General features: G+C 56.7%; 42 protein-coding genes and 1 pseudogene (1 of these 43 running past the window's edge). 8 read left to right on the top strand and 35 right to left on the bottom strand.

Annotation, left to right across the window (positions count from 1 at the left end):
- Window positions 1-286 precede the first annotated feature (286 nt).
- The 10 genes from FE783_RS32970 to FE783_RS33015 all read right to left on the bottom strand — a co-directional run bounded on the left by FE783_RS32970 (window position 287) and on the right by FE783_RS33015 (window position 11,486).
- Complete coding sequence (locus FE783_RS32970) at window positions 287-1,378, bottom strand: hypothetical protein (protein WP_138883657.1); 1,092 nt, start codon at window positions 1,376-1,378, stop codon at window positions 287-289.
- A 5-nt stretch (window positions 1,379-1,383) separates the two neighbouring features.
- Window positions 1,384-2,418: an alpha/beta hydrolase family protein gene (locus tag FE783_RS32975; RefSeq protein ID WP_138883658.1), complete on the bottom strand. Its 1,035-nt coding sequence runs from the start codon at window positions 2,416-2,418 to the stop codon at window positions 1,384-1,386.
- Window positions 2,419-2,770: 352 nt separating this feature from the next.
- Window positions 2,771-3,676, bottom strand: coding sequence for a Gfo/Idh/MocA family protein (locus FE783_RS32980; protein WP_138883659.1), 906 nt, complete (start codon window positions 3,674-3,676; stop codon window positions 2,771-2,773).
- Window positions 3,677-3,829: 153 nt separating this feature from the next.
- The gene (locus tag FE783_RS32985; RefSeq protein WP_138883660.1) at window positions 3,830-5,176 is read right to left on the bottom strand and encodes a helix-turn-helix domain-containing protein; all 1,347 of its coding nucleotides are present in this window, start codon (window positions 5,174-5,176) and stop codon (window positions 3,830-3,832) included.
- Between the two features lie 65 nt (window positions 5,177-5,241).
- Window positions 5,242-6,429, bottom strand: coding sequence for a M20 metallopeptidase family protein (locus FE783_RS32990; RefSeq protein WP_138883661.1), 1,188 nt, complete (start codon window positions 6,427-6,429; stop codon window positions 5,242-5,244).
- Between the two features lie 360 nt (window positions 6,430-6,789).
- Window positions 6,790-7,746, bottom strand: a complete 957-nt coding sequence (gene sdaAA, locus FE783_RS32995) for an L-serine ammonia-lyase, iron-sulfur-dependent, subunit alpha (protein WP_138883662.1) — start codon at window positions 7,744-7,746, stop codon at window positions 6,790-6,792.
- Entirely contained in the window at window positions 7,743-8,432 is a 690-nt protein-coding gene (gene sdaAB / locus FE783_RS33000) for an L-serine ammonia-lyase, iron-sulfur-dependent subunit beta (protein ID WP_138883663.1), read from the bottom strand. Before sdaAB ends, sdaAA begins: the two co-directional genes overlap by 4 nt.
- Before the next feature lie 102 nt (window positions 8,433-8,534).
- Complete coding sequence (locus tag FE783_RS33005; protein WP_138883664.1) at window positions 8,535-9,602, bottom strand: dihydrodipicolinate synthase family protein; 1,068 nt, start codon at window positions 9,600-9,602, stop codon at window positions 8,535-8,537.
- Window positions 9,603-9,605: 3 nt separating this feature from the next.
- A complete protein-coding gene (locus tag FE783_RS33010) occupies window positions 9,606-10,622 on the bottom strand; it encodes an NAD-dependent epimerase/dehydratase family protein (protein WP_138883665.1) in 1,017 nt (338 codons plus the stop codon).
- 273 nt (window positions 10,623-10,895) lie between these two features.
- Window positions 10,896-11,486: a TetR/AcrR family transcriptional regulator gene (locus FE783_RS33015; RefSeq protein ID WP_138883666.1), complete on the bottom strand. Its 591-nt coding sequence runs from the start codon at window positions 11,484-11,486 to the stop codon at window positions 10,896-10,898.
- Between the two features lie 93 nt (window positions 11,487-11,579).
- Between FE783_RS33015 and FE783_RS33020 the strand changes: the two genes are divergently transcribed.
- On the top strand, window positions 11,580-12,125 hold the full coding sequence (locus FE783_RS33020) for a hypothetical protein (protein WP_138883667.1): 546 nt from the start codon (window positions 11,580-11,582) through the stop codon (window positions 12,123-12,125).
- Window positions 12,126-12,606: 481 nt separating this feature from the next.
- Here FE783_RS33020 and FE783_RS33025 read toward each other — a convergent pair whose 3' ends face one another.
- The 3 genes from FE783_RS33025 to FE783_RS33035 form a co-directional block, all read right to left on the bottom strand.
- Window positions 12,607-14,184 (bottom strand): MDR family MFS transporter, encoded by a 1,578-nt coding sequence (locus tag FE783_RS33025; RefSeq protein ID WP_138883703.1) that lies wholly within the window; start codon window positions 14,182-14,184, stop codon window positions 12,607-12,609.
- A 77-nt stretch (window positions 14,185-14,261) separates the two neighbouring features.
- Window positions 14,262-14,684: a MarR family winged helix-turn-helix transcriptional regulator gene (locus tag FE783_RS33030; RefSeq protein WP_158302171.1), complete on the bottom strand. Its 423-nt coding sequence runs from the start codon at window positions 14,682-14,684 to the stop codon at window positions 14,262-14,264.
- A gap of 85 nt (window positions 14,685-14,769) precedes the next feature.
- Complete coding sequence (locus tag FE783_RS33035; RefSeq protein WP_138883669.1) at window positions 14,770-15,561, bottom strand: alpha/beta hydrolase family protein; 792 nt, start codon at window positions 15,559-15,561, stop codon at window positions 14,770-14,772.
- Window positions 15,562-15,716: 155 nt separating this feature from the next.
- On the opposite strand from FE783_RS33035, the gene FE783_RS33040 reads away from it, so the two are divergent.
- Window positions 15,717-15,998, top strand: coding sequence for a DUF2573 family protein (locus FE783_RS33040; protein WP_138883670.1), 282 nt, complete (start codon window positions 15,717-15,719; stop codon window positions 15,996-15,998).
- Window positions 15,999-16,717: 719 nt separating this feature from the next.
- On the opposite strand, the gene FE783_RS33045 is transcribed toward FE783_RS33040, so the two are convergent.
- From FE783_RS33045 to FE783_RS33055, 3 genes are all read right to left on the bottom strand, one after another.
- Window positions 16,718-17,497, bottom strand: coding sequence for an SDR family NAD(P)-dependent oxidoreductase (locus tag FE783_RS33045; protein WP_202916303.1), 780 nt, complete (start codon window positions 17,495-17,497; stop codon window positions 16,718-16,720).
- 201 nt (window positions 17,498-17,698) lie between these two features.
- Window positions 17,699-18,157 carry a chemotaxis protein CheX gene (locus FE783_RS33050; RefSeq protein ID WP_138883672.1) on the bottom strand — a complete coding sequence of 153 codons (459 nt, stop codon included), beginning with the start codon at window positions 18,155-18,157 and terminating at the stop codon, window positions 17,699-17,701.
- A gap of 268 nt (window positions 18,158-18,425) precedes the next feature.
- The gene (locus FE783_RS33055; protein WP_138883673.1) at window positions 18,426-19,034 is read right to left on the bottom strand and encodes a YitT family protein; all 609 of its coding nucleotides are present in this window, start codon (window positions 19,032-19,034) and stop codon (window positions 18,426-18,428) included.
- 179 nt (window positions 19,035-19,213) lie between these two features.
- Here FE783_RS33055 and FE783_RS33060 point away from each other — a divergent pair, with 179 nt between their 5' ends.
- Window positions 19,214-19,909, top strand: coding sequence for a response regulator transcription factor (locus tag FE783_RS33060; RefSeq protein WP_138883674.1), 696 nt, complete (start codon window positions 19,214-19,216; stop codon window positions 19,907-19,909).
- A complete protein-coding gene (locus FE783_RS33065; RefSeq protein WP_138883675.1) occupies window positions 19,899-21,443 on the top strand; it encodes a sensor histidine kinase in 1,545 nt (514 codons plus the stop codon). Before FE783_RS33060 ends, FE783_RS33065 begins: the two co-directional genes overlap by 11 nt.
- Window positions 21,444-21,510: 67 nt before the next feature.
- Here the strand turns inward: FE783_RS33065 and FE783_RS33070 are convergent, their stop codons facing one another.
- Entirely contained in the window at window positions 21,511-23,517 is a 2,007-nt protein-coding gene (locus FE783_RS33070) for a methyl-accepting chemotaxis protein (protein ID WP_158302172.1), read from the bottom strand.
- A gap of 335 nt (window positions 23,518-23,852) precedes the next feature.
- Between FE783_RS33070 and FE783_RS33075 the strand changes: the two genes are divergently transcribed.
- From FE783_RS33075 to FE783_RS33085, 3 genes are all read left to right on the top strand, one after another.
- A complete protein-coding gene (locus FE783_RS33075; RefSeq protein ID WP_138883677.1) occupies window positions 23,853-24,248 on the top strand; it encodes a VOC family protein in 396 nt (131 codons plus the stop codon).
- A 39-nt stretch (window positions 24,249-24,287) separates the two neighbouring features.
- Window positions 24,288-25,190, top strand: coding sequence for a LysR family transcriptional regulator (locus FE783_RS33080; protein WP_138883678.1), 903 nt, complete (start codon window positions 24,288-24,290; stop codon window positions 25,188-25,190).
- A gap of 87 nt (window positions 25,191-25,277) precedes the next feature.
- The gene (locus FE783_RS33085; RefSeq protein WP_138883679.1) at window positions 25,278-26,084 is read left to right on the top strand and encodes a histidinol-phosphatase; all 807 of its coding nucleotides are present in this window, start codon (window positions 25,278-25,280) and stop codon (window positions 26,082-26,084) included.
- A 249-nt stretch (window positions 26,085-26,333) separates the two neighbouring features.
- Here FE783_RS33085 and FE783_RS33090 read toward each other — a convergent pair whose 3' ends face one another.
- The 18 genes and pseudogenes from FE783_RS33090 to FE783_RS33175 all read right to left on the bottom strand — a co-directional run bounded on the left by FE783_RS33090 (window position 26,334) and on the right by FE783_RS33175 (window position 55,913).
- Window positions 26,334-27,662 carry an ABC transporter substrate-binding protein gene (locus FE783_RS33090; RefSeq protein ID WP_138883680.1) on the bottom strand — a complete coding sequence of 443 codons (1,329 nt, stop codon included), beginning with the start codon at window positions 27,660-27,662 and terminating at the stop codon, window positions 26,334-26,336.
- A gap of 137 nt (window positions 27,663-27,799) precedes the next feature.
- Window positions 27,800-29,998 (bottom strand): tail fiber domain-containing protein, encoded by a 2,199-nt coding sequence (locus tag FE783_RS33095; protein WP_138883681.1) that lies wholly within the window; start codon window positions 29,996-29,998, stop codon window positions 27,800-27,802.
- Window positions 29,999-30,114: 116 nt separating this feature from the next.
- Entirely contained in the window at window positions 30,115-31,440 is a 1,326-nt protein-coding gene (locus FE783_RS33100; RefSeq protein WP_138883682.1) for an ABC transporter substrate-binding protein, read from the bottom strand.
- A 43-nt stretch (window positions 31,441-31,483) separates the two neighbouring features.
- The gene (locus FE783_RS33105) at window positions 31,484-32,674 is read right to left on the bottom strand and encodes a hypothetical protein (RefSeq protein ID WP_138883683.1); all 1,191 of its coding nucleotides are present in this window, start codon (window positions 32,672-32,674) and stop codon (window positions 31,484-31,486) included.
- 5 nt (window positions 32,675-32,679) lie between these two features.
- Window positions 32,680-33,543: a sugar phosphate isomerase/epimerase family protein gene (locus FE783_RS33110; protein ID WP_138883684.1), complete on the bottom strand. Its 864-nt coding sequence runs from the start codon at window positions 33,541-33,543 to the stop codon at window positions 32,680-32,682.
- Between the two features lie 6 nt (window positions 33,544-33,549).
- The gene (locus FE783_RS33115) at window positions 33,550-34,578 is read right to left on the bottom strand and encodes a TIM barrel protein (protein WP_138883685.1); all 1,029 of its coding nucleotides are present in this window, start codon (window positions 34,576-34,578) and stop codon (window positions 33,550-33,552) included.
- Between the two features lie 11 nt (window positions 34,579-34,589).
- Window positions 34,590-35,745 (bottom strand): annotated as a pseudogene (locus FE783_RS38490) (Gfo/Idh/MocA family protein).
- Window positions 35,746-35,785: 40 nt separating this feature from the next.
- Window positions 35,786-37,039 carry a DegT/DnrJ/EryC1/StrS family aminotransferase gene (locus FE783_RS33125; protein ID WP_138883686.1) on the bottom strand — a complete coding sequence of 418 codons (1,254 nt, stop codon included), beginning with the start codon at window positions 37,037-37,039 and terminating at the stop codon, window positions 35,786-35,788.
- A 340-nt stretch (window positions 37,040-37,379) separates the two neighbouring features.
- Window positions 37,380-38,519: an ROK family transcriptional regulator gene (locus FE783_RS33130; protein ID WP_158302173.1), complete on the bottom strand. Its 1,140-nt coding sequence runs from the start codon at window positions 38,517-38,519 to the stop codon at window positions 37,380-37,382.
- A gap of 926 nt (window positions 38,520-39,445) precedes the next feature.
- Complete coding sequence (locus FE783_RS33135) at window positions 39,446-42,610, bottom strand: beta-galactosidase (protein WP_138883688.1); 3,165 nt, start codon at window positions 42,608-42,610, stop codon at window positions 39,446-39,448.
- 98 nt (window positions 42,611-42,708) lie between these two features.
- The gene (locus tag FE783_RS33140; RefSeq protein WP_138883689.1) at window positions 42,709-44,217 is read right to left on the bottom strand and encodes a sulfatase family protein; all 1,509 of its coding nucleotides are present in this window, start codon (window positions 44,215-44,217) and stop codon (window positions 42,709-42,711) included.
- Window positions 44,218-44,281: 64 nt separating this feature from the next.
- Window positions 44,282-45,550 carry a glycoside hydrolase family 125 protein gene (locus FE783_RS33145; RefSeq protein ID WP_138883704.1) on the bottom strand — a complete coding sequence of 423 codons (1,269 nt, stop codon included), beginning with the start codon at window positions 45,548-45,550 and terminating at the stop codon, window positions 44,282-44,284.
- Window positions 45,551-45,552: 2 nt separating this feature from the next.
- Window positions 45,553-48,387, bottom strand: coding sequence for an alpha-mannosidase (locus FE783_RS33150; protein ID WP_138883690.1), 2,835 nt, complete (start codon window positions 48,385-48,387; stop codon window positions 45,553-45,555).
- A 121-nt stretch (window positions 48,388-48,508) separates the two neighbouring features.
- Window positions 48,509-49,804 carry a sulfatase-like hydrolase/transferase gene (locus FE783_RS33155; protein ID WP_138883691.1) on the bottom strand — a complete coding sequence of 432 codons (1,296 nt, stop codon included), beginning with the start codon at window positions 49,802-49,804 and terminating at the stop codon, window positions 48,509-48,511.
- A 21-nt stretch (window positions 49,805-49,825) separates the two neighbouring features.
- A complete protein-coding gene (locus FE783_RS33160) occupies window positions 49,826-51,421 on the bottom strand; it encodes an extracellular solute-binding protein (RefSeq protein ID WP_138883692.1) in 1,596 nt (531 codons plus the stop codon).
- Between the two features lie 143 nt (window positions 51,422-51,564).
- Window positions 51,565-52,458, bottom strand: a complete 894-nt coding sequence (locus tag FE783_RS33165; RefSeq protein WP_138883693.1) for a carbohydrate ABC transporter permease — start codon at window positions 52,456-52,458, stop codon at window positions 51,565-51,567.
- Window positions 52,459-52,474: 16 nt separating this feature from the next.
- Window positions 52,475-53,431 carry an ABC transporter permease gene (locus FE783_RS33170; RefSeq protein WP_138883694.1) on the bottom strand — a complete coding sequence of 319 codons (957 nt, stop codon included), beginning with the start codon at window positions 53,429-53,431 and terminating at the stop codon, window positions 52,475-52,477.
- Window positions 53,432-53,654: 223 nt separating this feature from the next.
- The gene (locus FE783_RS33175) at window positions 53,655-55,913 is read right to left on the bottom strand and encodes a helix-turn-helix domain-containing protein (protein WP_138883695.1); all 2,259 of its coding nucleotides are present in this window, start codon (window positions 55,911-55,913) and stop codon (window positions 53,655-53,657) included.
- A 155-nt stretch (window positions 55,914-56,068) separates the two neighbouring features.
- Between FE783_RS33175 and FE783_RS33180 the strand changes: the two genes are divergently transcribed.
- Window positions 56,069-57,671, top strand: partial view of an FAD-dependent oxidoreductase gene (locus tag FE783_RS33180; protein ID WP_138883696.1) — the 5' portion only. Its footprint extends 236 nt past the window's final position; the window shows 1,603 of its 1,839 coding nt (coding positions 1-1,603); it begins with the start codon at window positions 56,069-56,071; the stop codon falls past the right edge of the window.

Genomic DNA, 57,671 nt, shown 5'->3' on the forward strand with positions numbered 1-57,671 from the left:
TCTTGTGCTACTTTCAGTCGGAGTTCTTCGTAGATGCTGTTCTTTTTCATGTTGTTCGCCCCCCCTCATCTATAGTGTACATGAGTTCACTATGATGACTCCATTCCAATTATGGGGCTTAAATGTATTAATGAAATTTGGTTTACTATTCGCTGTATATGCCCCCCTGGCTAAGTGAATAGCGCATTAGAGTTCAGTAATAGTGAAGTTTGGATCGTTCAAGAAGATATGTCAAAAAAGATCCCGTTCGGACAACGCGTCCGGATGGGATCTTTTTCATTTGCCGCTAGTCGATACACTCGCTCAAGAATGCCGGCGAGTATCCGTTTTCCGTCGCCCATTTGGCCGTCGTCATCAGCTTGTTCCGGTAGTCCGGCTGGTAGGCCTTGTAATGCGGATAATAGTACTGCTCGTGAATCAGAATCTCGATAAAGCCCGCTTCATGGGGGCGGGACTTGACCCGATCCAATTCGGGAACGATCTCGTCCAGCTTCAGCCGGTCCAATACCGCATCGATTTTCATAAAAACGAGATCCTCGCTGTGGTCTTTCCAGAAATCCCGTCCGTTCACATGCGCAGTCTGGTCGATGTCCAAGTAATAGGAGACGACCGGCTTGCCGTCCACAATCCAGAAATAACCGGCCAAGCCGCGAAAGCCGAACTTCCTAAACGCCCTACATCCTTCGCGGGTGGCCTCTCCCCAATGGATCGTCGTAACCGGATCGAGAAGCTCCTCCCCCCCAAACCGGATGATCTGTTCGGTCACCCGCTCGCAGTCCCTCAATACTTCGTCCGCCCCGGCGTTGATATAAGGTTTGTCCGGATCGTTCTGCAGAGCATGGAACGTCAAACGGAGCCAATCCGAGTTCGCCTTCCATTCTTCCTTGTACTTGTCCGGCATTTGCGATAGGTTGAAGCCTTCGGTCTGGTAATAGATGTTAAACTGTACTTTCGTCCCGTATGCATCGTGTACTTCCTTGTACATGGCAAGGTACGGATTATCGAAGATGGAACGGTACTCGTGCTGGTGCTCCGCAATATCTTTCAGAAACCATATGTTGTCGTCCACCGAAATCCGGTATTTGTTAACCGCATGCTTGAGCCAGTATACAACGATGCTCGAGCTGCTGCCGGCGTCTTTATCGGCGATCGCGATCGTGTTGCTGTATCCGTCCAAGGTGATCTCCGCATAATAAGCGCCGTCCCGCAGCAAGGCTTCGACGCCGTTGACGGTTATGCTGCGGCCGGCCGGCCCCGCGATCTCGACCGTAATGTGCAGCCTGCCGTCACGGACCTCGCCGTCGTATTCGTTCAGCATGTCGCCGTCCAATGGGAAAACCGCTTTCAACTGTCCGTTCGATTGAAGCTGCTCAGACATTTCAACTATCCCTCCCCATGTCGTTCAACCCGGTTCAACCACATGTCCAGAAAATGATAAGCGGCGGCCTGCACCGGAGCGGGAAAATCGTGCGCGCTCGTACCGTCGAAAGAAAACATGCGTTCCGGCACACCGAGCCAATCGTACAAGGCGTGCAAATCGCGCATCGCTTCGGCAATCGGCTCCCAATGCGGGAATATTTTATCCGCCTGTCCGCTCCAGTTGAATAAAGGCGTCGGCGCCGCCAAAGCCGCGATCTCGTGCCACTCGAACGGCACGCTCCCCTGCGCAAGGAAGTCGGTGACCGCCGGAATATGCGTAAACCAATCTCTCCGCCCCCAGCGGTTCGGATTCGGGTCGCCGGTAAACGTAGCGAAGCCGCAGCTCGACACGACGGCCCGTATCCGCTCGTCGACCCCGGCGAGGAATATCGCATTGTAGCCGCCAAGCGAGTGCCCGATCGCGCCGATCCGGTCCTCATCGACGTAATCGAGCGATACGAGCAAGTCGACGCCTTGCCTATGGTCGGCCAACATTTTCGCAACCGCGGTCCATTCCGGATAGCGCTCGTAGAAAGGCGCCGTCTGGTATGGCGACGCTCCTTCGTAGACCCGCTCCCCTGCCGTAATCGTATCGGGCGCGAGCACCACATAGCCCCGGTCCGCCAAGTCCGCGCCATAACGCCGGTTATGCCGCCCTTGCGGGGTGGCCGTATCCACCTTGCCTTCGTTTGCCGTCGGGTGAAGCGCCATTATGGCGGGCAGCTTTCCGGCCGCATTCTTTTTCGGTACGAGCAGGAAAGCCGTCACCGTGTCCCCGTCCAGCGTATCATAGCGGAGATGAAGCCGGACATGCCGCTCTTCCTCGGTTTCCGACAGCACCTCGTACTTAAGCGGAACCGACGGAGGGAGCCCGCCGATGAAGTCCAGCCATCGTTGCCTAATCGTTTGCCGCTTCGTTTCCCAGCCGGCCCGGTCGGTTATCCCGTTCAGCAGCTTCGGTACTCCGTCGCGTTTCAATTGCTCCAGCGAATAGCTCATTGAGGCCCCCCGAGCGATCATGATAGATTTGTTTCGATAAGAGTCTCTGGCAGCTCTTATTTATCGAGATTGCCTATTTTTCCGAGAATAAGAGATGAAAGAGGCTCACCCTGTAAATTCGCTGAATTTACAGTTATTCCGCAAGTCCTCGCGGACATAAGCATCTTATTTCAAGCAACTGCGTGAGAAACGGCATAATCAGCCTCGAATAAGAGCTCCTAGCGTCTCTTAATTCCGGCATCTTGCCCAATTATCGATAAATAAGAGCTGCAAAACACTGCTATCCCGCTTCGGCATCCTTATGTATGGTGAAAGGCGGGTAATCGAACTCCCGCCTCCCGCTTCCTATCTATTACAAGGCAACCGTTTTGCCGTTCGTACGGCTTTCGTTCGCCGCTTCGATGAACCGGATGACCGCGATCGTTTCGTCGAAATCGATAGCGGCGCCTTCGCCCTTGAACATCGGTACGATCCGCTCGAGCAGGCTCGCATAGTACGGCTTCGGATGCGAATACACATCCACGAACTGGCTGCCCTTCTCGCGATGGACAGTCGCCCCGAACTGGTTATTGCCTTTCCGGTTGCCGCGTACCGTTGCGATTCTTCCATCAGCCCACCGTCCGACGATTACATCGTAGTCGTCGTTCGTCGTGACCGTGACGTCGAGACAATCTTTGCCGAGTACGGCAAACACCATCTCCACCGTATGAATGCCGTACCAGTAGTAGCCCGGCTGCGTCGGCTGAATGGCCATCGGACCGTAAGCGTCAACTCCGATGACAGCGCCCTTCTCGGCGTTAGCCAATACTTGCGTCAAGCCTTCCGCATAACGGAGCGCGGACGTGCTCATGATAGCGATGCCGTGCTTCGCGGCGAGCGCTGCGATTTGCTTGGCGTCGTCGGAATTGACCGCAAGCGGCTTGTCGATGAATACCGGTTTGCCGTAAGGCGCGATTTTCGCAAACTGCTCCAAATGGACGCGACCGTCCACCGACTCAAGAAGAATGGCATCGCTCAGCTCGGCGACCGCCTCCACCGAGTCGACGATTTGGACGCCGTGCTCGTCGCGCAGCTTGTCGGTAAAGCCTTGCACCCGGGAAATGCTCAAATCGAAATCCGGGGAGCCGCCCGGATAGGCAACGACAACTTTACCGCCCGATACATGGTACGTATGGGTAGAATCGTTCAGCAGCTGGGTAAAAGCGGTAACGTGGGACGTATCCAATCCGATAATCCCGATTTTCAATGCGTTCGACATGGAACGCACCTCCTCATCCGTATTGTCCGATGCTTCGCATTCGCGCGAAGCCCGTTCCTCTAAGTACTATACCAAGAGCGGGAGCGGAAATATTGCCTTTTCTTTCGATCGGGTTCGTCTTTTTTTTCGATGTTTCCCGGTTTTACCCAGATGTTACCTGACGAGCTCGCTTAAGAACGACAGCCTGTATATTTGCTTCGGCCGGCCCTTCGACTTGCCCTTCTCCTCGCCGATAATTTCGATCAGGCCGGAATCCAGCCAAGCGAGCAGAAACCGGTGCGTGCTGCGCACCGTAACGTCGAGCACGTTCGCCAGCTCCTGGGCCGTATAATCCGTCTTGCCGAAACGGGTAACGTGGGCGACGAGCTTGCTTAAATAGCCCGACGTCAAGCCCGCTTCCTCGGCGCGCTTCAGCAGGTTCGCATCGATCAGCGACAAGTCGTATTCGTGCGGGTGCGTCATCTCGAGCGGTCCGATCACGCTTTTGTCCTCGCGGACGATGAAGCAGATGTCGCCTCCGCTTTCCTTCGAGTTGCGCAGCGCCAGTCTGGCGTGCGTGCCGGCTTCATTGGCCGAACGGCCGAACCCGATGCCGATGCTTAAGCTGAGCCCGTAATATTTCTCCACGACCCGGGCGAGCGGAATCGACTTGTAGCCGCCCGTCTCCCTCTCGAATATGCCGCGGGTCGTAATGAACAAATATTCGTTGCCGCCCAAATGCGTCAAATGTCCGTCCAACGATTCTACGTAACCGAGCAGCATCCGGTGAATGTCCAGCTTGAGCCGCTGCACCTCGTGCTCCGACGTTTTCTTCTTCGCCAGCCGGTCGAATTCGTCCACATGAATAAAACCGGCCACGATTTGCGATTCGTTGCTGCGGCGCGTCTCCGTGGACAATAGCGAACGTTCGAGCGAGACGATGATGTCCTGATCGGTCGGCAACACCCATTCGTTCGGAACGCCCTTCTCCGTCAGCGCCGCCGAAACGGAGCCCACGCTCGTAAGAGCTACTTTCGCTCTATTGGACTCGTACTGCTCCGCGTGGAAATCGATCAGCGCTTCCTTCGAGACGAATTCGGAGCCGGGATAATGGATCGTGCCTTTATACGTTTCTCCAAGCTCGCGGAAAGCCTGCTCGACCGACTGCTTGGACAATGTGTCGACCGACATTTCCGACAGCCCGTATCGCCTTTCGATACGGAACAGCGCCCGGTACAGGCCGGTACCCGACAGCCGGACATAGTGGACGGGAATTTTGAAATTGAGCTTTTGTACGGCCAGCCTGTATGGGACCGGTCCCGAGAACAAAATGACCTCCACATGGTCCATCATTTCCCGCGCAAGCTCCGGCGCTTCGTCCTCGCGGCTGTATACCCGCGAAATCGGATCGAACGACGGGAACCCTTTCAAGCAATGGTTCATTTTCTCGACGAGCGGTTCGGGGCCGATAATCCCGATGGCAATGCCTTTGGCGATCGGAGCCGTGTTCGTTTCGGCCATGGTTCAGCCTCCAGACGTGACATTAATCGTTGTGCTGCGGCGATGGGTGCGAATCGCTTCCAGCCTTATACTAATCGTTTCAACGCGATGGCCGCAAGAAGGGAAGCCCCGAGAGGCAAGCATTCCTCTTCGATCCGGAATTTCGGATGATGGAGCCCGTACGAGCGCTCCGCTCCTTCACGAGGACCGGATCCGAGCCAGAAGAAGCAGCCCGGCACCTTCTGCAAATAAAGCGAGAAATCTTCCCCGGCGAGTGTCGGCGCCGCCTCGATCCGGTTGTCCGCGCCGATCGCCTCTTCGACGGTGCGCTCCACATGCGCGACGGAGTCGTCTGCGCTTACGAGCACCGGCGTCATCTCGGTGTATTCGACCTCGGCCTTGCACCGGTACGCTTCGGCGATCTGGCCGGCGATGCGGGTGATTCGCTCTTTCATCGTTGCTTGGACGTGCGGAGCGAACGTCCGGATCGTGCCGACCATCGAGGCGCGGTGCGGGATGACGTTGTACGTATCGCCCGCCTGCAAGCTTCCGACTGTCACGACAACCGGATCGAACGGAGATATTTCCCGGCTCACCGCCGTTTGCAATCCGGTTACGATCGCCGACGCGGCGACGACCGGGTCGATGCTTTGGTCCGGAATCGCGCCGTGGCCGCCTTTGCCCGTAAGCAATATTTCGAAGCGGTCGACCGAGCCCATCAGCGATCCGTAACGGGTAGCGACTTTGCCGGCCGCGAGCGTCGGCAAATTGTGCAGCCCGAATATTTCATCGACGCCGTCGAGAGCGCCTTCCTCGATCATGAGCCGGGCGCCGCGGTTGATTTCCTCGGCCGATTGGAACAGGAAGCGGACGGTGCCCTGAATTTGCTCCTTCTGCTCCATCAGAATGCGGGCCGCGCCGAGCAGCATCGTCGTGTGGGCGTCGTGTCCGCAAGCATGCATGACGCCTGGACGCTGCGAGGCGAACGGCTCTCCGCTCTCTTCTTCGATCGGAAGCGCATCCATATCGGCGCGAAGCGCGATCGTCTTCCCCGGCTTGGCGCCTGCCAGATCGGCTACGATGCCGTGGCCGCCTACGCCGGTCTTGATTTCGAATCCCATTGCCCGCAATTGTTCCGCGACTTTCGCCGCCGTCTCCGACTCCTGCATGCTCAGTTCCGGATAACGGTGCAAATCGCGCCGAAACTCGACCAGCTCGGATTCCATCCGTTTGCCCGCAGCCAGCAGCGGCTGCAGGGCGGTTGCCTGTGACATGAAGATCGCCCTTTCGTAATCGCGTTTCGTAACGGTTCCGCTTAAATGAAAACGATCTATCCAGTACCATAATCGTACATTCGGGACAAATCGTCAACAACGGAGCCTGTACAATTCCACTCTGCTGCATATTCGCTAAAATTTGGCATCATAAGTTACATTTGAGCGTTATTTTGCCGATGGACCGCCTTTGGGCGGGCAATAAGATGCATTTGTACGTTATTTCCGCCTCAGTACACAGCCGATTCCGCCGAAATGCGCGCCCATAAGGTACATCTGAGCGCTATTTCGCCGATGGACCGCCTTCGGGCGGGCGATAAGGTACATTTGGACGTTATTTCCGCCCTGAACCTTAGCCAGCTACTTGTCCTTGCCCTCATCGCTGTCCGATTGCGAATCGGAGGCTTTGCCGGCAGCGCCGCCAGAAGTTTGCTTCGGCGCGCCTTTCCGGTACAGCTGGTCCATGATCTTCTTACCCGTAGGCGTCTGGGCGAGCCCGCCCTTCGCCGTCTCCCGGTGCTTCTCCGGCATGCTGGCCCCGACCTCCAGCATGACCTGGATCACTTCGTCCGAAGGAATGACGCTGCGCACGCCGGCCAGCGCCATATCCGCAGCCGCGAGCGCGTTCACCGCTCCGAAGCCGTTGCGGACGATGCACGGGATTTCGACGAGTCCGCCTACCGGGTCGCATATGAGCCCGAGCGTATTTTTGAGCGCCAGCCCAACGGCGTGCGCCGCCTGAGCCGGCGTACCTCCGCGGAGCTCCGCCATCGCCCCGGCCGCCATGCCGATCGCCGAGCCGACCTCCGCCTGGCAGCCGCCCTCGGCGCCCGAGACGAACGAGTTGTTCGCGATGACGTAGCCGATCGCTCCGGCCGCGAACAAGGCGTACGTCATCGTATCGTCATCCCAGCCGAACCGCTTCTGGCTGCTGACGAATACGCCCGGAATAATCCCGCACGAACCGGCCGTCGGCGTGGCGATGATCCGCCCCATCGAAGCGTTTACTTCGGACACGGCAAGGGCGTTCGCCATCGCCTCCGCCGCAACGGCTCCGACGGACGCTTCATTCCCTTCCATATATTGCATCACCCGCTGGGCGTCGCGTCCGGTCAGCCCGCTGCGGGAAGTCGTATCTTCGGTCAAGCCTTTGCGGACCGCTTCTTTCATGATCGAGTAATAGTCGGCCATCTTGCGGAATTCTTCCTGTTCGCTCCGGCCGGATTCATTGGCCTGCTCCTCCAGCATGAGACGGCCGAACGATTTGTTTTCCTGCTCGCACAGCTCGACCAATTGCTTCAGCGTACGGAATCTCATGGTGCATCGCTCCCCCTATTCGCCGTCAAGTCGACCAGACGGACATCGCGAACCGTCGCCAGCTGCGCGATCTCCCGAATCAGTTCCTCCGTAAGCGAGCTGTCCGTATCGATGACGGTGAGCGCTTCTCCGCTGCGCCCTTTCCGGTCGACGGACATATGTCCGATATTGACGTTCTCGCGGCTCAGCACCCGGGTTACGTCGGCGATCATGCCGGGCCGGTCGTTATGAAACAAAATGAGAGTCGGATACATCGCGGTAAATTTCACGTCGAATTCGTTCACGCCCAACACTTCGATGTTGCCTCCTCCAATCGAGGCTCCGGTTACGATCACTTCCCGCTCGCCGCAGCGCAGCATCACTTTAGCCGTATTCGGGTGCGGAAATTGACCTTTTCCCTCTTTAAATGCAATGGTTATGCCGAGCTGTTCGGCAATCGCGAGCGAAGAGGGGATGCGCGAATCGTCGGTGTCGAAATCGAGCAAGCCGCCCACGATGGCGAGATCCGTGCCATGGCCGCGATACGTATCTGCAAAAGACCCGTAAAACAATATGTCCGCCTTCTCCGGCAAATCGCCGAGAATGTGCCGCGCGACGCGTCCGATCCGGACGGCGCCCGCCGTGTGCGAGCTCGATGGCCCGACCATGGCCGGACCGATAATCGAGAAAACGTCTTTGAATCGCATATTCGCTGACCCCTCATTCTGCTCCGTCTTGCAATATTTTATTCGAAACGGACAAAAACGGACAGCACTATTTCACTGTCCGCTTTACGATTGTCGCGATTGTCAGTCGGCAAGCCACTCGTTCAAATGTTCCCGGACAAACGCGTCGTCGTTCAAGTGCGGATAATCGCGATACATCCGATCGATCTCCTCCGATTGACCCGGCGACAGCACTTCGTGCGGATTCAGGCACCATGTGCCTTTCATGAGCCCTTGACGGCGCAGCACCTCGTGAATGCCCGGAATGCAGCCGGCGAAATTGTGCGCCGGATCGAAGAAGGCGGCGTTCGTTTCCGTCACTTCGATATTCCGCATCAGCCAGTCCGCGGATATTGTGGCGTCGTTCCGAACTTGCTTGACTTCCTCAAGCAGCTCGACCGCTTTTTTCGTCCATACGCACCAATGGCCGAGCAATCCGCCGACGATTTTCTTCTCGACCGTCTTGCCGTCGACGTTGAAACGGTACGTCGTCAGCAAATCGTTGACGATATTATCGTCGTTCCCCGTATACAGCGCGATCTCGTCGCTGCGTTTGGAGTAAGCCACCGCACGCACGACGTCGATTGTCTGATAGCGGTTGAACGGAGCCATCTTGATCGCGATGACGCCGTCGATGTCGGCCAGTTGACGCCAGAAATCGAAACTGAAGATGCGGCCGCCGACCGATGGCTGCAGGTAGAAGCCGATGACCGGGATTTTCTCGGCAACGGCGCGGATCCGCTCCAGATGCTGCTCCTCGGTCCAATCCTTCAGTCCGCCCATGCTGACCAGACCGGCGTCGTAGCCGATCCGAACCGCAATGTCGGCTTCGTTCAGCGCTTGTGCGGTAGGGCCGCAAATGCCGGCCACTTTCAGGAAAGGACGATCCAGCTTCGCACGGTCCACCTCTTCGGCAGCCAGACGGAGCACCGGCTCGTACAGATTATGCTGCGGCTCGCGAATTTCGAACTGCGTCGAATGGACGCCTACGGCAACGCCGCCGGCTCCCGCCGCGATATAGTAACGGGTCAGCGCCCGCTGATGCCTCGCATCCAGCTTCCGATCCTCAGTCAGCGCGAGCGGCTGAGCCGGAATGACGAGACCGTCGTGCAGCGCCTTTACTTGTTCGGGGCTTAATGATTTGCGGCTCATCGTTTAATATTTCCCCTCTCTTTCCTGGAAGTGGGTCGGTTTGTTCCAAGTTTTGCCGTCCGCCGCAACCCAATCGGCGATCCAATCGAGCATTTGCGCGATGCTGACGCGCGGATATCCGAACGTTTTGTGCGCTTTCGAGCAGTTGCTGAGCAGCGCGGTATCCGATTCTTGTCCGACGATGTTCGCTTCCGTGCCGAGGCGCTTCGCGAATTCGTTCGCAACCCAGCGGAGAGACAACGTTTCCGGTCCGGACATGTTGAATACGTTCGGCGGCGTGCTGCAGACGTTCAAGCAGCGGATCGCCCATTCGTTGGCGTCGCCTTGCCATACGACGTTGGCATGGCCCATCGTGACGTCGACAGGAAGGCCGGCTTTGACCGATTTGGCGATTTCGAGCAGAACGCCATAACGGAGGTCAATCGCATAGTTCAAACGGTAGATCGCCATCGGGATGTCGTATTTATGGGAGAAGCTTTCGAACACGCGCTCGCGGCCGAGGCAGGACATGCCGTACTCGCCGTTCGCTCCCGGAGGCGTGCTTTCCGTCGCGCCGCCGGAAAATACCGGAGTGAGCGGATATACGTTGCCCGTCGAGAATACGACGATGCGGGAGTTTTTATATTTTTCCGCTACGCGGCCCGGTAAATACGAGTTCATCGCCCACGTGAAATGCTCGTTGCCGGTAGTGCCGAATTTGTTGCCCGCCATATAAATAACGTTCTTCACATCCGGCAATTGCTGGAGCTGGTTATCGTTCAACAGGTCAACGCTGATCGTCTCGATGCCGTCCGCTTCGAGCTCCGCTTTCAGTTCCTTATCGGAGAAACGCGATGCGCCGTATATTTTTTTGTGAACGCCCGCTTGCTTCAATGCGTTTTGCGCCAGTCTCGCCAGACTCGGACCCATTTTGCCGCCGATGCCGAGCAGCATAATGTCTCCGTCGATCGCAGCGATATCCTTGACAAGCGCCTCGGAAGGTTCGGCCAGTTTGGCTTCTAATTCGGCAATTGTTTTCATAAGTACTCCCTTCGTTTTTGCGAAATATATTATTGCTACCCTAAGCTTAGGGCATACGGATATTAAAAGACAAGTCTATAAAATGTCCATTAGTTGCGCTTACACCAAAACCGGTTCGGGCGTGCGCCAAAAAGCATCCTTCCAGCCTTATCCGGCGCAGGATGCTATAAGTTCCCCCAAAAGTGAAGATTCGCTTCGAAGTGAATTCCGACTACTTCTGGGGGAGCCCCCTGTTTGAACAGCCCAGTATAAATCCCCCAAGAAGTGAAACGGCTAACGGAGAATGCGATCCAGGTGGTAAGACACGACCTCCCTGATTTGTTGGCGGGTCAGACGCTCGGGACAAGTTACCCCATGGACGACGAGCCCGTCCACCATCGCGTGCATTCTCTTCGCTTCAAGCCCCGGATCGATGTCCGGCTTCGTCAAGTTCAACCGGATAAGCTCGTCCGTTATTTGGCGGAAGAGGGCATGAAGCGCATCGTGAACTTCCCGCAGCAGCGCTCCCAGCGCCGAATCGGCTACCGCTTTGCCCGCGAAAGCAAACCAAACCTCGCACTCGGCCGCGCGCTCCTCGTCGAGCGGAACAAGCTCCGCGATGAGCGTCTCTATATCGTGTCGGATATCCCCGGTCCGCTTCTTGCTCCGCAGCCTGCGCTCGACCCTGTCCGCGACAAGTCTCATGGAGAAAGCGATCAGCTCGGAATGCGTAACAAAATAATGGCGAAGCGAGCCGAGCGACATCCCGGCTTCCTCCGCGACGCGTCGTACGGACACCTCGTCTATCCCTTTGGTTCGAATAATGCGCCAAGCCGCTTCGGCGAGCTGTACCCGGCGACTGTCATGATCTACGATTTTCGGCATGCTCCGATTATAGCACGGTTGTTTTTCATAATACAGTCGTGCTAAAATAATTTTGGTTTTAATACACCTGTACTAAAAAAGGAGCGTCCATCGATGATTATGGCTTTTATTATAGGTTGCGAAATCGGCTTCTGGCTGTTCGTGCTGGCCGGATTGTTCAGCCGATACATTTTGAAGCGGAAGAGACTGGGCTCCGTTCTTCTGCTGTTCACTCCGCTTGTCGATCTTGTTCTCATCGTCGCGACCGTTATCGATTTGCGGAATGGAGCGACAGCGAATACCGCTCACGGCTTGGCAGCCGTATATATAGGCGTCTCCGTCGCCTATGGGCATCGGATGATCAAATGGGCCGACGAACGGTTCGCCCACCGGTTCGCCGGAGGGCTTCCGCCCGCCCCCTCCCCCAAACACGGCCGCGCGCATGCGAGCCATGAAGCGAAGCTGTGGCTGCATCATCTTGTCGCGTGGGTGCTCGGATGCGCGATCTTGTATGCGATGGTTTGGTTCGTCGGGGACGGGCAGCGCACTTCCGCCTTGCTCTCTATCGTAAAGCTATGGACGGTCGTGCTCGGCATCGACCTGCTATGGAGTCTCAGCTACTTCATTTGGCCCAAGAAAGACAAAGCCGCTTCCCGGTAGCGGCTGACAAACACCGGATTTCTTCGCAGGGATGATGGGCAAGATCGCTCAATCGGCCGGCCGGTCAACAGTCGCGTACGCAAGCGCCGGCACGCTGGGAAATCGAACGATGGGGCTCGCTCGATAAGTAATGGAAACATGAATGCATCCGGGTATAGCCTCGACCACTAAATGGAAAACCTGAAGTAAATGCAACAAGAAAAGAGCAAATATCGACCATTAACGGAAATCCTACATCTAAATTCGTCATAATCGGGGAAAAGAAGCTAATTTGATAAAATGTACTGTAGGTTTTCCATTATAATTTTCGCGAGGCGAAAAATCGATGAAATAACGGCATGTTTTCCAGTTACGGGAGCCCGATAGGGTAAGAACGGCTTCGGATCGGACGTCGCTTTAACCCTTTAGCGAAGTTATGTTTTTGAAGCAAAAAACGCTCCCCGTCCCAACAAATGGGCCGAAAGAGCGTTTTTACCAATTATTAGTGTACAGCAGCCTCCTGCATTCTCTTCTCGCCTTTTTTCCGTTCCGTCAGCTTGATTTTGCCGATAAACAGCGTCATGACCGCGCCGAGCAGCACGAAGGCGAAGCCGAGCCAGAAAACGCTGTGCAGAGCGGTGACCATCGAGCTTTTGAGAATCGGCGATACTGCCTCGATAAATTCCTTCGGCAGCTTCGCCAGCATTTCCGGACTGAGCAGCATCGAATACAAGCTTTGCGGATCGCTGTGGATTTTGGCGGTCATATCGGCCACCATGCCCGACTGGTCGGGCATGGTGCTCAACACCGGCTCCAAATCATGCGTAAGCAACTTCGAAGATTGATGGTTCATAATCGCGCCGAGCACCGTCATCCCGAACGTTCCCCCGATCGACCGGAAAAACTGGCTGGACGACGTCACGACGCCAAGCTCCGACTTCGGAAAGCTGTCCTGAAGAGCGAGCGTCAATATCGGCATAACAAGCCCCATACCGATCCCGAGCACGACCATGATGCCGGATGCGCCCAGCTTTGTCGTATGGAGCCCCATGTTCGTCAGGAAAATGAAGCCTCCCGCCATGACGATCATCCCGATCATGATTTGTACCCTTACGCCGATCTTGTAGACGATCTGACCGCCGATTACGCTCGTAATGATCATCGTGATCATAAGCGGCGTCATGATCGTTCCCGACGCCGATGCGCTTACCCCGACGATGCCCTGCATGAACAGCGGCACGAACATGATCGCCCCGAACATGCCGACCGACATCAGGAAGCCGACTGCGTTAATCGAGCTGAATACACGATTTTTGAACAACCGGATCGGCAAAATCGGCTCCTTCGCCTTCGATTCGATGATGCCGAACGCGGTAAGAGCTACTGCAGCCAAACCGAACAATCCGACAATTTGCCATGAGCCCCAAGCGTAATCGACTCCGCCGAACGTCAGCGCGAGCAGCAGGCTGACTACGCCGACGATCATCGTCGCCATGCCCGGGATGTCGAATACGACTTTGCCTTGCGCCTTATGCTTCGGCAGCGCCATGGCGATCAGGATCGTCGCGAGCACCCCGACCGGCAGGTTGATGTAGAACACCCAGCGCCAGTTCAACGAATCGACCAGCCAGCCGCCCACCTGAGGACCGATGACGGACGATAAGCCGAACAAGCCGCCGAACACCCCTTGCCATTTGGCCCGCTCCTTGCCCGTGAAGATGTCGCCGATGATGATCATGGCCATCGGCATCATGATGCCTCCGCCTATCCCTTGCAAGGCGCGGAAAATAATAAGCTCCGTCATGCCTTGAGCCATCCCGCACAAGGCGGACGCGCCAATAAATATGACAAGACCGGTGACGTAAACGACTTTGCGGCCAATCAAGTCGGCGAGCTTGCCGGCGATCGGCACGACGACCGTAGAGGTCAGCATGTACGCCGTAGTCAGCCAAGCCATCAGGCCCAAGCCGCCCAACTCGCCGACGATGCGCGGCATGGCGGTACCGACGATCGTCTGGTCGAGCGCTCCGAACAGCATCGCGATCATCAGACCGAGTATCAGCAGTCCGCGGCGCTGCATTGGCTGCTCCTCGTTAAGCGGGTTTTCCCGTACAGTTTCCACTCTTGCTCCTCCTTATAGTTCTCTCTGTTTTTTTATTATTTCGTAAGCTTCTCCAGAATGTTCAACAATTGCTCCGCTTCGTGCGCATCGATTTTCTCGAAATAGCGGCTTGCGATTTCCCGGCGGATCCGCTCCATCTGAACGAGCGCCTGCTTACCTTGCTCCGTAAGCTGAATGAGCACGACGCGGCGGTCCTTGTCGTCATGGCGGCGCTCCACGAGCCCGTGATTGACCAGCCGGTCGATCATGACGGTAATGGCGCTCGGCTTCACCTCCATCTGCTCGGCCAATGCGGTTGCTTTGCACGGTCCCTTATCCTTGATCATGTGCAGCATGAAAAATTGCGGCGGCGTTAACCCGAACTGCAGCTTGCCGGAAAATTCCTGAATCAATTTGCGTTTGAAAGACTCCATCGCGGAATGGAAACGATCGACATATCCTTCCGAACCGGTCCCCAAAATCATTTCACCTCCGATTGCGGTAATTGTTTTCATAATTTAATATTTAAACTGTTTAAATTATAGACCGCGTTTTATTGTCCTGTCAATGGGAGATCCAGCCGAAAATCGTATCCAGCACGCTCTCGTCTTCTTCCCGCGGGAACACATGCGCCCTTCCGTGATAAATGTTCATCGTCACCGGCTTGCCGGCCGTTTCCATCGCTTTCGCAAGCCGGTACGCATGCTCCACGCCCACGTGCTCGTCCTCGGACCCGTGTATGATCAGGACGGGCGAGCCGATTTGACCGGCCCAGCATATCGGCGAGCGGCTGCGGTATGCCTCCTCGTCCTTTCTCGGGTGGCCGACGACGCGCTTCAGCATCCGGCGCAAATCGACCCGCTCCTCGTACGTCAGCAGCAGGTCGCTGACTCCGCCCCAGACGACTACAGGGCCGATCCCTTCGCACTCCTTGGCGGCGAGAAGCGCCATGATCGCTCCTCTGGAGAAGCCGATGAGCGGTATCCGCTCCGAGTTCGTCTCCGGCAGCGAGCGCAGCAGCCGAATGCCGTTATACAGGTCGTGCCGGTCCTCCCCGCCAAAGTCTTCCCGCCCCTCTCCGCCATCGTTGCCTCTGTAGAACGGGGCGAAGACGGCGTACCCGCGCCTGGCCAGCGTAACGATTCGCGGAATGCGGACCATGCCAACGTTACGAATGCCGCCGCGGCAGTAAACGAGACCCGGTAGCGGCTCCGCCGATACCGGCACGCATAAATATCCTTTGACCTTCAAACCTTGACTCCAATAGGTCAGCTTCTCCAGCCGAATCCCTTCGGCCGGGTCGGGAAGCTGTTCCCGCTCTATAATCGTTCCATCGGCTTCCGTATATTGGGACATTTCCGCTTCCCCGCTTCCTCAGTTATCTTATTTAGCATGCCCTGCATGTGAATCGAATTTGTGATAAAGGATGTTTATGTCCGCCGTGCTTTGACAACGGACAGCCGTTTTAAGTAGACTGAAGGTAATATCTAGCGGAAAGGTTGTCTGCTGTTATGAATCCCGTATTTGACCGCGAATTTGAAGCGCTGGTAGAGAAATTCGCAGAGCTGCTGACCGGCAAAGCAAACCTCGAGACCGTCGAGAAAGTAAAGAAGTGGGCGATCTACAATCATATCCACAAATCGATGCCCGCGCTCGCAAGCCATTGGAACCAAAGCCATCCCGAGGCGAAGCAGGAAATTCGCAAGCTGTTCGAAGAAATCAAAAGCTTGAACGAAGCGCTGCGCGCCGAGCGCTCCGAAACGGCGAAGCCTTCCAAGGAGCAAGGCGAATAGCCGCAGTCCGGATAAGAAAATCCGTCGAAAAAACGCCCGGACGGTCAAGCAAACCAAACTTTAGTGCGTTGGGAGAGTGAAGTTATTTCGTAGTGACTTCTACTCCCAAAGGACCCTTCGTCATGAATGAACCATATTTGTTTATTAGTGAACTTCTCTGCGCTATTTGGCTCCACTTCTCGGTAATTGGAGGAACAATGAACCTAGAGTAACTATTACTGAACTTATGTTTGGTAATAGTGAAATGGGGTTCGTTATTCGCTATATTCGGCCATCTGATGTGCAAATAGCGCAATAGAGTTCAGTAATAGGGAAGTTTGGTTCGTTCAAGCCCATTTCCAAATTCCCCATGAAAAGGGCCACCCTTTCGCTTTAGTTCGGTAAAGAACTTAAACAATCTGATAGGAGCACAAAGACCTTCCGCGAGTTAACGGAAGGTCTTTGTGCTCCTCCAGGACCGAAAACCCACAAACGAACAAGCCATGCACCGCTCCGGTTTCTTCCGCATATCCTGTCCCTATATTCCCGCATCTACATGTTTTGAATGAAACGTCTTCGAGCATACTGACCAATAGAAGGAATGTAACCCTAAGGAACCTTACTTCCAAAGGAGCGAAAAGGTATGCACGATAAAGATGGCAGCGCGATGGCCGGATTGCTGTGGGGGACTTTGTTCAGTCTTCCGATCTGGGCGTCGATTATCGGTTTGGTGCTGTATTTCACTTCAAATTGAGAAATCGCCGGCTGACCCGCTCGAATGTTCGCGGGAACAAGTGGAACAGCTTCGCGCCGAAGCCGGCGATGCCCGGCAAATCGACCTCCGCCCGGTTCCGCTCCACGGCGCGCACAATCGCTTCGGCCACCCGGTCCGGCGTAAGCATGAGCTTCTTGACGTTAGCAACGTAACTGCCCGACGGGTCCGCCATGTCGAAGAAGGGCGTGTCCACCGGTCCGGGATTGATCGCCGTCACGGTGATGCCGGTTCCGGCCAATTCTTGCCGCAAGCTGTTCGTAAGCCCTAGTACCGCATGCTTCGTGGCGGAATAGCCGGTCGATTTCGCCGTGCCGATCTTTCCCGCGAGCGAGGCGATGTTGACGATATTTCCCGAGCCCCGGGCGAGCATATGCGGGAGCACCGCTTTCGTACAGCGGACGATGCCCATATAGTTCACGTTCATCATCTTCTCGAAATCGTCAATCGACGCTTGCTCGAACCGTCCGAACAAGCCGAAGCCCGCATTGTTGATCAGTACGTCCACCCGGCCGTGCTTCTCGTTCACGCGATCGAAGACGGCTTCGACCGATCCGGTCGACGACACGTCCAGCTCGTATGCTTCGCATCGGCCGCCCAATCGTCCGGCAAGCTCCTCCAGCTTCGCGCGGCTGCGTGCCATCAATAGCGGTATGCCGCCCCGTTCCGCGACGAGCGTGGCCGTCTTCGCCCCGATTCCGCTTGAAGCCCCCGTGATCGCGACCACTTTGCCGTTCCAGCTGCTCATGCGCATTTCACCCTTTCACTACCCCACAAAGTGGAGCCTTTGCTTCGATGCCGATCCAGGTACTTTGCGGGGACCTCCGGAATTTACGAACCCCCCACAAAGCGTAGCCGTTGCTTCGATGCCGATCCGAATGCTACGAAAAAAGAGGCTGCTCTCGCACCCTCTCCGCCTGGTATGTACATGTTTTCGGGAACGCCGTCATTACGAAATAAGCACTTTGATGTCCAGTTGACCGATCTGCTCCATCATGAGCGGGATCGTGAGCGCTTTCGTCGGCGTGAAGCCTGCGGCCGCTTCGGTCTGGATCAGCTTCGGCGGGGTAATATCGACGCGCACCCCTTGATTATACAAGATCGTACTGGCATTGCCGCTGATCATGTTGCCGAGCTCGGAAATCGCGCTTTGCGACATCTCGTCCATCTGCGTGACCGAAAATCCGCCCATCATCGCGGATACGAGCTTCAGCGCCACTTCCTCGTGAAGTCCGAACACGATGTCGCCCTGCATTTGTCCCGACATCCCGATCTTGATCCAAATGTGGTTTTCCACGAATTTGACGTCTTTAATCCCGAGTTGGCCGGTTGTCGGACGCACGTTGATCAGTTGCTCCAGTACGATTCTTGCTGACTCCAGAAACGGGTTGATGTACTCGGCCTTCATTACATAGAGTCCCCTTTCGACAAAATTCTAGGAGTTTCTCCGCTTCACCCAGCGAAAATATGCGACAGTTCCTTCCCGGCGCGAAGCAGGACCGCTCGGTGGCGGCAGCTTGTCCAGGAAACCAATAAATGACTTTTTTTAATTATACTCGAGTTTCCCGAACCTGTATATAGGATCCGGTCGTCCAAAGGTCCGTGCCGACCGGGACCGAATGCCGAAATGTCCCGCCGCATGTCGTTTTTCACTCTATCCCAAGACCTAAATTTCGTCAATTTTTTTTCATGTAAACATGGATACTTCTTCCTAAAGGCTTGCGTCTCGAGTAACGCCATGTCGCGGCGAATACGATGAGAATCGTGAGGAGCGAGAAGATCGTGCGGTCGAAGCCGATTACTTGAAGCCCGGCCATCAGCACGGCCACGTCGAACAGCAGGATGAATACAGCCGCGGGGATCCCCGTCCGGTCGGCCGCAATTTGGCCGAGCAGGTCCGTTCCGCCCGAGTTTGTCCGGTATGCGAGCATCGTCCCTACTCCCATCCCGATCAGCCATCCGCCCAGAAGAGCATGGGCGGGCATACCGAGCCGGAACCAGCCGGCGACTGGAGACATAACGTCGATCAGCAGCGAGGTGATCAGCAGTCCGTTCACGGCGTTCAGAAACAAAGTTCTGTCGTAAAAAAAAACGCCGATAAAAACCGGCGTGCTAATAAGCAAAACCGTCAAACCCGGCAATATTCCAAAATGATAATTCAGCAGAAGACCGATCCCGATAAACCCGCCGTCGATCAGCCGGTATGGCGCCAGAAAGGCGTCCACCCCGAACGCCACCACGAAGCTGCCTAGCAGCACTGCGGCAAACTGCAGAAGTAGCTGCAATTTCGATTCCTCCCCGTACCTTGTCCCCTTCTGTCATTGTATGGGTTTAAGATTTAATTAAGAACTCGGACGGATGTTTCTTAAGAAATGGCCTTTATAATGAGGGTCAGCCGTTTATATAGAGCCGGTTGCTGTGGTATCCTTTTGACGGGAACGATTACGAATGGAGACGATTGTCTATGGCACAGGAGACCTTGCTCCTTGTTGACGACGAAAAAGAAATATTGGATCTGCTGGAAATTTATTTGAAGAACGAAGGCTACGTGCTGCTGCGCGCTTCGAACGGCGTGGAGGCGCTGGACGTGCTCCGGCACAAAGAGGTCGACCTCATCATCCTGGACATTATGATGCCGCGCATGGACGGCATCCAGGCATGCATGCGCATCCGCGAGGAGAAGAACATGCCGATCATCATGCTGTCCGCCAAAAGCCAGGATATGGACAAAATTATGGGGCTCAGTACCGGAGCGGACGATTACATGACGAAGCCGTTCAACCCGCTTGAGCTGGTCGCGAGAGTCAAATCGCAGCTTCGCCGCTACAAACGGCTGAATGTGTCCGCCTCCCGGCTCGAGGAAGAAATCGAGATCGACGAGCTCGTCATCAATACGGCGACGCACGAAGTGCGCGTGGAAGGACGCGAGATCAGGCTGACGCCGCGGGAATTCGCCATTCTCGAGCTGCTTGCCCGCAACCGGGGCATCGTGTTCAGCATCGAGAAAATATACGAGTCGGTATGGAACGAGACGTTCTACGAATCGGACAATACGGTGATGGTTCATATAAGGAAAATACGCGAGAAGCTGGAGACGACTCCGCGTCAGCCCAAATACATCAAGACGGTATGGGGGGTCGGCTATAAAATTGAAAAGTAGATCGTTGTTCAACCCTCTGCACTGGCTGTCCGTTCTGCTCGGCTTTATCCGCGACGTCTATTGGTTCGTGCATCGCCATATCGAATCGAGCATCCGCATGCAGCTTATATTGACGTTCGTCTTCTGCGTGCTCGCCGCCTTGATCGCACGAAGCATAACGACCCCGCTGTTCGCCGATGCGAATAAATATCCGACGATCGATTATTCGGCCGGGGTTCATGAGATCGATTCGAGAGCCCGCTCCATCCTGAACGATATTAATGACGAATACAGTATGCAGGAAAGACCTGGCCGCAGCGCATCGGCGACGTCTGTGCCGACCCCTGAGCAAAAAATTGCGGACATTATCGCCAGATACAATCAATGGAACCCGAATATGAAAATATTGCTGCTCGATCTGGACGGCAAAGTGCTGTACAAATCGGCCAACGCCACCGAAAGCAAAGTCGATCTGCACAGCATCATCCGCAATGCGATGGACGCCCGGATCAACGACAGACGGTATCAGAATCAGGAATATTCCAGCTTCTATCCGCTCGATCTGCAGAACACGAAAGCTTATCTGGTCGTGTCCGGCATGCCTTCCCCGAATATCGTCTACATGAAAGGGGGAAGCAGTCCGATGCCGGCGCTGCTCGCCTTCGTTACGTTTATTTTTCTCTTCTTCTGGATTACGAAAAGGAAAACGAAATATATCGGGGAGCTGGCCCACGGGCTGCGGGAAATTTCCAAAGGGAACCTGCACTATCGCGTGCCGGCGAGAAGCCGGGACGAGCTCGGATCGCTCGCCGACAGCATCAACCGGATGACCGTCGAGCTCCAGCAGACGCTCGAGGAAGAACGCCGGGCGGAAGCGACGAAGAACGAGCTCATTACGAACGTCTCCCACGATCTGCGGACACCGCTGACGCTCATTATGGGTTACCTGCGGCTGCTCAAGGACCGGAACTACGAATCGGATGCACAAGCCGACTCGTACGTCAACATCGCCTACGGCAAGTCGGAGAAGCTGAAAAGCTTGATCGACGATCTGTTCGAATATACGAAGCTATCGAACAAGGGAGATACGTTGAAGCTCGATACGGTATGCATCAACGAGCTGCTCGAGCAGCTGCTCGAGGAGATGGTGAGCTATGCGGAGGAAAACGAGCTGTCCATCGTCCGCGCTTTCCCCCCGGAGAAGCTTAGGGTGAACGTGGACGCCGACAAAATGATCCGGGTGTTCGACAATCTGCTTACGAACGCGGTCAAATACAGCCGCAAGCCCGGGACGATCCGGGTGCTCCTGTTCCGCGAAGCCGACCATGTCACCGTTCGCATCAGCAACAACGGCACGCCCCTCTCGCAGGAGGAGGTGAACCGGCTGTTCGACCGGTTCTACCGGATCGACCCGTCCCGCTCGTCGGAAACCGGCGGTTCCGGTCTCGGTCTCGCAATCGCCAAGAGCATTATCGACTATCACGGAGGCGAGATTTGGGCGGAAAGCGAAGGAGACGAGATCCGCTTCTGGGTTCGGCTGAAGCTGGCTCTCTGAGTGAACGAAAAGCGGCCCCGACGGGGCCCCGACGGGGACCGCTTTTTTTTGTCGTGCACACACCGCCCTATACCTTGAACAAGTTCACTTCCGCCTGAAGCTGGCTCATATGACGGTTCAGCAGCCGGGCTTTGCCGCTCATCTCCTCGATCTGCCGCAGCTGCGAATCGACGCCCGCCAAAATTTCCTCGGAGCTCGCCGCCGTTTGCTGGGATGCCGCCGATACGACCTCGATCATTTCCACGATATCGTTCTTCTTCTCCTCCAATCGGTTCATGCCCCCGGCCAGCTCCCCGATCAGACCGTCCATCTGCCCGAGCGCAAGCTTCATCGCCCCGAACGTATCCCTCGTCGCGCCCGCGAACCGCTCTTGGCTGTCCGTGTGGCGGACGACTCCGTCCATCGCCTGCACGGTCTCGTTCGTCGACGTATGTACCTTCCGGAGCAGCTCGCGGATCCGCTCGGCCGAATCGTTTGCCTGATCGGCCAGCTTGCGAACTTCGGACGCGACTACCGCGAACCCTTTGCCGTGCTCTCCCGCTCTCGCCGCTTCGATCGAGGCGTTCAACGCGAGCAGTCCGGTTTGCTGAGAAATCGCCGTTATCGCCTCGGCCATCTCCCCTACCGATTCGAGCTCCTTGCGCAGCTTGTCCAGACTGAGACCCGCATCGCGTACGATGCCGGCGCTTTCGCCGATCGATTCGATCAGCTCGCCGACCGCCGCCCCGCCCCGCTCCTCATTATGCCGCAGCTCGCGGCTGCTCTCCGTAAGCACCGTCGTTTGCTTCCGGTAATTGTCGATAATGCCGGCCAGCTCATGCACGCCGCTCATCCCCCGCTCCACCTCTTCGGCTTGGCGGGACGCCGCCACGGCAACCTGTTCCATCGTCGAATTCATCTCGCGCGATATTTCCATCGTCTGCATCGACAGCCGGCCGATACCGTCCGCCTCGCGGGTGCTGTCGCCCGTCGTCCCTTTCACCTCGGTGACGATGGCCCGTATTTTCCCGATGAACCGGTTCATCGCCGCGGACAGATCGCCGATCTCGTCCTTCGAGCCGACCGGCAGCTGCCGCGTCAAATCGCCTTCACCCTGACTCAGCTCGTTCATCGCCTGCTTCAATCCGTCCAACCGCCGGAATTGGCGTCCGACGACCAGGAACACCGCCGCCCCGCTGATCAGGATGGCAAGCACTACGCACAGCACGGTTTTCCATAAGATCCGGTACAGCACTTCGGTCGACATGGCCAGCACGAGCCCTTGCCCGTTGCTTAGCGGAGAAACATAATACGTCGCTTTGTCGGAGCCGTACGATGAGGCGGCCGTCCTCCGCTCCTTGGACGCGAGACTTGCTTGCGCCAGCTCCCCGATGTCCGCATCCAGCTGCTGCACCGACTCGTCGCTGGCGAAAAGAAGCTTGCCTTCCGCATCGACGATGCCGGCGAACAGCACCTCGTCCCCGACCTGCTCCTTCAGCTCCCGGATGAGCGGCTTCGCGCCGATCCGGCTCTCCAGCTCGGTCAGCTTGGCGCCGTCTCTCCCCACTTGCACGATGCGAGGGACGGACCATCCGCCTACGCCGACATACTTGTATACTTTCGGATCGATCGTACGCGGCTGCGCCGGCTGAACGACCGTTTCTTTTTTCTTCGAGATCAGATCCATGAATTCGTATGCCTGCTGTTTCGGATCGGCCGCATAGTTGAATTTGACGTCCGGCCCCGAATTCGTCAGGATCGCCTCGCCCGCGCCGTCGGTTACCCATATTTCGTCGATCCCGGCCCGCTTCGCCAAGCCCGCCGCCTGCTCGTAGTTCAGACCGCGCTCCACCAAGTAGGAGACGAGAGTGGCCTGTCCGATCATTTCTTTCTCCATGACTTCCTCCGCCGTCTTCCGTGCAAACAAAGCGTTCTCTATGCCGATGATGGCTACCTCGAGCGTAGCGTATCCTTTGCGCTGGACGCTGTCGGCGGTCTCGCGGTAATTGATCAGGCCCATTGCCGCGGTTACTAGGCAAATCACGATCAACACCGGCCAAATGATTTTGTATTTGATCGAGCTCACATTTCCCATGTTTACAGCCTCCGTCTCCTTTAAGTCGTCATCAGGGATAAAATCCCATAAGCTACATTGTATCACGCGGGCAATATAGGCCAAAAGTCTTGAGTGTGGAAGATTCATGAAATCGTTCGCAAAATTCGCGTACGCAAAAAACGCCGTTGGAAGGCACAATGCCGTCGACCAAGCTTTTCAGCTTCGGTTTCGCTTTTGGCAAACCGCTTTCGGCGTCTCAGGAAATGTTTTCTAAGCGGCCCTTTCCCTGCCGGGATGTAAAAGGTACAATAGACAAGACGATATCGGGACAGTCTGCGGACTGATTTTTGTTTAACCGGGAGGAGACGCATAGTATGGCAGTACGCAAAATCGAGCACGTGGGCATTATGGTTCAAAATATGGAAGCCTCGATCGCTTTTTACCGGGACGTAGTCGGGCTGTCGCTGCTCGGTACGCTTGATCACGGCAACGGAACGGTCAAGCTCGCCTTTCTCGGCAGCCCGGGTGCCGAAGAAACTCAGGTGGAGCTGGTCGAAGGGTACAACGGGGGGCTCCCGGCGGAAGGCAAAGTCCATCATATCGCCTTTACCGTGGACAACCTGGAAGCGGAAATCGAGCGCATCGGCAAGCTCAGGGTTACGTGGATCGATCCGGATATTACGACGCTGCCGAACGGCGCGAGGTACCGTTTCTTTTACGGTCCCGACGGGGAATGGCTGGAGTTGTTCGAGCCGGCGCCCGCGAAATAAGATAAAGACAGGTTCAGTATGTAGCAAAGGAGAGTTGCCGTGAACATCAACCAGTTGGAAACGCTGGTGACCATATCGAAAACAATGAGCTTCCGCAAAGCCGGCGAGCTGCTCAATCTGACCCAGCCGGCCGTATCCGCGCAAATCAAAAGCCTGGAGGAGGAGTTCCGGACGGTGCTGGTCGACCGCAACCAGCCGGTGACGCTCACGGACAGCGGAAAGGTGTTCCTGGAGCACGCGGAGCGCATTCTGCAGACGGTCGAGGATCTGAAGCAAAGGCTGGACGATCTGAACCACACGCCCCAAGGAAACATTCATCTCGGCACGACCACCTCGATCGCGATGCAAATATTGCCGCGGGTGCTCTCTTACTTTCAAAACCAATATCCGCTGATCAAAACGACGATTCATTCGATGACTTCGTCGCAAATTATGACCAGCGTAGAAAACGGCACGTTGGATATCGGCATCGGCTATTTGTTCGAGAAACATCCGGGTCTCGAGACATCCATCCTCTATTACGATACGTTCGAGCTTGTCGTATCGCCCATGCACTCGCTAGGCAAGCTATCCCATACGACGGTAGACGCCTTGAAGGACATTCCGTTCATCATGCTGTCTCCGGAAACGGCGGGCAGGCGCTTCGTCGATCAAGTGTTCAACAAATACAAGATCGAGCCGCCGATCGTCATGGAGCTGTCGAGCAGCGAGGAAGTGAAACGGATGGTCGAGCTCAATCTCGGGGCGGCCATTATCTCGAAGATGTCGATCGCGGGTGAGCTGCGCCTCGGAACGCTCAAAATGATTCAAGTGAACGAGTTGGAGCTGACTCATCCGATCGGGGCCATCACCAAAGCCGGCAAATATATGAACTCGGCGATGCACCAGTTTCTCCGCGATTTGAAGGGAATGCCGGAATCGAATTTCCTCGGCTCGGAATAGACGGACACCGGGCCGAGTGAACGGCAGTCCGTTTGGACACATTAACTAACGCGGAACTTTTAGGTTCATTGTGTAGGAGGACCCGACATGAGATTCGATCTTCACACCCACCACAAGCGATGCGGCCACGCCGACGGGACAATCCGCGATTATATCGAATCGGCGGTCGCCCAAGGGCTTCAAGTGATCGGCATATCGGATCACTCGCCGTATTTCGCCGAGGCGGAGGAGCACCCTTGGCCGGGCATTACGATGGCCAAAAGCGACTTCCCCAACTACGTTGCGGAAGTATTGAAGCTGAAAGAGGAATACAAAGACAAGATCGAGGTGCTGCTCGGCGTCGAGTCGGACTTTTTCCCCGAGCATGCCGACGTCTACAAGCGCGTCTACGAGCAGTATCCGTTCGACTACATTATCGGCTCGGTGCACAAGTCGGACGGGGTCAGCATTTTCAACAAAAAGCGCTTTAGAAACATGAAGGACTCGGAAATCGTACGCCAAAAGGAAATGTACTACGATCTGATCCGGCAATCCGCGCAAAGCGGAATGTTCCAAATTCTCGGTCATATCGATGCGATGAAGGCGTATTTCCCGGCATTCGCCGGCATTCAAACCGATGTGGTCGACGAAACGCTCCGCATCATCGGCCAGAACAAGCTGGCGATCGAGATCAATACGTCCGGCAAAATGAAAGACTGCGGGGGCTGGTATCCGGCGGACGACATCCTGGAACGCGCTCTCCATCACGGCGTTTCCGTAACGTTCGGCTCCGACGCCCACGTTCCGAGCCGGGTCGGGGACGAATTCGAGCAGGTTAAGCGCAGACTGGGAGAGATCGGCTTCAAGGAATGGGTGTTTTTCCGACAAAAGGAGCGGGTTGCGGTGGAGCTGTAGCTCGAATTTGCGGATCCATACCGAAATTCGTATTTTGTTACACAAATGAAATATTTCTGTTACGTTCCTATAACGTTGGACGGGTATTCTAATAACAAGACCCCCTTTTTAATATAAACCTTATGGTAAAGCCCCCGTCCCGTTGACGAGGGCCCTTTTTTTGTCCTGATTTCGGGGTTTTATAATTTCGGGGTCCCCGCAAAGTACTTGGAATAAGCTTCTAAGCATGGCTCCACTTTGTGGGGTGTTTTATTTGGATGCGGCTTCCGCCTCCTGAATTTGTTTGTTGATTCGCTCCGCCGCTTCGCGCAGAGCCGTATTCACATCCTTGCCGCCAAACACGACATCCTTCATGACCGTGTTGAACTCCCCGATGCCGTTGCCGTTGTATTTGTTTACCGAGCCTGCCGGGGCGTATTGATCCGGTTGGAACGCTTTAACATTTTTCCCGGCGTACACCGGATTGTTTTGACCGAACGATTGCCGCAGCGATTTGTTGCTTGAGGTGGTGAGAAATCTGCCTTCCTTCAATCGTGCGGACTGGTATTCCTCGGTCGTCAGGTAAGCGATCGCCTCGAACGCCTGATCCTTGTACTGGCTCATCGAAGTGACGTAGAAGTAGGTCGGGTATGCCTGCGGTCCCACACCCGGCTTATCTTTGAGCACGGGGAACGAAGCCAAATTCCAGTTCAAATTGCCAAGCTCCTGAGGGGAGTGCAGAGCGGTCAAAGCGATGAACATCGCTACATTCCTGTCTTTGAAAAACCGGTTTCGCTCGTGCGGCTCGGAAATTTGATTCGACTTGATGTCGGCAAAGCCCGGAAGCTTGTAGAACCGGAGCAAATTATCAGCGAAGCTTTTCCATCGCGAGTCGGTGTCGAATGTGGACTTCTTCGTGTCGCTCAGGACGAGCGGAATCGAGAGCTGATTCATCATCGCCAAATGGCCGTGCGACGATCCCAGACCGTAGTAAGTAACTCCGGCATCCGTGCGGGTAAGCGACTTGCTCAAGTCATACAATTCGTCCCAGGTCATGCCGTCCTTCGGATACGGGACGCCGAATTTGTCGAATATATCCTTGTTGTAGTAAATCGTTGAAGGGGGCGTATACACCGGCAGCCCATAAATCCCTCCGCGCGCAAATTGTTTGGCTATATCCACCATCGTCGGCTCGAGCTGGTTCAGATTGTAGTTGTGCTTCTTGATCATCGGGCTGATATCGTACTCCAGCTTGTTTTCCTGCAAATAGGTGGGACTTGCCCCGATCGAGGCGAAAATGATGTCGATCTTCTGTCCGGCGGCGAGCAGCTCCGGAATTTTGCCCCCGGCGATATATTTGATCGTGATATGTGGGAATTTGGCCGTAATCGGCTGAGCGAACGTTTTCATGAAATCGGCCTCGGGCCAATCCGCCGGAAACGGAAAGTAAACGGACAGCTCGGCCGGTTCTTTGCTGATTGGAACCGCGGCGGCCTCTTTGGACGGATCGGTAACGGTCTTATCGGAGCCGCAGGCCGATACAAGCATGGCAAGGCCAAGGCAAAGCGGCAAAAATGCGGCATGCCTTCTTATACACATGGATAGAACCCCCTGTTATTTTATCCCGATTTACTTTATCGGGTTAAGACCCCCGCCTCTATAGGCGGGCTTTGAATCAGGTGGAGTAGAGTCTCCATCTGATTCCCCGATGTTCAGCCTTAGCTGAACGAGTTCACTTACAACCCGGCCTTGTTCAGGCGGGCTTCTATGGCATCGAGACGCTCCCAGCATTGTTGAATCGACCTTACGACGGGTGGAATGAACTCATCGTAGCCGAGCGTCTGCACATCGGCTCCGCCGCCAACCGAATGGTCCTGATAGCCGCCGAACTCCACTCCCAATTTGTCGCAAAGCGTCTTCACCTCTTGCGCGATGAACCAATGGTGGTAACGCGTCCGCTTGCGGGAGCCGTCCTTCGGATGCTCGGTAAGGTTACCGGCCGCGTCCATGGAACGATAGTCGTCTCGCAAATCCCATCGGCCGTCGACAGGACGCAAGCCGAGAATAAATTCGATCCCGAGCACGGTGTCCCGGATATCCGCCTTGTCGCGGGCATCCGATCGGTTCTGAACGGTTCCGTACACGTAAGTCGTCGTACTGCTGTTGCCCAATTGAATCTGGTCCGATCCGGTGACGGCCGCCTGATACCCGATGGACACGGAATTGTTATACGCCGTAGTGACATTGGTCGCCGGGTTGTACGAGCCTACTTGGGCTTGATAGCCGAGCGCTACGTTGTTGTTGCCGTAAGCTTTCGCTTCGTGTCCGACGCTTGTGGAGAACGAATAATTGTAAGGTCCCCCGGCGCCTATGTGCGGACCGCTCATCGAGCCGATCGCTACGTTTCCGACGCTGCCGATGTTGAAGCCGGCCATGTAGCCGACCGCTACGTTGTAGCTGCCCGCCTTGTTCCTCTCCAACGCCTTCCAGCCCCAAGCGGAATTATAGCTGCCGGTGATCGAAAATGCGGCCGACCGGAACCCGCCGACCGTATTCGCGATGCCGCAAGCATTCATAGTCAGCGTCTTATAGCCGATAGATGTATTCTCCATCCCTTTCTGACTGAACTTCTGCGCGCTGTAGCCGACAGCGGTGTTCCCGGAGCCTTCGCAGTACTGCATCGCCATGTCGCCAATGGCCGTATTCTCGTCCCCGTCGATCGTGCTGGCCAAAGCCCGGGCGCCGACAGCCACGTTGTGAGCTCCCTCCGATGTCTGCTTGCCGTCGCCGTTAATGAGCTGGAGCGTCTGGTGGTCCCCGAGACCGACCGTGCCGTAATTGCCGTTCGAAATTTTGACGCCCCACTGATCGAGCAGCGTAGTGTCTCCTTGCCCGACAAGTCCCAAAGCCGAAACGAGCGGCTTCGCGATTTTGATCAGCTCGACGCTCTGGATTTCGCCGCGCCATGTCGAATTGGCGCCTGTCGATATTTCGAAGGTGACGTTGCCCGACAGGTTGGCTCCGTCCACCGTATTGTTCGTCAGCAGCGTGTAGGACCAGACGGTTGCGCTGATCGGTCTGAGCTGCTCCGCACCAGTACCGTTCGGCATCACCCCCGCCGACATATAGGCGCCTGCTACGGTCACGCCGTTCTCCTGGAACAGCTTCTCTGGTCCGTAAAGGTCTTTGTTGCCAAGTCTGAAATTGATGACCCCGTCGGCTGTCGTCGTCAGCTTCACCCGCAGCAAATAGACGGTTCTGCGCTCGGCGAAAACAGTCGTTTTCGCGCTGGATGCACCGGCGGCAAGGTGAGTAATCCGGTCGGGGCCACCGGCCGCCGTAAATCCGCTCAACGTCCAACCGGAAGCCGAGCTTGCAAAGGTCGGATTGCCGATCTTGTTGTCCGTCCCGATCACGGCGAAATCGGAACGCGTCAAGACGTGTACGCCTGCAGGCAAAATCCGTCCGCCGACCAGCGAGTCCGCCGGCACGACGAACGAGCCGCTGCCGAGCTGCCCGCACATCGCCGTAAAGGCGGCCGTATCGTCGGTTATGCCGTCGCAAACCGCGCCAAAGTCGGCGATACTGGCCAGCTCGCGCAATTTGCCGCCGACCGTGCGCTCCGGCATTCCGCCGGAGTACTGGAACGTTACGCTATCCGCTTCCATGACGCCCTCCCCGCCTAGGAACGGTCGCCCCGGAGGGAGTCCCTCCGGAGGCCGGCCCGCTCCATTGTATACTTTCCCCGATACAGTGCCTCCGTTTAAGCTGCTTGCTGTACTACCGTTCACGAGCCCTCCGGCTACGGCCGCGATGCCGGCCATGCCCATGCCGGCGAGCAGGTGTCTGCGGCTTATTTTGCCGCCGGTGTCCACTTGAACCCGTTCGAATGCTTCCATGTCCTTCTTGATCTCGGATTGCTTGTTTTTATCCATAGTAATCCTCCTAAATAGATGTTTTTCGAAGGAAGAGCGGCGCTTCGTCAGGGATTGCGAAAGCGAGCTGCGGGCGATATAGGACAAGACGAAGGCGGTGTTTTGGGCGGAAGTCTTTACTTCGTTTTGATGTTTTGCTCGATGGTTTTATTCGCGTTCTCGACCGCTTCGCGGAAAGACGTGTTGATATCTTTCGTACCGAGAGCCGTTTCGACGTATACGCCGACAAGCTGCGCCGCCGGAATGGACACATATTTGAAATAGGGCGATTTATCCGCATATTTATCCGGGATAAGCGCTTTGACGTTCTTGCCTTTGAGATCGGGCAGCGCCGAGCCGAACGTTCCCATACCCGATTTGTCCTTCAGCACGGGGATCGAGCCTTCTTGAAACAACCCTGCCTGAACCCGGGCCGCGCTCATCTCGGCCGCCGCCAAATATGCCGCTTCCTTGCTGCCGCTGTTCGAGGTGACGTACCACATGATGATTTCCGGCTGCGGCCCTACGCCCGGTGCCTCTTTAAAGTCCGGATACGTCACGACGTCCCAGTTGACCGTCTCTCCCGTGCTCGCTCTCGGAAAATCCGAAGTCATCATCGTGGCCATGGCAAGCGTCTGCTCCTTCCGGAACCAATCCCTCGCCTTATTGTTGTTGATATTGCTTCTCTGCAGGTCGTACTCCGGTATTTGCAGAGGCCGGATCAGTTGCTTTACGTAATCTTTCATCCGGTCGGTTTCGAATACCGCTTTATTCGTCCCGGAGTCCGCAAGCGGCATGGAGAAAGGATTGAACCGGAACGAATTGTTGATCGCGCCGTCGGCGTAGCCCCGGTACGCGACTCCGCCGTCGCTTCGCGTCAGCTTCTTGGAAGTCTCGACCAGCTGATCCCAGCTCCACTTGGCGGCGGGGTACGGAACTCCGAACTTGTCGAACAAGCTTTTGTTGTAATAGAGGGCCAACGTCTGAAGCTGTGTCGGGATCGCCGGTATTTTGCCCCCGTTGAACGACCGGATGTAATTCGCCACGACCGGCTCCAGCGCATTGATGTCATAGGAATACCGCTTCATCGGATCGGACAAATCCGAATCCAGGCCCAAATCCTTCAGCAGCGCCAATTCATTCTCCGTCGCGTAGATCAGATCGATCTTCGTCCCGCTGGCGACCAATTGATCCAACGTTCCGTTCGACCGGTTGAGCACCTTGAAGGAGAGATTCGGGTATTTCTTGACTATGTATTTCCCCTCCGTCTCCATGAATAGCTGCTGCGTCATGCCCCACGGATGGTACAGAGTCAGCTCCGTCGGCTTGTCGATCGTCGGCTCCTTGACCGCCTGGATGTCGGGCTTGGCCTCCCCTTTGTCCGGAGCCTTCCCGCTGCACGAAGCGGCCAGCATCATAACGAGAATCCATAATGACAACGCTTTCAAACTTTTCCCCAACATTGGTGTTCCCCCTAATAAAGCTTTTTACAATGCCGTCATAGTCTCAAGCGTGCAAATTCCGGATCAGGTCAGCCGTTTCTTCGGCAAAAATCGGGCATGCCTCTTCCGAGTACGGGGTCGTTTTGATTTCGTAGCCGCCCAAGCCGTCCCGGAATGCCGCCACTGTCGGAAGGTAACCGCTGTACCCGTTTGCGAGTCCCGCGAGTAGCGTATGCGGGAACGGCGAACCGCTCCGAAGCGGTCCGGTAAAACTGTTGAATATTTCACCGGAAGTGGATAACAGAACAGCCTCTCCGATTCTCAGCCCGTGAATCGACATAGGAACATACGGCATATAGTAGCCTTCCTTTGCAGGCAAGCGGATCGTCTTCTCCTCGCTCCGCAGCGGGAGCCCATCTATAGCCGACAGTCGGGCGGCAGTCCGCTCGATGTCCCCGCACAAGCGATGCCCCATCTCCCGGACCAGAGGATACGTATCCTCCGTCTCCGTTCTGTAATGGCCGACAGGTCCGACATCGCCGGAAAACCCTTGGATAAACAACGAAACGAATCCGTCCCCGTACCGCTCCTCCAGTTCGTTCATCGCCAGACCGACAAACTCGCCCGACACCCGCCCGATCGTATTCATCAGCAGCGTCGGGTGTACGGCGCAATTCACCAGCGCTCCGATGGGATGTCCTTCCGTCGTTTCGAATACGAGAACTTGCAGGGAACGGTCGATCGGAATGGAATCGTTATGCTGCAGACGGGGCCGCCGATTGACCGACACGGTGCACTCCCCCGAAGCGGCTTTCAAGCGGACCGGTTGAAGCTCCTGCATCAAGTCCCGGATAGCGGCGGTTACGCGCGACGTATATTTACGGCTGAAGTAGGCAGGCGCACTATGCGTATGCGTGGCTATTACCGTTACTGACGATTCTTCCCCTTCCGCAGCCTCTCCCCATTCGCGTCGCGTCCCTTCCGCAAACGTGTTCGCAAAATAATTGTACTTTCCGCCGTTATCGCTCGGTCTGACGGGAAGAAAAGGAACCTCGCTCGTCACACAGCTGTCGATGCCGATGATCACCTTCCTTGCCCGGCCATCGTCGAGCAGCAGGATTCTGGCATAAATATCGTCGAGTACGTCTTTGGCGGGATCGGCGATGTTCGCGGCCGCATCATAGCCTTGCAGCGGCGCGTGCTCTTCAGGGGTCATTTTCACTTTGCCGAATGCCGCTTTCAATTGTTCTGCCATTCTGTTCACCTCTCCCGGATCGGAATACCCAGCTTGTTTTCTACGAAATCGCGGCATATACGCAGGCTTTCGTAAGGCGTGCTCGTCGATTTGTCGATCTCTACCGTAAGCCAGCCGTCATAGCCGATTTCATTCAAAGCGTCGATGATCGGCTGGAAATCGATCGGCCCGAGCCCGAGCTCGCAAAATACCGGCAGCGCTTCGTTCCCCATCAGCATCGGAAAATCTTCGATTCTCGCTTCCGAGGGCATCAAATCTTTCAGATGCACATAGGCGACACGCTCGGAGTAGCGTCGGATCATCGCGGCCGCATCCATCCCCGCCCCGGTCAAATGGGCCGTATCCGGAGCGAAATATACTTCCGGCGCGGACAGCTCCATCAGAGCGTCCAGCTCGTTCTCGTCCTGCAGCTCCGTCCACAGATGCGGATGCACGCATGACTTGACGCCGTATTCGAGCGTTCGCTTGGCCGTCTCGTTGATCGTCAAGGCGGCTTGCTTCGTCTCCTCTGCCGTAGTCGGCCCGCCGCGCGGCCCTCCCGGACCGAGCACGATATGCGATGCGCCGCATCCCGCCGCTATTCGCGCCAGCCGCGCATTAAATTCGACGATGTCCTGCCGCCTCGCCGGGTCGGCAAAACGCCGGCCCGCTTGGCCGGAGGCGCCGCCATATACGCCGGACATCGCAAGGCCGTAGCGATCGAGCGTTTCCAGCAGCTCGCTCTCCCTGCCTTCATGCTGCAGGACGAAGGTCGGCCACGGCTCGATCGCCTTGTAGCCGAGCGCCGCCGCCTCCTCGAACCCTCTTAGATGATCGTGCCCCCACGTTATCGAGTGAACAGCCACTTTTCCTTTAAACTCCGCCGCCAAATACCGTCACCTCCCCAACAAATGATCGAGCACGAATTCGTCCAAGCCTTCGTAATCGCGTGCGGCGATGAACCGCCGTTCCTTCTCTTTGTCGTATGTATGGACTTTATCTACGAGACGCAAGAACATAGCGCGGCTGTTCGCCAAATGCTTGAACGAAAGCGCTCTCGGTTGAGTCCGCATCGCCTTGACGTCGAGTCCGATAAATTCCCCGTTGCTCCCGTAACCGTTCTCCACGAGCACGCGCACCTGGTTGAACGCCCTGCGCAAATTGTCCGAGCCGAACGCTTTGTCCTGATCGTACTTAAGCCCGTTCTGGTCGTTCAGATGGACGCTCCACAGCTTGCCGAGCGCCAGCGCATAGCCCATTTCGTCGGACGGATCGAGCCCGGCGAGAATGCAATGCGCCGATTCGATCAAGCCGCCGACCCGATCCGGATCGGTCGTCCGGTAAGCGAGCGACAGCGCATGTCCGATCGTCGGGACATAGGCATGATCCATCGGTTCGTTCGGCTTCGGCTCGATCAAGAGGCGAATGGACGCGTCGTATTCCAGCAGAAGGTTGATCGCTTCGATCAAATAATGAATCGCATCGACCGGATTTTTCGCCTCGCGGATATAGGTACCTTCCCTGGCAAGCCAGAGCACGACATTGTTCGTACCCATCTCCCTGGCGATGTCGATCGTTCGTTTCGACCGCTCGATCGCTTGCAGCCGCTCGCCCGGGTCGTTCGAAGTGAATGCCCCGTCGATCGTATCCGGACTTTCCCACAAGCGGGGAGCCACGATTTCCGTCACAAGCCCGTGCCCCTCCAGCATGCGGCGCACTTCCCCCGCCCGTTTCATTACCTGCGCATGCGACTTGCCCGCGATATCCGGCACGATATCGTCATCGTGAAACTGTACGCCCTCGAAGCCGAGCTCGCGGTACGCCGCCAGCTTCTCCCCGAACTCGTACGATTGCCTGACCGGCGGTCCGAACGGATCGGCTCCTTCATGAATGTTCCACGGTCCGAATGAAAATCGATAAGTCATGTCACCGCTCCTTATGATGGAATCGTCACCCATTGCTTGGTCTGCGCGGACTGCGCCACGGCATCCAGCACGAGCTGGTTGCGGTAGCCGTCCGCAAAATTCGGCTCGGGGCTGAAGTTCCCCGCGATCCCGCGCATCAATTCGTGCATGATGTTGATAAATGTGTGCTCATAGCCGATAATGTGGCCGGCCGGCCAGTAAGCCCCCGCGTACGGATGAACCTCCTCCGTGCAGTTGATCGTGCGGAAGCCCTGCATCCCTTTCTCGTCGTCCTCCAAATACAGCTGCAGATTGTTCATGTTCTCCATATCCCAGCGGACCGAGCCTCTGGAGCCGTTGATTTCGAACCGGTTGCCGTTGCGGTTCCCTCGTCCGAACCGGGAAGCCTCGAATACGCCTAGCGCGCCGTTCGCGAACCGGCCCAGGAAGGCGACCGCATCGTCCACATCAACCTCTCCGGACCGGCCGTCCGCCGCTTGCGCGGTCAATCCTCCGCTCATCTCTCCGAGCGGACGGCGTTTGACGAACGTTTCCATCATGCCGGTCGCTTCCGTCAGCTCGCCGACGAGATAGCGGGCCAGATCGATCGAATGCGCCATCAAATCGCCATGCGTGCCCGAGCCGCATGCTTCTTTGCGAAGCCGCCATACGAGAGGATACTGCGGGTCCATGATCCAATCCTGCAAGTAGGTCGCGCGCAAATGGTAGATCGTACCGAGGCGGCCGGAATCGATCAGCTGCTTGGCATAGCGGATGGCCGGCACGAAGCGGTAATTGTGGCATATGGACGACGCCCGCCCGGCTCGCCGCCTCCAGCATGCGCCTGGCCTGCTCGGCGTTCATCGCGAGCGGCTTCTCGCATAGGACATGCTTGCCCGCCTCGGCGGCGGCTATCGCCATCTCGGCATGCGTGTCGTTGGGCGTGCCAATGTCGATCAGGTCAATGTCGTCGCGCTCGATCAGACGCCGCCAATCCGTCTCATACGAATTCCAGCCCATTGTCGCCGCGGCCCGGCGGACGCCTTCCGGATCGCGGCCGGCTATCGCCTGCATGACGGGCTCCGCGTCAAGGTCGAAATAAAACGGAAGATCGCGGTATGCATGACTGTGCGCCTTGCCCATAAACCGGTAGCCGATCATGCCGATGCGAACTTGCCGTTTGGCCATCTGTTTCTCTCCCTCCTCTGCCGCTAGGCGGCACTTCGGATTAAGCGCCGGCCGTTTTGCGGATCGCCTTGATGACATCGTCGCAATCTTCCTCCGTCATCCGCTGATGCAAGCCGATCGTGACGGCGCGGCCGAGCCAGTCGAGCGTTTGCGGGCACATGTCCGGCGAATATTGCACGTTTCCTTTATAGCTCCGGCAATTCCAAGGCGTATCCTGCTCGGACGCTCCCCGCTTCTCCAGCACGTAGGTCCAGTTTTTGTAGATGTGCCGGTCCGCAAAGCCTTTGTTGTCGATCGTGCCGTTCGGAATGCCCTCCCGGGCCAACAGCCCCGAAAACTGGCGTGCCCGCTCATAGGTCGGCAAATAAAAGACGAGACTGTAGGAAACGTCGCCTTGCGGGTCCGGTATGGACTGCAGCCGGATTTGTGGCAAATCGCCGATCCCCGCGGTAATGGCCGTCTTGATCCGGCGCAGCTTGGATACGATCGCGTCGATCCGCTGCGACTGGGCAAGGGCAAGAGCCGCATTAAGCTCGCTCATCCGGTAATTTTCCCCGGGAAAAGGCGGCTCGAGATGCTCGGCGTTCATGTCCCAATAGACGAACGCCGAATCGTGATAAATGTTCGATCGCCCGTACAGCTTATCGTCGTTCGTGACGACCATGCCGCCTTCGCCGGCGGTTATCAGCTTAAACTGCTGGAAGCTGAAACATCCCGCCCGCCCGATCGAGCCCAGAGGCTTGCCCTTGTATGAGCCTCCGTTCGCCTGAGCCACATCCTCGATGACGATGATGCCGTGCCGCTCGGCCGTCTCCATAATTTCGTCCATGCGGCAAGGCACTCCGCGCATATGGACGGGGATGACCGCCTTCGTATACGGAGTAATCGCCGCTTCGAACGATTGCGGGTTCATCGTCAGCGAATCATCCACTTCCACGATGACCGGCACCGCCCTCGCGATCAGTACGGCTGCGGCCGTGGCAATGTACGTGTAAGCCGGAACGATGACCTCGTCCCCCGGGCCGATGCCCGCCCCGATCAGAGCGGCCACCAGCGCCGAAGTGCCGGCGTTGACCGCAAGCGCATGCTTCGCGCCGGTTCGTTCCCGGTAAAGCTTCTCGAGCTTATAGGCTTCGGATTGCTCCTTGTCGCTGCCGTAGAAACGGAATACCCTTTTTTTGTCCAGCACGCCGAGCACGAGCTCTTTCTCTTCCTCTCCGAACTCCTCCGTGCTGAGCAGGCCGAAGCTCCATCCTTTCGAACGCACAGGCTTGAAATCGTCTTCCGTGGACATTGATGGTAAGCCCCTTTCTCTTTCGCTCCAATATCGGTGTGTGTTGCCGGATACCGGGTGCCGCTGATGTTACGAATATTCATTATCAAGGAAATTATATAAGCGTTATTTCACTTATATAATTAACTAAGTAAAATATATATCAACATTTAACCTTTGTAAACCCGTTCGCCAAACTTTTTTTGCCACAAATACAGAAACGTTGTCACATGCGACTCTCCTGCGGTGCGGCGGAAAATACAACGAAATAAGGGGACCTTTGGCGGCCCCCTTCGGTAATTACGATCGTGTTCATTTGAAATGCGCCCGAATGCGGAACGATGCGGTGCGGCGAGCCGCTTTACGGCTCCATCCGCGATTCCAGATAAGAAGCTCCCGCAAGCGTCAATGCGCCCAAAATCCCTTGCCGGTCTCCGAACGAGCTTGCTTCCAGCTTCAAGCCAACCGTCGCGAACCGGTTCGCCCGCAGCAGAACGGTCCTCCGCACTTCCTCGAAAATAATCGGGAACTGTTCCATGACAGGCCCTCCCAAATATATAATTTCCGGATTGAATAAATTGATGACGTTACTCAGCGCGATGCCGATCGATTTCCCGGCCTCGAGGCAGACGTCGAGCGCCGTTTTGTCGTTGATCCGGTATGCTTCCGGCAAAGGGCCCGGGTTCGCTGTTCCGGACATGTTCCGGTAGCGTCCTTCCAGCATCGGAAACGTGACGATGTTCTCCAGGCAGCCGTAATTTCCGCAGCGGCACCGGATCCCTTTCTCGTCCACCGTAATATGGCCGAGCAGTCCTCCGACATTGTTGACCCCTCTCAACGGTTGTCCGTTTATAAATATTCCGGCGACGACGCCGTAAGCGATATGGACGACGATAAAGTCCGCGGCCTCCTTCGCCTTGCCGAGCAGCTTCTCGGCGAACGCCATCGTCCTCCCGCTTTCCTCCAAATAAACCGGCGCCTCGAACCGCTTCGATAGTCCCTCGACGATATTCACGTCGTTCCAGCGGTTCAAGTTCGGGATATTCAATATGCGCCGCTTCTCCATGTCGATAATCCCGGTTACGCTTACGCCGATCGCGTCCACGGCCGGCGCCCCGGCTGCCTCAAGGAACGCGGCGATTCTCGCCATGAGCTCCTGCAGCACGTCCTCCTGCTGCTCCAGTTCGTCGACCGGAAATTGTTCGTAATGGGTTAGCTCATACCGGTAGTCGGCAAGCGCCATACGAACCCGGTATCCGCCTATATCGATGCCGAGAAACTTGAATTTGTGCGGGTTCGGGTAGAGCAGCACTTCCTTGCGGCCAAGTCCGTTTCCGATCCGTTCGCCTTCCCGAATATAGGCTTCGCTGACGAGCTTGTGCGTAATTTTCGTTATGGATGCTTGCGACAGGCCGGTTTTCTCGGCAAGCGCCTTTCTCGATATACCGTCGTTTTGCTGGATGGAGGTCAATACGGAAATGTCTGTGGAGCTCAATGTCACGATTTCAAATCCTTCCTCGGGCTCATTTGCTGTATTGTAGCACACTTAATTCACTTTGTGAATTAAGTGTTGGGCAGGCTTACCGCCCGCAACGCCCGCAGATGGAAAAGATGCGGTTATTTTCGCGAAAACGACGCATAGGTCGTGCATGAACTGGAAAAAGTCCAGCTATTTCTCGCGGATCGGCGCCGATCGCCCCTTTGGCGAGAAATCAGCTGCATCTTTTCCAGTAAAAATTGCGTAGCTACCCGTTTGCGCCATTTTACCTGTATGATTTCCATCTAGCTCTCAAAAGGGAGTCACTTCTGAGGCGGAATAGTGTTCAAATGTACCTTATCTACTGGCAAGCGCACCATTTTGCTCACCAAAGGGGGCTTCGAAGACGGGATAAGGTACAAATGAGCGCTATATTGGCGGGAATGCCTGTTCAGCGGTGGAATAGTGTTCAAATGTACCTAATCGGCTGGCAGCCGCACCATTCTGACCGGCAAAGGGGCTTCGAAGACGGGATAAGGTACAAATGAGCACTATATTGGCGGGAATGCGCGTTCCGCGGCGAAATAATGTTCAAATGTACCTTATCTACTGGCAAGCGCACCATTTTGCTCACCAAAGGGGCTTCGGAGACGGGAATAAGGTACAAATGAGCGCTATATTGGCGGAATGTCCGTTCTACGACAAAATAGTGTTCAAATGTACCTTATCGGCTGGCAGTCGCACCAATTTTGCCCGGCAAAGGGGCTTCGAAGACGGGATAAGGTACAAATGAGCACTATATTGGCGGGAATGCCTGTTCAGCGGTGGAATAGTGTTCAAATGTACCTTATCTGCTGAGCACCGTACTTCCATATATGACGGTTCTCTATTAAACGCGACAAAGCCCCCCGTCCCGTTGACGAAGGGCTTTCTAATGGAGCCGTGCCGGATTACAGCACCTCGACCTTTACTTCATCGGGCCGATAGACGGCGATCATGCCACCCTGGCGGTCCGTCGCGAACAATACCGACCGTTCGCTTGCAAGCGCGAACTCGTATGCGCGTCCGGTAGCCGGGTCCTTGATGCGAATGGCGGCATCGCGCGCATACTCCGATACGAAGACGAACAAAGCGCCTTCGCGGAACGTCAGCTTGCGTCCGTACACGCCGGGCAGCTCGCCGCCCCGCTCCCATGCGAGCTCTGCGGCAATGCCGCGCTCCGCCAGCACGAAGCGGTACAATTCCCGCAGCGACTCGGTTCTGTCGTTCAGTTCTACGGGCAGTCCGGTCCAGAGCAGCGTTCCTTTCCCGAGTGCGATTTCCGTCAGTCCGGCCGGCCCATCGAATTCAGCCGAACCGTCTCGTGCGGGCAGCCTCGCTTCCTTGCACAGCTTGGCGATTTTGCGCCCGCCGAACGACAACGGCAACATTTTGCCGCCGACCGCGATTTCCTCTTCGCGCAGCACGTTCGCCAGCCGTCGCGGACCGAGCTGTTCCGTCAACCGCGACGTTGGCCGCCAATGCTCATCGAGACCGGCCGGTCCGGTAAGCAGCAGCGATCCGCCGTGTTCCCGCACATGGTCCATAAGCTGAGCAAGCGCCCGATCGCTGAAATTATGCGCGCTCGGTACGACGATCAGCTTGGGAGGGTGATCGGCAAGCGGGCCTAGATCATATTCGCTCATTGCTCGGAAGTGCACATTCAGCTCGTAGCAAAGCACCCGGGTAAGGCGGCTTGTCGCTTCAACCGCCAGCCTGCGGTTCGACAAGTCGTTCGAGTACGGGAAAACGACTACGATGTCTTCCAGCGCGCGGCCTTCGAACAAATGGCCGATGGCGCCCATGAACCGGCCGAAATCATAAGAAACGTCCGCTTCCGGCTTCTGCGTGCCATCCGCGCGCAGCGCCCCGATATTCGACTCGTTGACGTTGTTCATGTACATGTTCGTATGCCACAGCCATTGCACCGCGCCCGCACCGCCGGTCGAGAACGCGTACGCGTATTTGCGCTCCAGTATGTTGCGCAGCTCCGTCTCAGTCCGCTTGGCCCGTCCGTCCGGCGTCTCCACGTACATGATGCCGGTTTCCTGGATCAGGTTCGGCTTGCGGGGCGTTTTCGCAAATATGCCGTCCCATACGAGCTGATCCATCAGCCACCACGAATGGTTCGTCGTATAATCGACCGCACTTTCGTACAGGAACGGAGACGGCCGCTGCGCCCCGAGCGCTTCGTCTTGACCGATCGTCATAAGACGCCCGGGAGCAAGCGAACGGATCGTCTCGCCGAGCTCGGCCGCCCACCGGTTCATCATGTCCATGCCGAACCGTGAATAGTCCAGCCAGCGCGTCCCTTTCTTGCCGGAATGCATATCCTGAATGTCGAAGTTGATATCGGACGGCTCCGGCAGCTCGACCGCATAGAAGCCGGGCAGCTCGGACGGGGTATATCCCCATCGCTCCTGCAGCTCGCGGATCGAGCCGTAGCGCGCTTGCAGCCACTCGATGTAAGCTTGCTTCTCGTAAACGTCCCGGTTGCTGCGCGGCCCTTCGAAAATGCGCTTCGGATCGAACATCGACGGCTCGTTGATCAAATCCCAGTGCACGTTCGTCGTCTCGCGGTGCCGCGATACGATCGCCGCGATAAACCGCTTCTGCGCCGCAACGCTCCGCGGATCGAGATACGGGTTGACGCCCTCCCACGCTTCCGGCGTAAACGCGAAAAAGGTAAAAGTCACCTCCAGCTCGTGCCGCTTCGCCGTCAAAATGAAGGCGTCGATCGCCCGCAGCGTTTCCTCCGACGGATGCCCGTCCTCGAACATGACGTTCCGGTAGCCGGTCCAAATGCCGGTACGGATCAGGTTGATGCCGGACCGCTTCATCTCCGCCATATCCCGGTCCCATACCGACACATTCGGCAAAAAAATAAATTTCCGCGCCACGTCGGACGTCATGTAGGTCATGCCGACAATCGGCAGCGGCTTGCCGTTTCTGCGGAAATAGTCGCGGTCGCACGTCAAAGGCTCGCCCTGGGCGAGCAGCTCGCGATCGAAGCCCCACAGCCCTTGGCGCAGCACGCGTACTTCGCCCTTATCTGAAACGGCGGTCAGCTGCGCGGCGTATAGTCCTGCTTCCGCCGCAACCGGCACATGAATCGGCGTAACGATCAGTTCGCGTGAAGCGGCCAGGTCGAACGTATGCGACCATACTTCCTCGAAATCGTCGCCGATTTGTCGGCAGATCCGGAATGCGCAGCTCCAGCTCGCATTTCGGCCAAAACCGGTCGTCTCCGTCCCGTTCCCGCTGCCGCTCCGCTTCCGGCTATCGATTTGCTGGAGCTGGAACCTGAACTTCGGCCGGTCTCCCGGATCGCAACAAGCGTGCAGCGGCAGCAGCCATATTTCCGTAACGCCGCGAGCGCAAAATTGCGCCCAGTCGACGAGCGCGGCCGCGCCCGCCTTCGCCCAGAAGCCGTCCGTCAGCCGCTGGTTGACGAGCAGCCAGCGTCCTCCGGCAAATGTCCCTTTCGCATGCTCGATCAGAACGACCGGAGCCGCGATTTCCCTGCCGTCTGCGGACAAGCATTTCACAAGCGGGTACAGGCGGGCGTCCATCGGTCCGGCAGACCCGCTCTCGTGCGGAATATCGCTGGACCGGGTAACGTGCATAATCAGACTGCACGTCGGCTCTACGGATAGCGCTTCGATATATGGCGCGAACAGCGGAATGTCGTTAAAGGAGACAAGCCGTTCCATCGGAGCGGGATTGATCGGCATCGCTTCGTGGATGAGCAGCTGACGATGGTACGCCGTCTGCTCGGCTTCCGCAGTCCACACGCCGTCCTTGCGGTATACCGGAATCCGAAACGGGGCGCCTCCGACGGATACGAGCCCTCCCCCTCGCTGCAAATAATCGAGGATGGCGGGCCACGCCTCCTTCGGAAAGTACGGCGCATGCAAGTTGACGAAGCAGCCTCCTTCCGCTTCCCGCAGCGTATCGGCCAACCGGTCGCCGTCCACAACGGCAGCTGCAGCGGCCCATTTCCCGACCAGCGACGCATCCGGCGCGTCCGACGCGATCGGAAACTGCGGGTCGTAAAATATGATCGTACGGTTCATCGTCCGTCTCCTTTCAAGGTTTTGGGGGGTTCCCCCGAAAGTACTTGGAATAAACTGCGTAGGCCAGCTCCACTTTCGGGGGATTGGAATTGGGGGACTTAATCCATTCTCAGCCGCTTGTATTGTCTCAGCAAACCGTCCTCGTGCAGCTCCATCCAGCCGGCGAGCGACTGCCTCATATCGGCCAGCGTTTCCTTGTAGCGCTCATTGTCGATCAAATTGACCATTTCGTGCGGATCTGCCGACAAGTCGTACAACTCGTCCAGATCGCCGCAATTGAACACGTACTTGTAGTGCGATTTGCGGAGCATGCGCTGCGTGAACATCGCCGCTTCGAGCCCCGCGCCCTCCGTAACGACGCAATCCGGCCAATTTTTCACCGATTCGCCCGCAAGCATCGGCGCGAACGAGCGGCCGTCCGTTCCTTCGGGCAGCGCGTCTACGCCCGCCAGATCGAGAATCGTAGCGTGGATATCGCACGTTCCGACGAAGCTCCGCTCCAGGCGAGTCGCCTGCAGGCCGCCCGCCGGCTTGACGATAAGCGGAATGCGGCATGTCTCCTCGTACATGAAGAACGATTTGTCGCACAGCCCGCCGTGAATGCCGAGCGATTCTCCGTGGTCGGCGGTGAACACGATGACCGTATTGTCGTACAAATCGTGCCGCTTCAAGTAATCCAGCAGTCTGCCGATCTGCTCGTCGATGCTGCTCATGAACGCGTAGTAATGTTTAATATAAGGAACGAAATCGGACCATTGCTGCGTATTGCCTTTCTTGATCTTGTGAATGGACGGCTTGCTCGCACTGTCGTCGAAGAAATTCGGCCACGGCTCCAATTCGGCATCGCGGTACAAGTCCAGGAAGCGCGTCGGCGCAATGTACGGCTCATGTGGTCCCCAGAAATTAAGCGAGAAAAAGAACGGCTGGTCGCGCCGGCGGAACTCGTCGATGTAATGAATGGCCCGCTCGGTCAAAAAGTATTCGACGGTCGATTCGACCGGCGAAGTAAGCTCGGCGGCGTAATGCCATTCGAAATGGCCGGTCACTTTGTTCTCTTCCTGCCAGCTCAAGCCATTATCCTGCAAATATTGCTTGAACTGCGGATACGTCATCCCCCCGCCGCCGTGTCCGGCAAAATCGTCGCCTTCGTAACCGACGTCGGTAGGCAGCGAGCGGATGCCTCCCTCGATATCGGCGAAGCGGACGTGCGCGAGATTGCCGCGCAGCCACTGGCCCATCTCCGGCCCGAAGCCGAGATGCCATTTGCCGGTATAGCCGATGCTGTATTGTTGGCGCTCCAGCTGACGGCTGAGCAGACGTGGAGTGTCCGGCAGCTCCTGCACCATGCTCCCCATTCCGTAGCTGTTCGTCTGCATGCCGTGCTTGAACGGATACAGCCCCGTCTGCATCGACGCCCGGGCCGGCGTACACACCGGACAGCTGGCATAGGCGTTCTCAAATACGACGCTTTCTTCCGCCAATCGATTCAGATGCGGCGTTTGGCATACTTTACCGCCATAGCTTCGGAGCGTATCGACCCGCTGCTGGTCGGTCTGGATGAACAAAATATTCGGACGGCGCTTCGTCCCGGCTTCTTTATGCGACATGTCTTATACTCCTCCCCGTTGGTCGGCGCGGTCGCGCATCCCGCCCCGCGCCCAAACAAACAAATTACTTCTTCATCAACTCGTACACGCACTCGGCGAACAAGCTGTTCGCCCACGCGAACCACGACCGGGTAAACCGGCTCGGGTCGTCGGCATGAAACCCTTCGTGCATATATCCCGTATCCGCGTCGGTCGCCACACACGTTTCGATCAGCATCCGCACCTCGTCGGGATCTTCCGACGTCAGCGCCTGCATGGCCAAAGCGATATGCCAAATGTACCGGTCGGGCGTATGCGGGCTGCCGATTCCCCGGGCAGCGGCGCCGTCGTAGTAATACGGGTTGTCGCGGCTCAGCACGAACCGCCGCGTATTCCGCACGACTTCGTCGTCCTTGCCTTTGTACCCGATATACGGTATCGACAGCAGGCTCGGTACGTTGGCGTCGTCCATCAGGTTGTAGTTGCCGCAGCCGTCCGTTTCGTAGGCATATATTTTGCCGTATTTCGGATGCAGCACCGTGCCGTACGTTTCGATGCCGTATTCGATCTCTTCCTTGAGCGCAAGGGCGTCCCTTGCCAAATAGGAGTCCTTCAGCACTTGCTCCGCCATTTCCGCCACATGGCCGAGCGCAACCGCCGCGAACATATTGGACGGGATCAAATAGCCGAACGTGCAGGCGTCGTCGCTTGGCCGGAAGCCGGACCACGTCATGCCCGTATATTGCACCGGCATGCCCATTCCGCCATTGCGCAGCGTATCGGACTTCGGCCCCGTCAGCCGGGTGAACCGGTACGTCGACCGTTCGAAGTGCCGCTGCTCGGTGATCCATAGCCGGATAACGGCGCGGACCGCCGAACGGAACGTCTCGTCCAGCGCCTCGGTCCTTCCCGTCGACTTCCAGTACGCGTAAGCGAGCTCGATCGGATAACAGAGCGAATCGATCTCGTATTTGCGCTCCCACACCCACGGGCCGAGCTCGGTCAAATCTTCCTCGTAACGGCGGCCGTTCGGCTCCTCATTGAAGGCGTTGGCGTAAGGATCGAGGCCGATGTAGAAAAATTGGCGGCGCAGCAGCCCTTCGATCAGGCGCTGCAGCTCCCCGTCCTCCACCGCGAGCGGCACATAATGGCGCACTTGCGCGCTCGAGTCGCGCAGCCACATGGCCGGAATATCTCCGGTAAAGACGAAGGTCGTGCCGTCCGAAAGCCGCTTTGTCGTCGTTTCCAGCGTATTGACATAACACTGCTTGAACATGCGCAGCAGCTTCGGGCTGTGCGCCAGCTTGCGGTCGGCTTCGTCCAGCAGCTTCCGTACCGCATCGGGCAATGGCATACTCATGTTCTCACCTCCGGCGTTTGCTTGGCGGTCCTTTCGCTGCCTCTTTCGCCTTCGCTTTCTCCTTCGCGCTCGCTTACACACGGCACCTGCGGTGTCTCAAGCCGCAAACCGAGCGTTACAATCTCGCAGCCCCGAACGTCGACCGAAACGGAACCTCCGTCCGTCGCGACCGGTTCGCCGCGATTTTCCAGCACTCCGCTCCGGAAACATTCGTATATGTCGCCGGTCGGCTCGCACCGCAAGCTTGCACCGCGATCGGACATGTTGAACCACCGGGCCATCCAATCTCCCGTCTGCTCGTTCAGCTTCAGACTCGAGAAAGCCAGCCCGTCGCCGCTCCACCGCATAAACGAATGGGTCGGCGGCAATGTCCCGGCAGCCGCTTCCTTCTGGATCGTCTGCCACGGAATTTGATACCGGTACGCTTCCTCATACGCCGTGTGAGCGTGCTCTTCTCCTCCTCCAGAGTGGGGAATGAGGCTAAGCTCAGCCGTGCCATACCCTAGACATTGCGCCTCCGGCGTAGGGAAGACGCCCCAATCGCCGAGCTCCGCCGTCGAACGCAGCAGCGTCACCGCAATGGTCGACCGTCCGTCGCGTAGCACCTCGTACTCTTGAAGGCCGCGATTCGCCACCGTAAAGCCTCCCTCCTCGTCGCGAACGCTGACGAAGGCGTGCTGATGCTGGCAGTTGCTCGGATTGCGCCATTCCGCCGCCGGAATCGTATCCCGCCGCGCCACCTCGAAGATCGAGTCGGCGTAATGAACGTCCGACTTGACGTCGGTCGGGACGAGCAGCCGCAAGCGGTGATCCTTCGCCTTATTGTCGAAGGCGATATGAAGAGATACGGCGCGGCTTTCCGCTTCGAGCCTGACGGTCGCGCGAATGTCCATCGTCACCGTTTCCACGCTGCGGCGGGCTTCGCGCTGCGTGAACGGCGTCATCCCGGCGATTTCGGCGACAAGCCGCTCGTCCGCAGATACCGGAATTTCCAGCTTGTGCACGATTTCGAACGCTGCCCGGTAACCGGCGTCCTCGATCAACCGAATGTCAGCGGCGCGGCCTTCGGTCGTGATCGTCTCGCCGTCTGCGGATTGCTTGTACACGTATTCGTTGCCGACATCGCCCGTATCTTCGATTGCGCCAATCCGTTCGTATACGCGCCCGCTCGTTTTCTCCGTCACGGTCAGCGTACCGTCGTCTTCGACAGCCACTTTCACGAAGCGGTTTTCCATTACGCGTCCGGCAACGGTCACCCGTTCATCGCCGAATCCAGCCGACTGTGCGGTGCGTCCGGCGATCCAGGCAAACGATTTGTACCCGAGCGACGGCACTCGACCGCTATGGAACGTTAGACGGATACGCCGCCCCATATACGGCTGGCGGAAACGATCATCCGGCAAATCGTAGCCGAACTGCACGCCCAAATCTTCCAGCGTATACGGAATTTCGCGCCCTTCCTCATCGACCAGCGAACCGGACGCAAGCGGCGTCTCCTTCATCTCGCGGGCGAGCTTATCCGGAGCGCCATCGCTGAAATACTTCCTCGCCACAGTCAGCTCGACAGTGACGGTCCCTTCCCGGTCCCAACCGGACGTATTGAAGACGACGAAAGGATACGCCGCTTCGCCATTCCCGCAAGCGGCCGGCTTCGACGTATCGATCTGCGCCGCGATCGCCCGCAGACTGTCGCCGATGATGTTTTCCGCCACTTGGCCGCTCTTCTCGAAGCGGGTTACCATCTCGCGGTGAACCGCATCGACGCTGCAGCCGCATATGCTGTCGTGCGGATGGTTCTGCATGAGCGTCTTCCAGCCGTATTCGAGAAGATGAGCAGGATATTCCTCTCCGAGCGAAGACGCGATCGCGGTCAGCGGCTCGGCCGCCTTCTCCAGCAGCGTCTGCACGCGATGATTCATCTGCTTCAAATAGATACGCGACGACGCCGTATTGACCAGCGTATACCAGCCCGCCGTGCGTTGGCTCCGCAGCTCTCCCCGGATGACCGAAAGGTCGGAAGGCAGCGCGGCTTTCACCGCCTCGATATACTCTTCGAAGCTCGAATGCACGAATTGAACGTCCGGATACAGCTTACCGGCCGTGCGGATCGCTGCGGACAAGTCGGTTTGCACCGGCTGATGGTCGCAGCCGTTCATGAACAGCAGGTGGGGCGTCGAAGCGTACTTGGCCGCATTCGCAAGCTTGGCGTCCCAATACTTCTTCGCTTCATCCGGATCGACCGGCGCTTCCATTCCGTTGCAATACCAGTTCGCGAACAAAATCCCCAGCACTTGCGAACCGTCCGGCGACTGCCACATCATCTCCGAATAAGGCGATTCGAACTCGCCAGGCTCCCCGACCGTGTTGTTGAACCCGGTCGGCGTTACGCCGCGCCCGAACACGGCCGTATCGATTCCCGCCTGCCGCAGCAGCTGCGGAGCTTGCCCCATATTGCCGAATGAATCGGGGAAATAGCCGATTCGGCACAATGCCCCAAACTTGGCCGCGTCGCGATGGCCGTACTGCAAATTGCGGACGTTCGCTTCGCTGCTCGTCAAAAATTCGTCCTGCAGCACGTACCAAGGGCCGATCGCAATGCGCCCTTCGCGGATATGATGCGCGAGCCGGTCCTTGCGGTCCGGCCGGATCGCCAAGTAATCGTCCAATATGATCGTCTGTCCGTCGAGGTGAAAGCTGCGGAATTCCGGATCGCGCTCAAGCGTATCGAGCAGCGTATCCATCAGCTTCACCAGCAAATGCCGATGCGTCTCGAAGGGCAAATACCATTCTCTATCCCAATGCGTATGTGATATGATGTGCGCTTTCTTCATCGTCTTCCTCCCTCATAATCTCCCTTTAACAAAGGCAAAAGAGAGGCGCGAACCTCTCTTCTGCACTTGGGAATTTTAACGGAATAACGTTTCCGTTACAGTTCCATAATCCGCTTTACGTTCACGCTTGCTCTTTAAGCCGCTCATACCAGACGCGCGCGTCCCGCTCGAGCCGCTCCGCTACGTCCGGGAACCGGTCCTTCACATTGACTCGCTCTCCGGGGTCCGCAGCGAGATCGGATAAATGAACGGCATCCGGCTGAGTCCGGTCGAAGTCGAGCTTGCCGCCGAGCACGAGCTTCCAGTTCCCTTCCCGTACGGCGAGCTGACTGCCGTATTCCCAGAACAGCTGCCGGTGGGGGGTGCAAGCGCCTTCCGTGACCATGGCAGTAACGCTTGCGCCGTCAAGCTCTCCCGGCGCAGGCGCCTCGAGACCGGCGAATTCCAGGACAGTCGGCACGATATCGGCCATCATGCCCGCCTCCGTGATCGTCTGCCCTCCCGGAATCGCCGCGCGGTAGACGAGAATCGCCGGCTCGCGAATGCCGCCCTCGAACAGGCTCGCCTTATGCCCGCGGAAAATGCCGGCGCTCCCGCCGTAGTAAACATCCTCCGTCCCGTCGAGGAAATTGCGCGCTTCCGAGGACGGTCCGTTGTCGCTGGAGAAGAAAATGAGTGTATTGTCGTACACGCCTGCCCGCTTCAATGCCGCGACGATTTCGCCGACGCCGTCGTCCACCGCCGAGATCATCGCTGCCATCAATTGACGGTCGCGCGGCAAATGGCTGTACCGCTCCATATATTTGTCCGGCGCATGCATCGGATAATGCGGCGCGTTGTAAGCGGCATACAGGAAGAACGGCTCTTCCCGTCCCCGCTCGATGAACGCGACCGACTTATCGGTAATGAGATGGGTCATATATTCGCCGTCGCGCCATACTTCCTGTCGGTTGCTCCATAAGTCGTGAACCGGATTCACATGCGGCATGCCCCAATAAAAGATATGCGAGTAATAGTCCACGCAGCCGGCATGAAATCCGAAATAATCGTCGAAACCGCGGGCGTTCGGCCTGGCATCCTCGGAAGAGCCGAGATGCCACTTGCCGTACAGCGCCGTCCGGTAGCCGGCTTCCTTCAGCCGTTCGGCAAGCGTCTTCGTTTCCGGCTTCAGCCCCCCGGTGCCGCGCCGGCCGCCCAATATGTGGCTGACCCCGGCCTTGGCCGGATACAGCCCCGTCAGCAGGGCGGCGCGGGACGGCGAGCAGACGGGCGAATTGGAGTACCAGTCGGTGAAGCGGACTCCGTCGGCCGCCAGCGCGTCCAGATGGGGGGTACGGATCGCGTCGGACCCGTAGCACCCCAAATCGCCATACCCCAAATCGTCGCAATAGACGACGACAACATTCGGTCTTGTCATCACGGTCACACCTTCATGCCATTATTTGTTTTTGTTCCAGCGGTCGTAAGCGTCCTGATAAATTTTCAGCATTTCGTCGAGTCCCATTTTCTTGATCGTGTTGACGTAATCGTCCCATTTCGTGAACGGCTCTTGGCCGACGATAAACTTCGCTTCCATTTGGTCCACGTACGTTTTGATGTCGGTTTTGACGATGTTAAGCCGCTTCTGTTCCTCGCTCGTAAAGTAGACGTCCGGATAATCGCGTTTGGCGTACGGATTGAGCTTCTCGTCAACCAGTTTGTTGTAATCCGGGGCCGTCCCGTTGTCGCGCTTCGCATCGAAGCTGCGTTCCTTGATGAGCGGCAGTTGTCCGCCTACGTCCGGAGTCAGCTTGGCGCGGTGTTCCTCCATATTCGTTCCTTCCGGGTATACGAACGTCCATTTCGTTTTGGCGTCATCCAGCCATTTGTAGCTGTTGCCGAGAAAACCGAGACGGCTTCCTTCGTCGGAGTACAAATAATCGACCCAGCGCATCGTCGCTTCCGGATATTTGTTCTGGCTCGTAATCGCGAACGTGCCGCGGCGTATGTTCGACGCCTTCAGCGTTAGCTTCTCGCTGTTGACCGGGCTCGTCAACGGACTGAGCATCGGATGCTTCAGGTTGTCCTCCGGCTTCGCAACCTTCAGGACCAGATCCGGGGCCGAGCCGACGAAAGCGCCGATTTGGTTCGAATTGCCTTTGGCCGCCATCTGCTGCGACGTCTGCACGAACATTTCGTTGTCCAGCAGCTTCTCCGAGAACAGCTTGTTCAAGTAAGTCAAATATTCCTTGTACCCGTTCTGAACGGGATTGAACCGCACCTTCCCGTCCTTCACCTCCACCTCGCGCCCGAGCAGGCCGAACGCCGGAAGCAGCACGCCGTCCAAGTTGTTCAGCTTAACGTTGGACATTGGAATTTCGTCGTTTTTGCCGTTTTTGTTCGGATCGCCGTTCTTGAATTGCTTTAGCAGCTCGTACAGCTCGTCCGTAGTCGAAGGAACCTTCGTAATACCCAAGTTCGCCAACCAGTCCCCGTTCAAATAAAGCCGGTTCGGCACGAAAGCGCGCGGCTGGTCGATAATAAGCGGCAGCGCGTAGATGTGGCCGTCCATCGCCGTGATCGACTTGCGGATTTCCGGATTGTCGTTCAGCCGCTTCTTGAAGTTCGGCGCGTATTTCTCGATCAAGCCTTCGAGCGGGATCAAGTAGCCTTGGCTGCCGTAAGTCACTTCGTCGTCCGGAGTGAGCAAGGAATTGAAGAATACGTCGGGCAGCTGGCGGCTTGCGAACGCCAAGTTTTTCGCTTCCTGGTAGTTCGCTTGCGGAGGCGTGTTGAACTCGAAGGCGATGTTTGTCATTTTCTCCATTTCCTTAAACAGCGCCATTTCGTTCCAAGGTCCGTGGATCGCCGCCTTCGAACCCATCATTTTCAGCGTAATTTTTTCAGTGACGACCGGATAGCCTTCCGCGTTGAAGTTTTTCGGCTGGCCCCCTTCCGCCTTGGGCGCTTCCCCCGTCTTCCCGGAGCTGCAGCCGGCGATCAGGACGGCGCCGCTTACCGCGGTGAGCATGCTTGCTTTCAACCATTTCTTCATCTTTGTTTCCCCTTCTTTCCCTTTATTGGATTGCGGTACATTAGAAGCCCGGAGAACAACTGAGCGGAAGCCTATTTCAGACCCGCAGCGGAGTTATTTACCGGACTTTCTAGAAAAACGTCTGTAGACGTAATTCGCAAAAGTCAGCCTTTGACGGAACCGATCAGCACACCCTTCATGAAATACCGCTGCATGAACGGATAGACGATAATGATCGGCAAGCTCGAGACGATCATGACGGCGTATTTGATAATGTCGGCGATTCTCGCCTGCTTGGCCATCGCTTCCATATCGTCTCCCGTCATCAGCATCGTGTCGCTCATCTGATTCTGGACGAGGATTTCGCGCAATATCAGTTGCAGCGGGTACAGGCTGCGGTCCTTGATATAAATGATTGCGCTGAAGTAGCTGTTCCAATGCGCCACGCCGTAATACAATCCCATTACCGCTATGATCGGCGCGGAGAGCGGGAGCACGATTTTCAAGAACAGCATCGTGTTCGAGCAGCCGTCAATCTCCGCGGATTCCTGCAGCTCACGGGGAATATTGTTCTGGAAAAACGTCCGGCATATGATCAGGTTATAAACCGCAACCGCATTCGGGATGAGCAGCGCCCACACCGTATCCAACATGCCGAGCCCGCTCACGAGCAGAAACGTCGGGATCAGCCCGCCTCCGAAAAACATCGTAAACACGATCAAGCCCATCAGGACGCTGCGGCCCTTCAAATCTTTACGGGAAAGCGCATAAGCGCCCGGTATCGTAAACAGCAAGTTGATCAGCGTTCCCCCCGCCGTATACAGAATCGTGTTGCGGTAACCTGTCCATATTTCCGGGTTCTGAAACACCCGCGTATAGCCTTCGAACGTAATGCCTCTCGGGAACAGCCACATTTTCCCTTGGTTGACATAGACGGGATCGCTTATCGAGGCGCTGACGACGTATACGAGCGGATACAGCACGGCGATGAGCACGACGAGCAGAAACAATTTGTTCACCGTATCGAACACGCGGTCCGACCAGGCTTCCCTATTCATAATTGACCACCTTCCCTTACCATAAGCTCGTTTCGCTCAGCCGTTTGGCGATCCGGTTTACGGCAAGCAGCAGCACGAAGTTGATCACCGAGTTGAATAGGCCGATCGCCGCGGAGAAGCTGAATTGCCCTTGCACGAGCCCGCTTCGGTACACATAAGTGGAGATGACGTCGGACGATTCCAGATTGAGCGGATTTTGCAGCAAAAATACTTTCTCGAACCCGACCGACATGAAGCTGCCGACGTTCAGAATGAGCAAAATGACCATCGTCGGCACGATGCTCGGCAAATTGATGTGCCATACGCGCTGGAACCGGCTCGCGCCGTCGATCATCGCCGCCTCGTGCTGCTGCGGATCGACTCCCGCGAGCGCCGCCAAATAAATAATCGTTCCCCAGCCCATGTTCTGCCATACGCCGGACAGCACGAACACCGTTTTGAACCAGCCGGGCTCGGTCAAGAACGGGATCGGCTCGCCGCCCATCGCCTTGATCGCGAGATTGATCAATCCGCTTCCCGGGGAGGCGAATGCGATAATCATCCCCGCCATGACGACGACGGATATGAAGTGCGGCGCGTACGTGACCGTCTGCACCCATTTTTTGAACGCCCCGCCGCGCAGCTCATTCAGCGCCAAGGCAAGCACGATCGGCACCGGAAAACCGACGACAAGCTCGTACAAGCTGATGCCGATCGTATTTTTGATCAGCGTCCAGAAATAATAAGATTGGAAAAACCTCTCCAGATGCTCAAGCCCGACCCAAGGGCTGTTCCAAATGCCCAAGCTCGGCGTATAGTCTCGAAAAGCGATTTGCAGCCCGTACATCGGGAAGTAATGAAATACGATAAAATAAGCTACCGTCGGGAGCACGAACAAGTATAGCTCCCAGTTTTTGCGGACCGACTTCCACCCGCTTCCCCGCGGGACTCGTTCCGCTCGTTTCGGAGCGAGCGGCTCCGTCTTCGCTGTCATCGAACTGATTCCCCCTCCATCTCGCGGTCTATGCAATTATGTTACCCATGGGGGAGCGCTTTCGTAAATTTGTTGTTTATGCTGCCGACTTGTAAACCATGACATCGCTTGCGGCAGTAGGCTTTGCGGTGTAAACATGTAGTTTATGCCGCCGATTGTCTTTTTTTGTCCGGCGCAAACAAAACAGCCCCGCATCATTCGCGGGACTGGCGTATTCATGATTTTATTGCGAGTGGAGCTTGCGGTATTGGCCGAGCGTAATGCCTTCGCTGTTTTTGAACTTGCGCATGAAGTTCGGCACGTCCGCATAACCGACGCTCGCCACTATATCTTTGATCGGGAGGTCGGTTTGCGTCAGCTGGCGCTTGACCTCCTCCATCCGGAGCCAAGTGACGTATTCGGTAAACGTATATCCGGTCTGGTCCTTCATGAACCGGCTGAAATACGAGATCGACATTTGGAAATGGTCGGCTATTTTCTCCAAATTCAAATCGTATTGCCTGAAATGCTCGCCGACATAGTGCAAAATGTCTCTTCCGAGCGCGCTGTTCCGGCTCTCCTTATGCGCATTGACATGGTCGCAAATGTCGTCGATCAATCCCCGCATGGCGGCGGCCAGCTGCTCCGGCGTCGTAAACTCGGTCAAGCTTCGCCGATGCTCGGGCTGAACGTTCAGCTGCAGCTCGTTCATCGTCCGCAAAAACGTATTGATCAAGTCGAAGCACATGCATTTCAAATAAAACAACGATACTTCTTTGCCGCGCATATCGTTCAACAGAGCCGACAGTGCCGCCTCGGCCGCTTCCTTGTTGCCCTGCTTCATACTCTGCACGAGCCGGATCTGCTCCTCGATGGAATACCATTCGTCGCCTTCCGTCTGCTGCGAGATTTCATCGAAGAAAATAATGCCGCCCTTGCGGCCCCGATAGCTGTGCTCGATAGCCGCGGACGCCTCGATATACGAACGACTCGCATGAACCAAATCCGGTGACGGATTACCGACGCCGACGGTCGGACTGATGCCGCAGCAGCGCTCGAACAACTGCACGATCTCTCGCACGGACTGCTCTTGAACGTCACGGATCCGATCCGGTGCCGCGGAAGTTCCGACGAGGACGACGATCGCGCTGTTCGGAATCAGCTCGACCCCGTAGCCGATCGACTCGGGCAGCGAAACGGCGGATAGCAGGCGGAGCAGCTCCTCGCGGTTTTGCGTGGACACATAATCGCTTCCGTCTATCGCCAGTGCGGCGACAAAGCACGCTTCCCCGGGAAACGACAAATTTTCTTTGGCCATAAACGAGCCGATCTCTTCCGGGTCCTTGAGCGCCCCCATCAACAGCTTGACGAAAAACTGCTCGCGCACGATCGGCCGCTGATGATCGAGCTGCTCCATCAACTCCCTCGTCGCATGGACGGTATCCCGGATCAAATCGAGCTCGTCCCCCCGGCGCTCTCCGTCGGCAGGAAGCCCCCCTTGCATAAGCCGCACATGATCGGCAATGCGGCGGATCGGACGGTACTGTCTGGTCGAGAGCAGGATGGCGGTAGCGATGCCGAAGGCGACGACGGACGAACAGACGATCAGGATGAAGGTCCGCATCTCCAGCACGCGCCCGAGAAACTGGCTCGTCGGCATTACCGCGGCATACGACCAGCCGGTCATGCCCGATTTGGCCGCCATGAGCGAATAGTTGTCGCTGCCGTAAGAGACACCGTGTATGCCTTCCCCATAATCGCGCGACAGCAGCGCCACCGCATCGCTCTCCGTCAGCTTGTTCTCGCGGCTGCGGGAAGCGATCATCCGGCCGTTCTCGTCGGTAACATACACACTTCCGTTAAAATCGCCCAAGATCGGACCGACCAAATCGGTCATCGTCGATTCGTTGATGAGGAAGACAACCGTCGCATACGGAGACTGGCTGTTGCGCGGAATGGGGAACATATAGGTGAGCACGTTTTGCTTCCTGTCGCTTCCCGTCACCTGCGTCTCGGCGCGGCGGATCGTAGGCATCGTGACCTCGTTCAGTTGCTTGGACCACGAAGCCGCATCCATATCGGTAAAACGGTACATCCGGCTCGTAAACGTGTCGAGCGAGATCATCCCGGCGGAGGAATACAGCTGCCCGTCGCCGTGGTAATACAAGGCAAGCTCCTCCACGATCGCATTGTTCGCCTTGTATTTGCCGAGCTCCTCGATCGCCTCGATTTCCTTGTATATGCCGCTTTTCACCATGAACGGGGTCAGCTTCGTATCGATCGATATTCTGGACGCCGTATTGTCAAGTCCGCGCGCGAGTAGATCGAACGTATTTTTGACCTGATTCAGCTTATACAAGTTCGACGACTCGATTTCGCTTTTGAACCGGACGACCGCGTTGTAATACACAACAGCGCTTAGCACGATGAAAGGGATCGCGAAGATGAGCACGTGCGACAATAATATTTGGTTGTATAGTCGGGAACGTTTTCGGTTTCGCATAGGAATATTATAAGCTCATTGTTTCGAATTAGTAAAATGCCCCCGGCTTCGTGATTTCCCCCGCGCGTTCCCCCGTTGCCGGGCACTTCATTTTCCCGTACAATAGAGGCTGTAATCACGCGCTCGTCGTATAAGTCGTCAAGGAGTTGCATCGAGTGAGAAAAACGGTTTGGGTTGGAGCGCTGCTCGTCCTCGCAGCCGCGTTGTCCTACGCGGGTTACCGATATATGTCCGACGGCAAGGCGGATCTGGTCATCATCGGCACGGAGCTGGAAGGCATGTATATGGCCAAGCGGGCGCATGATCTCGGACTGGACGTCGCCGTGCTGGAGACGGACGCAGACGTCGGAGGACAGCTTCTTCGGGGCGAAATGATTTATTTGGACGAAACGTTCGACGACAAAGGAAACTCCCTGCTTCAGGGGTCGATCAAGCATCTGTTCCAAGAGTACTATGCAGGAAACATACGCAAGCTGAAAGATTTCCAAGCCTATTTCAACGGGTTGGTTCGCGGCATCCCGATCGTCAAGCAGGTCAGCCTGACGGCGGCGGAACAAGTGGACGGCGCGGTCCGCTCGCTTACGTACAAGAACGCGAAGGGCCGGACCCGGACGCTCGAAGCGGATTATTTCGTCGACAATACCGATAACGGGGCGCTGATCAGCCTGCTCGGCGTACAAAGGAAGCCGGGACTGGAAGCGCTTTACCAAAATCCGCAAAAAGAGTATATGAGCGCCACCTACATGATGAAGTTCAAAAACGTGGACTGGCAAACGTTCTACGGGCAGTTCTGGAAAATGAACAAGGCCGAGCGAATGACGATGTACGGTCCGGAAACGTATGTGGACGCCAATATCGCCTACGGCTTCCCGCCGATCGTCGCCAGGTACGAGCCGAAAAACCCGGATAAAGTCAATTTGCGCGGGCTGAACATTTTAAACCAAAAAGATGGGGAAATTATTATTAACGCGCTTCAAGTATACGATGTCGATCCGAGCGATCCCGAGACGGTCCAGCGGGCGATAGCGTATGCCCGTGAAGAAATGCCGCGGATACGCGACCATCTGAAGAAGCATATTACCGGATTTCAAAATATCGAGCTGAACGGCGATCCGGATTATTTGTACATTCGCGAATACGACCATTATCCGACGGAATATACGCTGGAAGCGTCCGACCTGCTTAGCGGCGAAATGTTCTGGGACAACGTCAGCATCGGCGGCTATTTCATCGACATCCAAGGGTCGCGCTCGAACCGCGAAGGGTTCGCCATCGGCCGGCCGGACAAATACGGCATGCCGCTGCGCAGCTACCTGCTCAAGGAGGCGGACAACGTCATCCTGACGGGCAAGCTGGTCGGAGCGACGCCTGTCGCCTACGGCAGCGCGCGCATCCAGCCGAACGGATCGCTCGCGGCGGAAAGCATCGGGGTGCTGCTCGCCCGGCTCGAAGATACGGGGATCGGGCTCAAGCAAGTAACTCCGGACATCATGAGCGCATTCCAACAGCAGATGCGGGAAACGTACGGCGTCGAGCTTCAACCGGGCAAAGGCAACAACAAAATCGAGGGGATGTCCCCCGAAGACATAACGGAGCTGAATGCGGGCCACATCACGCTGCTCGGGAACAAAAACCAGGCGAGAACGCTGCCCTTCATCCGCGTCTATTACAACAACACCGAAGTCAAATTTACGGCGCATAAGCCGGTCATCGTCGACGGGAAAACTTGGACGCCCGTGGAGGAGCTGATGAGCGCGT

The sequence above is a fragment of the Paenibacillus mesophilus genome (genome assembly GCF_005938385.1).
Taxonomy (GTDB): domain Bacteria; phylum Bacillota; class Bacilli; order Paenibacillales; family NBRC-103111; genus Paenibacillus_AB; species Paenibacillus_AB mesophilus.

What these genes read in the sequence shown, in the direction of transcription:
- FE783_RS32970 (WP_138883657.1), bottom strand. Translation starts at nt 1,378, where the DNA reads ATGTCTGAGCAGCTTCAATCGAACGGACAGTTGAAAGCGGTTTTCCCA.
- FE783_RS32975 (WP_138883658.1), bottom strand. Translation starts at nt 2,418, where the DNA reads ATGAGCTATTCGCTGGAGCAATTGAAACGCGACGGAGTACCGAAGCTG.
- FE783_RS32980 (WP_138883659.1), bottom strand. Translation starts at nt 3,676, where the DNA reads ATGTCGAACGCATTGAAAATCGGGATTATCGGATTGGATACGTCCCAC.
- FE783_RS32985 (WP_138883660.1), bottom strand. Translation starts at nt 5,176, where the DNA reads ATGGCCGAAACGAACACGGCTCCGATCGCCAAAGGCATTGCCATCGGG.
- FE783_RS32990 (WP_138883661.1), bottom strand. Translation starts at nt 6,429, where the DNA reads ATGTCACAGGCAACCGCCCTGCAGCCGCTGCTGGCTGCGGGCAAACGG.
- sdaAA (WP_138883662.1), bottom strand. Translation starts at nt 7,746, where the DNA reads ATGAGATTCCGTACGCTGAAGCAATTGGTCGAGCTGTGCGAGCAGGAA.
- sdaAB (WP_138883663.1), bottom strand. Translation starts at nt 8,432, where the DNA reads ATGCGATTCAAAGACGTTTTCTCGATTATCGGTCCGGCCATGGTCGGG.
- FE783_RS33005 (WP_138883664.1), bottom strand. Translation starts at nt 9,602, where the DNA reads ATGAGCCGCAAATCATTAAGCCCCGAACAAGTAAAGGCGCTGCACGAC.
- FE783_RS33010 (WP_138883665.1), bottom strand. Translation starts at nt 10,622, where the DNA reads ATGAAAACAATTGCCGAATTAGAAGCCAAACTGGCCGAACCTTCCGAG.
- FE783_RS33015 (WP_138883666.1), bottom strand. Translation starts at nt 11,486, where the DNA reads ATGCCGAAAATCGTAGATCATGACAGTCGCCGGGTACAGCTCGCCGAA.
- FE783_RS33020 (WP_138883667.1), top strand. Translation starts at nt 11,580, where the DNA reads ATGATTATGGCTTTTATTATAGGTTGCGAAATCGGCTTCTGGCTGTTC.
- FE783_RS33025 (WP_138883703.1), bottom strand. Translation starts at nt 14,184, where the DNA reads ATGCAGCGCCGCGGACTGCTGATACTCGGTCTGATGATCGCGATGCTG.
- FE783_RS33035 (WP_138883669.1), bottom strand. Translation starts at nt 15,561, where the DNA reads ATGTCCCAATATACGGAAGCCGATGGAACGATTATAGAGCGGGAACAG.
- FE783_RS33040 (WP_138883670.1), top strand. Translation starts at nt 15,717, where the DNA reads ATGAATCCCGTATTTGACCGCGAATTTGAAGCGCTGGTAGAGAAATTC.
- FE783_RS33045 (WP_202916303.1), bottom strand. Translation starts at nt 17,497, where the DNA reads ATGAGCAGCTGGAACGGCAAAGTGGTCGCGATCACGGGGGCTTCAAGC.
- FE783_RS33050 (WP_138883672.1), bottom strand. Translation starts at nt 18,157, where the DNA reads ATGAAGGCCGAGTACATCAACCCGTTTCTGGAGTCAGCAAGAATCGTA.
- FE783_RS33060 (WP_138883674.1), top strand. Translation starts at nt 19,214, where the DNA reads ATGGCACAGGAGACCTTGCTCCTTGTTGACGACGAAAAAGAAATATTG.
- FE783_RS33070 (WP_158302172.1), bottom strand. Translation starts at nt 23,517, where the DNA reads ATGGGAAATGTGAGCTCGATCAAATACAAAATCATTTGGCCGGTGTTG.
- FE783_RS33075 (WP_138883677.1), top strand. Translation starts at nt 23,853, where the DNA reads ATGGCAGTACGCAAAATCGAGCACGTGGGCATTATGGTTCAAAATATG.
- FE783_RS33085 (WP_138883679.1), top strand. Translation starts at nt 25,278, where the DNA reads ATGAGATTCGATCTTCACACCCACCACAAGCGATGCGGCCACGCCGAC.
- FE783_RS33090 (WP_138883680.1), bottom strand. Translation starts at nt 27,662, where the DNA reads ATGTGTATAAGAAGGCATGCCGCATTTTTGCCGCTTTGCCTTGGCCTT.
- FE783_RS33095 (WP_138883681.1), bottom strand. Translation starts at nt 29,998, where the DNA reads ATGGATAAAAACAAGCAATCCGAGATCAAGAAGGACATGGAAGCATTC.
- FE783_RS33100 (WP_138883682.1), bottom strand. Translation starts at nt 31,440, where the DNA reads ATGTTGGGGAAAAGTTTGAAAGCGTTGTCATTATGGATTCTCGTTATG.
- FE783_RS33105 (WP_138883683.1), bottom strand. Translation starts at nt 32,674, where the DNA reads ATGGCAGAACAATTGAAAGCGGCATTCGGCAAAGTGAAAATGACCCCT.
- FE783_RS33115 (WP_138883685.1), bottom strand. Translation starts at nt 34,578, where the DNA reads ATGACTTATCGATTTTCATTCGGACCGTGGAACATTCATGAAGGAGCC.
- FE783_RS33125 (WP_138883686.1), bottom strand. Translation starts at nt 37,039, where the DNA reads ATGTCCACGGAAGACGATTTCAAGCCTGTGCGTTCGAAAGGATGGAGC.
- FE783_RS33135 (WP_138883688.1), bottom strand. Translation starts at nt 42,610, where the DNA reads ATGAACCGTACGATCATATTTTACGACCCGCAGTTTCCGATCGCGTCG.
- FE783_RS33140 (WP_138883689.1), bottom strand. Translation starts at nt 44,217, where the DNA reads ATGTCGCATAAAGAAGCCGGGACGAAGCGCCGTCCGAATATTTTGTTC.
- FE783_RS33145 (WP_138883704.1), bottom strand. Translation starts at nt 45,550, where the DNA reads ATGCCATTGCCCGATGCGGTACGGAAGCTGCTGGACGAAGCCGACCGC.
- FE783_RS33150 (WP_138883690.1), bottom strand. Translation starts at nt 48,387, where the DNA reads ATGAAGAAAGCGCACATCATATCACATACGCATTGGGATAGAGAATGG.
- FE783_RS33155 (WP_138883691.1), bottom strand. Translation starts at nt 49,804, where the DNA reads ATGACAAGACCGAATGTTGTCGTCGTCTATTGCGACGATTTGGGGTAT.
- FE783_RS33160 (WP_138883692.1), bottom strand. Translation starts at nt 51,421, where the DNA reads ATGAAGAAATGGTTGAAAGCAAGCATGCTCACCGCGGTAAGCGGCGCC.
- FE783_RS33165 (WP_138883693.1), bottom strand. Translation starts at nt 52,458, where the DNA reads ATGAATAGGGAAGCCTGGTCGGACCGCGTGTTCGATACGGTGAACAAA.
- FE783_RS33170 (WP_138883694.1), bottom strand. Translation starts at nt 53,431, where the DNA reads ATGACAGCGAAGACGGAGCCGCTCGCTCCGAAACGAGCGGAACGAGTC.
- FE783_RS33175 (WP_138883695.1), bottom strand. Translation starts at nt 55,913, where the DNA reads ATGCGAAACCGAAAACGTTCCCGACTATACAACCAAATATTATTGTCG.